This window comes from Thermoanaerobacter siderophilus SR4 (assembly GCF_000262445.1).
In the GTDB taxonomy this organism is placed as follows: domain Bacteria; phylum Bacillota; class Thermoanaerobacteria; order Thermoanaerobacterales; family Thermoanaerobacteraceae; genus Thermoanaerobacter; species Thermoanaerobacter ethanolicus.
In genome coordinates this window covers 774,012-831,682 of the sequence record NZ_CM001486.1, presented here as the reverse complement: position 1 = coordinate 831,682, position 57,671 = coordinate 774,012, and the positions used below count along the sequence as shown (strand labels likewise).

General features: G+C 34.9%; 51 protein-coding genes, 1 tRNA gene, 5 pseudogenes and 1 other annotated feature (1 of these 58 only partly in view). Of the genes and pseudogenes, 54 read left to right on the top strand and 3 right to left on the bottom strand.

Going from position 1 to position 57,671, the window contains the following annotated elements; genetic code table 11:
- The 6 genes from mce to THESIDRAFT1_RS04035 all read left to right on the top strand — a co-directional run.
- On the top strand, positions 1-377 hold the 3' portion of the coding sequence (gene mce / locus THESIDRAFT1_RS04060; RefSeq protein ID WP_003870713.1) for a methylmalonyl-CoA epimerase. Its footprint begins 25 nt before the window's first position; 377 of the gene's 402 nt are visible here — the last part of the coding sequence; its start codon lies off the left edge, out of view; its stop codon occupies positions 375-377.
- A 100-nt stretch (positions 378-477) separates the two neighbouring features.
- Positions 478-2,028: an acyl-CoA carboxylase subunit beta gene (locus tag THESIDRAFT1_RS04055; protein ID WP_006569597.1), complete on the top strand. Its 1,551-nt coding sequence runs from the start codon at positions 478-480 to the stop codon at positions 2,026-2,028.
- 12 nt (positions 2,029-2,040) lie between these two features.
- The gene (locus THESIDRAFT1_RS04050) at positions 2,041-2,295 is read left to right on the top strand and encodes an OadG family transporter subunit (protein ID WP_003870711.1); all 255 of its coding nucleotides are present in this window, start codon (positions 2,041-2,043) and stop codon (positions 2,293-2,295) included.
- 17 nt (positions 2,296-2,312) lie between these two features.
- A complete protein-coding gene (locus THESIDRAFT1_RS04045; RefSeq protein ID WP_003870710.1) occupies positions 2,313-2,711 on the top strand; it encodes a DUF2118 domain-containing protein in 399 nt (132 codons plus the stop codon).
- A gap of 140 nt (positions 2,712-2,851) precedes the next feature.
- Positions 2,852-3,388 carry an ECF transporter S component gene (locus tag THESIDRAFT1_RS04040; RefSeq protein ID WP_003870709.1) on the top strand — a complete coding sequence of 179 codons (537 nt, stop codon included), beginning with the start codon at positions 2,852-2,854 and terminating at the stop codon, positions 3,386-3,388.
- Between the two features lie 45 nt (positions 3,389-3,433).
- Positions 3,434-4,201: a type III pantothenate kinase gene (locus tag THESIDRAFT1_RS04035; RefSeq protein ID WP_003870708.1), complete on the top strand. Its 768-nt coding sequence runs from the start codon at positions 3,434-3,436 to the stop codon at positions 4,199-4,201.
- Positions 4,202-4,207: 6 nt separating this feature from the next.
- Here the strand turns inward: THESIDRAFT1_RS04035 and THESIDRAFT1_RS04030 are convergent, their stop codons facing one another.
- Complete coding sequence (locus THESIDRAFT1_RS04030) at positions 4,208-5,317, bottom strand: GerAB/ArcD/ProY family transporter (protein ID WP_003870707.1); 1,110 nt, start codon at positions 5,315-5,317, stop codon at positions 4,208-4,210.
- Positions 5,318-5,413: 96 nt separating this feature from the next.
- Here THESIDRAFT1_RS04030 and THESIDRAFT1_RS04025 point away from each other — a divergent pair, with 96 nt between their 5' ends.
- The 13 genes and pseudogenes from THESIDRAFT1_RS04025 (at position 5,414) to THESIDRAFT1_RS03960 (ending at position 18,346) form a co-directional block, all read left to right on the top strand.
- Positions 5,414-6,949 (top strand): spore germination protein, encoded by a 1,536-nt coding sequence (locus tag THESIDRAFT1_RS04025; protein ID WP_006569596.1) that lies wholly within the window; start codon positions 5,414-5,416, stop codon positions 6,947-6,949.
- A 1-nt stretch (position 6,950) separates the two neighbouring features.
- Positions 6,951-8,136 (top strand): annotated as a pseudogene (locus THESIDRAFT1_RS14725) (Ger(x)C family spore germination protein).
- A gap of 343 nt (positions 8,137-8,479) precedes the next feature.
- Positions 8,480-9,004 (top strand): helix-turn-helix domain-containing protein, encoded by a 525-nt coding sequence (locus tag THESIDRAFT1_RS04010; protein ID WP_003871472.1) that lies wholly within the window; start codon positions 8,480-8,482, stop codon positions 9,002-9,004.
- 4 nt (positions 9,005-9,008) lie between these two features.
- Positions 9,009-9,917 (top strand): hypothetical protein, encoded by a 909-nt coding sequence (locus tag THESIDRAFT1_RS04005; RefSeq protein WP_006569594.1) that lies wholly within the window; start codon positions 9,009-9,011, stop codon positions 9,915-9,917.
- 13 nt (positions 9,918-9,930) lie between these two features.
- The gene (locus THESIDRAFT1_RS04000) at positions 9,931-11,019 is read left to right on the top strand and encodes an NAD(P)H-binding protein (RefSeq protein WP_003871470.1); all 1,089 of its coding nucleotides are present in this window, start codon (positions 9,931-9,933) and stop codon (positions 11,017-11,019) included.
- A gap of 163 nt (positions 11,020-11,182) precedes the next feature.
- Positions 11,183-11,656 carry a transcription elongation factor GreA gene (gene greA / locus THESIDRAFT1_RS03995; RefSeq protein ID WP_003867815.1) on the top strand — a complete coding sequence of 158 codons (474 nt, stop codon included), beginning with the start codon at positions 11,183-11,185 and terminating at the stop codon, positions 11,654-11,656.
- Positions 11,657-11,675: 19 nt separating this feature from the next.
- Positions 11,676-13,175, top strand: a complete 1,500-nt coding sequence (lysS, locus tag THESIDRAFT1_RS03990) for a lysine--tRNA ligase (RefSeq protein WP_006569593.1) — start codon at positions 11,676-11,678, stop codon at positions 13,173-13,175.
- Between the two features lie 107 nt (positions 13,176-13,282).
- On the top strand, positions 13,283-13,849 hold the full coding sequence (gene folE / locus THESIDRAFT1_RS03985) for a GTP cyclohydrolase I FolE (RefSeq protein WP_006569592.1): 567 nt from the start codon (positions 13,283-13,285) through the stop codon (positions 13,847-13,849).
- A 12-nt stretch (positions 13,850-13,861) separates the two neighbouring features.
- Positions 13,862-14,674, top strand: coding sequence for a dihydropteroate synthase (gene folP / locus THESIDRAFT1_RS03980; protein WP_006569591.1), 813 nt, complete (start codon positions 13,862-13,864; stop codon positions 14,672-14,674).
- Positions 14,671-15,170: pseudogene (folK, locus tag THESIDRAFT1_RS03975) on the top strand (2-amino-4-hydroxy-6-hydroxymethyldihydropteridine diphosphokinase). Before folP ends, folK begins: the two are co-directional and overlap by 4 nt.
- Positions 15,171-15,173: 3 nt before the next feature.
- Positions 15,174-15,542, top strand: coding sequence for a 6-carboxytetrahydropterin synthase QueD (queD, locus tag THESIDRAFT1_RS03970; protein WP_003871306.1), 369 nt, complete (start codon positions 15,174-15,176; stop codon positions 15,540-15,542).
- Between the two features lie 10 nt (positions 15,543-15,552).
- Entirely contained in the window at positions 15,553-16,245 is a 693-nt protein-coding gene (gene sfsA, locus THESIDRAFT1_RS03965; protein ID WP_003867821.1) for a DNA/RNA nuclease SfsA, read from the top strand.
- Positions 16,246-16,348: 103 nt separating this feature from the next.
- On the top strand, positions 16,349-18,346 hold the full coding sequence (locus tag THESIDRAFT1_RS03960) for a S9 family peptidase (protein WP_006569590.1): 1,998 nt from the start codon (positions 16,349-16,351) through the stop codon (positions 18,344-18,346).
- Positions 18,347-18,381: 35 nt separating this feature from the next.
- On the opposite strand, the gene THESIDRAFT1_RS03955 is transcribed toward THESIDRAFT1_RS03960, so the two are convergent.
- Entirely contained in the window at positions 18,382-19,020 is a 639-nt protein-coding gene (locus tag THESIDRAFT1_RS03955) for a DUF1614 domain-containing protein (RefSeq protein ID WP_003871308.1), read from the bottom strand.
- A 147-nt stretch (positions 19,021-19,167) separates the two neighbouring features.
- On the opposite strand from THESIDRAFT1_RS03955, the gene THESIDRAFT1_RS12895 reads away from it, so the two are divergent.
- The 20 genes and pseudogenes from THESIDRAFT1_RS12895 (at position 19,168) to radA (ending at position 43,352) form a co-directional block, all read left to right on the top strand.
- Entirely contained in the window at positions 19,168-19,395 is a 228-nt protein-coding gene (locus THESIDRAFT1_RS12895) for a DUF896 domain-containing protein (protein WP_003871309.1), read from the top strand.
- A 20-nt stretch (positions 19,396-19,415) separates the two neighbouring features.
- The gene (locus tag THESIDRAFT1_RS03950) at positions 19,416-20,843 is read left to right on the top strand and encodes an aspartate aminotransferase family protein (RefSeq protein WP_006569589.1); all 1,428 of its coding nucleotides are present in this window, start codon (positions 19,416-19,418) and stop codon (positions 20,841-20,843) included.
- A gap of 21 nt (positions 20,844-20,864) precedes the next feature.
- Positions 20,865-21,350 (top strand): thioredoxin family protein, encoded by a 486-nt coding sequence (locus THESIDRAFT1_RS03945; RefSeq protein WP_003871311.1) that lies wholly within the window; start codon positions 20,865-20,867, stop codon positions 21,348-21,350.
- A 178-nt stretch (positions 21,351-21,528) separates the two neighbouring features.
- The gene (locus THESIDRAFT1_RS03940; RefSeq protein ID WP_006569588.1) at positions 21,529-23,841 is read left to right on the top strand and encodes a vitamin B12-dependent ribonucleotide reductase; all 2,313 of its coding nucleotides are present in this window, start codon (positions 21,529-21,531) and stop codon (positions 23,839-23,841) included.
- A 214-nt stretch (positions 23,842-24,055) separates the two neighbouring features.
- Positions 24,056-25,720: a sensor domain-containing diguanylate cyclase gene (locus THESIDRAFT1_RS03935; protein WP_006569587.1), complete on the top strand. Its 1,665-nt coding sequence runs from the start codon at positions 24,056-24,058 to the stop codon at positions 25,718-25,720.
- 221 nt (positions 25,721-25,941) lie between these two features.
- Positions 25,942-27,900: a BglG family transcription antiterminator gene (locus tag THESIDRAFT1_RS03930; protein ID WP_006569586.1), complete on the top strand. Its 1,959-nt coding sequence runs from the start codon at positions 25,942-25,944 to the stop codon at positions 27,898-27,900.
- On the top strand, positions 27,887-28,336 hold the full coding sequence (locus tag THESIDRAFT1_RS03925) for a PTS sugar transporter subunit IIA (RefSeq protein ID WP_003870703.1): 450 nt from the start codon (positions 27,887-27,889) through the stop codon (positions 28,334-28,336). Before THESIDRAFT1_RS03930 ends, THESIDRAFT1_RS03925 begins: the two co-directional genes overlap by 14 nt.
- 41 nt (positions 28,337-28,377) lie before the next feature.
- Complete coding sequence (locus THESIDRAFT1_RS03920) at positions 28,378-29,424, top strand: PTS fructose transporter subunit IIC (protein WP_006569585.1); 1,047 nt, start codon at positions 28,378-28,380, stop codon at positions 29,422-29,424.
- 64 nt (positions 29,425-29,488) lie between these two features.
- Entirely contained in the window at positions 29,489-29,800 is a 312-nt protein-coding gene (locus THESIDRAFT1_RS03915) for a PTS fructose transporter subunit IIB (protein ID WP_003868415.1), read from the top strand.
- A gap of 179 nt (positions 29,801-29,979) precedes the next feature.
- Positions 29,980-31,701 (top strand): phosphoenolpyruvate--protein phosphotransferase, encoded by a 1,722-nt coding sequence (gene ptsP / locus THESIDRAFT1_RS03910; protein WP_006569584.1) that lies wholly within the window; start codon positions 29,980-29,982, stop codon positions 31,699-31,701.
- 119 nt (positions 31,702-31,820) lie between these two features.
- A pseudogene (fusA, locus tag THESIDRAFT1_RS03905) lies at positions 31,821-33,859 on the top strand (elongation factor G).
- A gap of 106 nt (positions 33,860-33,965) precedes the next feature.
- The gene (locus THESIDRAFT1_RS03900; protein WP_003868418.1) at positions 33,966-35,177 is read left to right on the top strand and encodes an NAD(P)-dependent malic enzyme; all 1,212 of its coding nucleotides are present in this window, start codon (positions 33,966-33,968) and stop codon (positions 35,175-35,177) included.
- 24 nt (positions 35,178-35,201) lie between these two features.
- On the top strand, positions 35,202-35,393 hold the full coding sequence (locus tag THESIDRAFT1_RS03895; protein WP_003868419.1) for a hypothetical protein: 192 nt from the start codon (positions 35,202-35,204) through the stop codon (positions 35,391-35,393).
- A gap of 166 nt (positions 35,394-35,559) precedes the next feature.
- Complete coding sequence (locus THESIDRAFT1_RS03890; protein ID WP_004404897.1) at positions 35,560-36,024, top strand: CtsR family transcriptional regulator; 465 nt, start codon at positions 35,560-35,562, stop codon at positions 36,022-36,024.
- A 14-nt stretch (positions 36,025-36,038) separates the two neighbouring features.
- Entirely contained in the window at positions 36,039-36,554 is a 516-nt protein-coding gene (locus tag THESIDRAFT1_RS03885) for a protein-arginine kinase activator protein McsA (protein ID WP_003868421.1), read from the top strand.
- Between the two features lie 9 nt (positions 36,555-36,563).
- Positions 36,564-37,583: a protein arginine kinase gene (locus tag THESIDRAFT1_RS03880; protein ID WP_004404893.1), complete on the top strand. Its 1,020-nt coding sequence runs from the start codon at positions 36,564-36,566 to the stop codon at positions 37,581-37,583.
- Between the two features lie 12 nt (positions 37,584-37,595).
- A complete protein-coding gene (locus tag THESIDRAFT1_RS03875) occupies positions 37,596-40,046 on the top strand; it encodes an ATP-dependent Clp protease ATP-binding subunit (protein WP_003870696.1) in 2,451 nt (816 codons plus the stop codon).
- A 72-nt stretch (positions 40,047-40,118) separates the two neighbouring features.
- Complete coding sequence (locus THESIDRAFT1_RS03870) at positions 40,119-40,583, top strand: metal-dependent transcriptional regulator (RefSeq protein WP_006569581.1); 465 nt, start codon at positions 40,119-40,121, stop codon at positions 40,581-40,583.
- Between the two features lie 95 nt (positions 40,584-40,678).
- Positions 40,679-41,944: an Nramp family divalent metal transporter gene (locus THESIDRAFT1_RS03865; protein WP_006569580.1), complete on the top strand. Its 1,266-nt coding sequence runs from the start codon at positions 40,679-40,681 to the stop codon at positions 41,942-41,944.
- Positions 41,945-41,990: 46 nt separating this feature from the next.
- On the top strand, positions 41,991-43,352 hold the full coding sequence (gene radA, locus THESIDRAFT1_RS03860; protein ID WP_003870692.1) for a DNA repair protein RadA: 1,362 nt from the start codon (positions 41,991-41,993) through the stop codon (positions 43,350-43,352).
- Positions 43,353-43,666: 314 nt separating this feature from the next.
- Here radA and THESIDRAFT1_RS03855 read toward each other — a convergent pair whose 3' ends face one another.
- Positions 43,667-44,062: a nucleoside triphosphate pyrophosphohydrolase family protein gene (locus THESIDRAFT1_RS03855; protein WP_006569579.1), complete on the bottom strand. Its 396-nt coding sequence runs from the start codon at positions 44,060-44,062 to the stop codon at positions 43,667-43,669.
- Between the two features lie 282 nt (positions 44,063-44,344).
- On the opposite strand from THESIDRAFT1_RS03855, the gene THESIDRAFT1_RS03850 reads away from it, so the two are divergent.
- The 15 genes and pseudogenes from THESIDRAFT1_RS03850 to THESIDRAFT1_RS03780 form a co-directional block, all read left to right on the top strand.
- A complete protein-coding gene (locus THESIDRAFT1_RS03850; RefSeq protein ID WP_003868426.1) occupies positions 44,345-45,448 on the top strand; it encodes a PIN/TRAM domain-containing protein in 1,104 nt (367 codons plus the stop codon).
- Between the two features lie 82 nt (positions 45,449-45,530).
- The gene (ispD, locus tag THESIDRAFT1_RS03845) at positions 45,531-46,214 is read left to right on the top strand and encodes a 2-C-methyl-D-erythritol 4-phosphate cytidylyltransferase (protein WP_006569578.1); all 684 of its coding nucleotides are present in this window, start codon (positions 45,531-45,533) and stop codon (positions 46,212-46,214) included.
- Positions 46,215-46,280: 66 nt separating this feature from the next.
- Positions 46,281-47,525 carry a lipase family alpha/beta hydrolase gene (locus THESIDRAFT1_RS03840; RefSeq protein ID WP_006569577.1) on the top strand — a complete coding sequence of 415 codons (1,245 nt, stop codon included), beginning with the start codon at positions 46,281-46,283 and terminating at the stop codon, positions 47,523-47,525.
- Entirely contained in the window at positions 47,518-48,015 is a 498-nt protein-coding gene (gene ispF / locus THESIDRAFT1_RS03835) for a 2-C-methyl-D-erythritol 2,4-cyclodiphosphate synthase (protein WP_003870689.1), read from the top strand. Before THESIDRAFT1_RS03840 ends, ispF begins: the two co-directional genes overlap by 8 nt.
- Positions 48,016-48,059: 44 nt before the next feature.
- Positions 48,060-49,772: a proline--tRNA ligase gene (locus THESIDRAFT1_RS03830; protein ID WP_006569576.1), complete on the top strand. Its 1,713-nt coding sequence runs from the start codon at positions 48,060-48,062 to the stop codon at positions 49,770-49,772.
- Between the two features lie 93 nt (positions 49,773-49,865).
- The gene (locus THESIDRAFT1_RS03825) at positions 49,866-50,105 is read left to right on the top strand and encodes a hypothetical protein (protein WP_006569575.1); all 240 of its coding nucleotides are present in this window, start codon (positions 49,866-49,868) and stop codon (positions 50,103-50,105) included.
- Between the two features lie 153 nt (positions 50,106-50,258).
- Positions 50,259-51,716: a glutamate--tRNA ligase gene (gene gltX / locus THESIDRAFT1_RS03820; protein WP_006569574.1), complete on the top strand. Its 1,458-nt coding sequence runs from the start codon at positions 50,259-50,261 to the stop codon at positions 51,714-51,716.
- Positions 51,714-51,929 (top strand) — a binding site (T-box leader). Its footprint overlaps the gene before it by 3 nt.
- Before the next feature lie 34 nt (positions 51,930-51,963).
- Positions 51,964-52,630: pseudogene (gene cysE, locus THESIDRAFT1_RS03815) on the top strand (serine O-acetyltransferase).
- Positions 52,617-54,017, top strand: coding sequence for a cysteine--tRNA ligase (gene cysS, locus THESIDRAFT1_RS03810; protein WP_004404864.1), 1,401 nt, complete (start codon positions 52,617-52,619; stop codon positions 54,015-54,017). The pseudogene cysE and the gene cysS overlap by 14 nt, the downstream one beginning before the upstream one ends.
- Entirely contained in the window at positions 54,002-54,430 is a 429-nt protein-coding gene (locus tag THESIDRAFT1_RS03805; protein WP_003870683.1) for a Mini-ribonuclease 3, read from the top strand. Before cysS ends, THESIDRAFT1_RS03805 begins: the two co-directional genes overlap by 16 nt.
- Before the next feature lie 9 nt (positions 54,431-54,439).
- Complete coding sequence (gene rlmB, locus THESIDRAFT1_RS03800) at positions 54,440-55,183, top strand: 23S rRNA (guanosine(2251)-2'-O)-methyltransferase RlmB (protein WP_004404861.1); 744 nt, start codon at positions 54,440-54,442, stop codon at positions 55,181-55,183.
- Complete coding sequence (locus THESIDRAFT1_RS03795; RefSeq protein WP_003870681.1) at positions 55,183-55,689, top strand: NYN domain-containing protein; 507 nt, start codon at positions 55,183-55,185, stop codon at positions 55,687-55,689. The genes rlmB and THESIDRAFT1_RS03795 overlap by 1 nt, the downstream gene beginning before the upstream one ends.
- Before the next feature lie 81 nt (positions 55,690-55,770).
- Positions 55,771-56,415: an RNA polymerase sporulation sigma factor SigH gene (gene sigH / locus THESIDRAFT1_RS03790; protein ID WP_004404857.1), complete on the top strand. Its 645-nt coding sequence runs from the start codon at positions 55,771-55,773 to the stop codon at positions 56,413-56,415.
- Positions 56,416-56,476: 61 nt separating this feature from the next.
- Positions 56,477-56,552: transfer RNA gene (locus tag THESIDRAFT1_RS03785), tRNA-Thr, on the top strand.
- A gap of 133 nt (positions 56,553-56,685) precedes the next feature.
- Positions 56,686-57,382: pseudogene (locus THESIDRAFT1_RS03780) on the top strand (GTP-binding protein); the annotation flags it as partial.
- Positions 57,383-57,671 lie beyond the last annotated feature (289 nt).

The following is a 57,671-nucleotide window of genomic DNA, read 5'->3' as shown; positions in this document are numbered from 1 at the left end:
GTATTGCGGTTAAAAGTATTGAAGAAGCATCAAAATTTTATAAAGATGTATTAGGTCTTGAAATAACAGGGGTAGAAGTAGTAGAAGAGCAAAAGGTAAAGACAGCTTTTATTCCAGTAGGAGATAGTGAGATAGAGCTTTTGGAGTCTACTTCCGATGATGGCCCTATAGCAAAGTTTATAGAAAAAAGGGGAGAGGGTATACAGCACATTGCCCTTCAAGTAGATGATATTGAAAAGACTTTGGAAGAATTAAAACAAAAGGGAATTAAACTTATAGATGAGGTACCGAGATATGGAGCTGGAGGTGCTAAAATAGCTTTTGTACATCCTAAAAGTACAAATGGAGTTCTTTTAGAGCTTTGCCAGAGGGATTAAATTTATTGTGTATTTGGAAAGTATGTGGTATATTATTTTGGGAGGTACTAATAATAACTGCTACTATTAAATTGCAGTAAGGCTATAAGGAGGAAATTGTATGAGCGTCCATGATATGATAGAAGAACTTAAAAGAAGGAAAGAAAAAGTTTTAGAAGGTGGAGGAGCTAAGAGAATAGCTGTTCAGCACGAAAAGGGAAAATTGACTGCAAGAGAGAGAATATATAAGCTTCTTGACAAGGACAGTTTTGTAGAAATAGACCCTTTTGTGGAGCATCGTTGTTATGACTTTGGCATGGAAAAGCAAAAATATCCTGGAGAAGGGGTTGTGACAGGTTACGGTACGATAGACGGAAGATTGGTATATGTATATGCGCAGGACTTTACTGTATTAGGTGGTTCATTAGGAGAATATCATGCAAAAAAAATAACTAAAGTGATGGACATGGCAATGAAGATGGGAGCACCTATAATAGGTCTTAACGACTCAGGAGGTGCTCGCATACAAGAGGGAGTAGATGCTCTTTCAGGTTATGGAAACATATTTTACAGAAATACCTTAGCCTCCGGCGTTATACCTCAAATTTCAGTGATAATGGGTCCAAGTGCGGGAGGGGCCGTCTATTCACCGGCATTGACAGATTTTATTTTTATGGTGGATAAAACCAGCCAGATGTTTATAACAGGTCCTCAAGTTATAAAGGCAGTAACTGGAGAAGAGGTTACTCCTGAAGAATTAGGCGGTTCAATAACCCACAATAGGGTAAGTGGTGTTGCACATTTTAGAGGGCCTAATGATGAAGAAGTTTTAAAAATGGTGAGGAATTTATTGAGTTATTTACCTTCTAACAATTTAGAAGACCCTCCTCAATATGAGACGGGGGATAATCCTAATAGAATATCTCAGAAGCTTATGGAGATAATTCCAGACAACCCTAATAAGCCTTATGATATGAAAGAATTAATAAGAGAAATAGTGGACAATGGAGAATTTTTAGAGTCACAGGAGATGTACGCAGAAAATATAATTACAGCTTTTGCAAGGCTTAATGGCAAGACAATAGGAATTGTGGCAAATCAACCAAGAGTATTAGCAGGAGTGCTTGACATAAACGCCTCTGATAAAGCAGCAAGATTTATTCGTTTTTGTGATGCTTTTAACATTCCCATACTAAGCATAGTTGACGTACCTGGATTTTTGCCTGGGACAAATCAGGAATATGGCGGGATAATAAGACATGGGGCAAAAATGCTTTACGCTTATTCTGAGGCTACTGTACCAAAAGTGACTTTAATTGTGAGAAAAGCTTATGGTGGTGCTTATCTTGCAATGTGCAGCAAAGACTTAGGGGCTGACATAGTATTTGCATGGCCTACGGCAGAGATTGCGGTTATGGGTCCAGAAGGAGCAGCAAACATTGTATTTAAAAATGAAATCAATGAGGCAGAAAATCCTGCAGAAGTGAGGCAGCAAAAGATAAATGAATACAGAGATAATTTTGCAAATCCATACAGGGCTGCAGCTCGTGGCTATGTAGATGATGTAATTATTCCTTCTGAGACAAGGCCAAGGCTTATATCAGCTTTTGATATGCTCTCTAGCAAAAGAGAGAGTCGTCTTCCTAAGAAACATGGCAATATACCTCTATAAGGTGGTGCTTTTATGGAAGGTTTTTTGGAGTTTTTAAAAAAAGTCTTTAGTGATGAGGAAAAAGAAGAAGTAAAAAGTATTGATAAGGAAGTAAATGAGGGAAAAGAAGAAGATACAGAGCTTATCGCTGCAATTACAGCGGCAATAGCTTTGTATCTACAAGCTGATACAAGTACTTTTTATGTAAAGTCTATAGTAAGATTTCCAGAGACTGCTCCAGTCTGGGCTAGAGTGGGGCGGCAGGAGCAAATGAGAACAAGATTGTAACTGAAGGAGGAATTTTTGTGAAGAAATTTAAAGTGACAGTAAATGGCAAAGTATATGAAGTTGAAGTAGAGGAGATAAAAGAGAAGGATGAAGTTTCTAACATAACACAAATGGCAACTGTTTCACAGCCTAAAGTAACTCAAACTCAGACGACTCTAGAGCCAGTTTCAAAAGCTGAAGCTCCTTCTCCGGCAGCTAAAGGCTCTAAAGTAATTTCTGCGCCTATGCCAGGCACAATTCTTGATGTAAAAGTTAAAGAAGGTGACAGGGTAAAGCGGGGAGATGTCGTAGTAATTTTAGAGGCTATGAAGATGGAAAATGAAATAATGGCGCCTGAAGAAGGAGTTATAGCAAGCATACATGTTTCTAAAGGCTCTTCCGTAAACACAGGAGATATTTTAGTGACTATGAATTAAAAAATTATTGATGAGTAAGACTTTTTTTGGTAAAATAGAGTTGCGGGTATCGTCTTCGAACCTGACAACCGATAAAAATTTAATATTGTTGGGCGTTCGGAACGGTATCCTGAAAAGGAACCGGAACGGGGGTGAGTAGGTTGCAAATTAAAGCAGTTAGAGAAAAGGAAAAAGGCAAGTTAACGAAGATTTCTTTAAGGCAGATCACTGTAGCAGGGATGTTGGCTGCAATATCTATTGTTTTATCTACCACTATTTTGGGCTACATTCCATTAGGGATTGCTAATGCTACTACAATGCATATCCCGGCAATTATAGGTGGAGTATTAGAAGGCCCTATTGTAGGAGCTTTTATAGGCTTGATTTTTGGCCTTACCAGCTTTATAAGGCAAAATACACCTCTTTTTGCTGACCCTATAATTGCCATATTGCCTAGAATTTTTATAGGAGTGGTAGCTTATTATACTTACAAATTAACTAAAAATGTTGGTATTGCAGCAGCATTAGGTACTTTAACAAATACCATCGGTGTTTTGGGTTTAGCAGTGCTTCTAAAATATATGCCACTTAAGGTTGCATTATTTGTAGCTTTAAAAAATGGCATATTTGAGATTATTGTAGCTGTGATATTGACAACAATGATAGTAAAGTCTTTGAAAAAAGTGTATAATAAATAACAAGCAGGCTTATGCCTGCTTAATTTTAATAAGAAGGTGATGGATTTGCTTTTAGCTTTTGATGTAGGAAATACAAATATTGTAATGGGGATTTTTAAAGGGAAGAAACTCTTGCATTCTTTTAGAATATCTACAGACAAGAATAAAACTTCTGACGAATATGGGATGTTGATAAATCAGCTTTTTGAATACAATGGTTTAAAGCTTAGAGATGTAGATGCAGTTATAATTTCTTCTGTTGTACCTCCTATTATGCACACACTTGAATCAATGACTATAAAATACTGCAATACCAAGCCTTTAATCGTGGGTCCTGGGATAAGGACAGGAATAAACATAAAATATGATAATCCAAAAGAAGTAGGGGCAGATAGGATTGTAAATGCTGTAGCTGCTTATGAAATATATGGAGGCCCTGTGATAGTAATAGATTTTGGTACAGCTACTACTTTTTGTGCAATTTCTAAAAATTGTGAGTATTTAGGTGGAATAATTGCTCCTGGATTGGCAATATCTGCTGATGCACTTTTTCAAAGAACTGCTAAACTTCCTAAAATTGAACTTACAAAACCGCCTACTGTTATTTGCAAAAATACAGTGGCCAGCATGCAATCAGGCATCATATATGGACATGTTGGAATGGTGGATTATATAGTAAGTAGAATGAAAGAAGAATTTGCACCAGATGCATATGTAGTAGCAACAGGCGGTTTTGCAAAAATGATTGCAGAGGAGTCAAAAACTATTAATACAGTAAATGATATGCTGACTTTAGAAGGGTTAAGAATAATATATGAGAGGAATGTAGACTAATTCCTCTCATTTTATTTTTCTAATTTTTGCGATTATATAAAGAAGTATAGGGAAAAACACTTCAAACCAAAAGACCTCAAAGGGAAAACATCTTTGAAAATAAGTGTACAATCCATCTAAACTTTCAGACACATTTTCGGAAAGTGGGATTAACAAAGTAGCAAGTGGCAGCAAAATAAAGCGGTAATCTGGGGATTTTATCGTTTCAGCCAATCCTTTTGCGAAGAGATAAGTAAATATTACAATTTTAAGATAAATTCCCATTAACCACATTGCCATTACCAATGAATCAAATCGCTGTATGTAATCGCTAATTCTTATATTTCTCACCATTTCCAAAGCTGTAAATTGGAAATTCGCTGCAGTTTTTGCTCCAAATATTCCTATTGCTAAAACTCCCAACATCATGCTAAGAGCTAATATTCCAAGGCTTAATATCCCTCCTTTTAAAGCCTTTTCTTTTTCTGAGATATGAGGGAATATAAGAAGTATTATTACCGTTTCAAGCATGAAGGAAGTAATGAGGATTGAACCTATTATTGGCGGCTTTATGCCGTCTTCAAGTATTGGGAGAAAATTTGTCATATCAACTTTTGGAAGGTCCAAAGTGATTACAAATGCCAATAGGAGCATTCCAAAAGGAAATAAAAACTCATTTAGTTTGACAATTGCTAAAAAACCTTTTGAGACGGTGTACATTACTGATATCATCAAGACTACATAGAAAACTATTGGGGGGGTGTGAGGCATAAAAGCATTGACCATGATCTCTATTAATTCTCTCATTACTAAAGAAATACCGTGTAAAATAAACAATAAATAAAGGAAAGCTATTATTTTGCCTATAAATTTTCCAACTATCTTGTCCACATAAGAAAAAAGTATTTCCTCTTTAAAGAGCATTGCTAGTTTATAATAAAAGACAAAGACAATACTGGAGGTTACAAAAGATATTAAGACTGAAATCCAAGAGTCTTGTTTTGCAGCTAATGCCACAAAAGAAGGCAAAAAAACGTCTGCTGTTGAGATCACAGTTGTGACCAATAAAAATATCATTTGTTTTGTAGAAATTTTCTTTTCTGAAGTCTTTTCATATTGTTCCATTCTTTTAAACATAACCGACTCCCAAACCCATTTTTTTTTATTATTTGTCCGACACTAACATAATATTCTAAAAAAAACTTGAAATAATAATATTTGGAGGTGTATAAAATGCCCCATAAATTGCCTGATCCACAGTATGTAAAAGAAAATTATCAATACATGACTCTTAGCAAAGAATTAGAAGAAAATATATATATATTTCAAGTGCTTTTAAAAGGGAATAATGACATGGTTTTTAGGCAAATTAGCATAGGAGATAAAAAAGTTAAAGCTTTTTTAGTATATGTAGATGGAATGGTAGATAAGTTGTTAATTACTCGAAATATTTTAGAGCCAATAATGATAGAGACAAGAAAGTTGAATAAAATCATATACACTAATGACCAACTCTTTAATTATATAAATGAATATTTTATAACAACTTCAGAAGTAAATGTAAAAGATAAAATTGGAGATATAATAGACGACTTACTTTCTGGAGAGACAATACTTTTAATTGATGGAGTGGAAAAAGCATTAATCATTTCTACAAAGGGATGGGAAGGAAGAAATATAGCTGAGTCTACTACAGAATCCTATGTAAGAGGTCCTAAAGAGGCTTTTGTAGAAACTTTAAGAATAAATACTTCTATGCTTAGAAGGAGAATAAAACACCCTGATTTTGTAATTGAAAATATGAAAATAGGTAAATATTCTAAAACTGATGTTTCTATTGCTTATATAAAGAGTATTGCAGAGGATAAAGTAGTTCAAGAAGTGAAAAAAAGATTAAAAAAAGTTCAAATTGATGGAGTAATTGACAGTGGCTATTTAGAAGAATTTATAGAAGATAATCCTTTTTCTCCTTTTCCCCAAATAGCTCATTCTGAAAAGCCGGATAGAGTAAGTGCAGAAATTTTAGAAGGGAAAGTAGCAATATTGGTAGATGGTTCACCTTTTGTGCTTACAGTTCCTGCAATTTTTGTACAATTTTTTCAAGCAGGGGAAGATTATTATGAGAGATATTTTTTATCTTCAGCTCTTAGAGTTTTGAGGATTATAGCTATGCTGACGGCTTTGTTATTTCCTTCAATATACATTGCAGAGACTACTTTTCATCAAGAAATGATACCTACGCAACTGGCTATTTCTGTAGCTGCACAGCGGGAGGGAGTACCTTTTCCTGCTCTTTTAGAGGCTTTATTCATGGAAGTCACTTTTGAAATACTTAGAGAAGCAGGAATTAGGCTTCCTATGCAAGTAGGTCAGGCTGTGAGCATTGTTGGAGGTCTTGTAATAGGACAAGCAGCTGTGCAAGCAGGACTTGTATCGCCTGCAATGGTTATTGTGGTGGCATTGACGGGAATAGCTTCCTTTGCAATTCCGGCTTTTAATATAGCCATAACTTTTAGGCTTTTAAGATTTATCATAATGATTGCGGCTGGGACTTTAGGGTTTTTTGGGATAATAATGGTGGTTATGATGATACTAGCTCATATGGCATCACTAGAATCTTTTGGAGTGTCATATCTTGCACCTATGGCACCAAGTAAGACTCAAGAGTTGTCTGATGTGCTTATAAGGATACCATGGTGGGCAAAGATATTAAGACCTCGAACTATACAGAGAAAAAATATTGTAAGGCAGGAGGATACAAGAGGATAATATGAAAAGATTTATAATATTAATTTTGACAATTGCCATTTTACTGACGGGTTGCTGGGACAAGAGAGAAATAAATCAATTAGCATTTGTCCAGGGATTAGGTATTGAAAGAGGAAAAGACGACATGATACATCTCATTGTAGAAATTTTAAAACCGGGCCTTCTTACAGCAGGTGGAGGCGGTACCGGTGGGACTGGAGGAGGAAGTGCAGCTGGCAAACCTTATGCTGTCTTCCAAGCCAGTGGTGTAGATTTTGCGAAAGCTTTTGCTAATTTAAATGATGAGTTGCCAAGGAGCCTTTTTATGCAATATAACGAAATAATATTTTTAGATGAAAAATTTGCGCGCTCAGGGATATATCAAACTTTAGACTTTATGACGAGAAATCCTGAGTTTAGGAGGACTGCCTATATATTAGTTGTAACAGGGGGAAGCATACAAGAACTTTTTAATCTTCCCAGCTCTAATGAACTGGAAAGATATCCTTATAAAGAAGTTATGGGGCTTATATCAAATCAGGCAAATACGGCTTCTTCTTATGTTTCTGATTTAAATGAATTTATTGAAACATTGGAAATTCCTAAAAAAAGCGCCTATTACAGGAAGACTCGTGATTGTAAAAAAAGATGGAAAAGCCACAGGGATTAGACTGTCTGGCTCTGCAGTGTTTGACAATGACAAATTAATTGGCTTTTTAGAAGAACAAGATACAAAAGCAGTTGCTACACTTATGAATAAATTAAAAAGAAGTACCTTGACTTTAGATAAAGGTCTAAAAGGAGAAAAGGCCCATATCTCTCTTGTAGTTACTAAAGCGCGCACACAAATTTCTCCTAAAATAAAAGATGGTGATATTTCTTTCGACATAAAAGTAAATGTAGAAGCTTATTTAAATGAGCAAGAAACAAAATATGAGTTAACTGAGCCAGAAAACCTGGAGAAATTGCAAACCATGGTAAGCAAAAAAATAAAAACTGCCATAGAACATGCCCTTTTTATACTTCAAAAGAAGTACAATGCTGATGTAGTAGGGTTTGTAGACATTTTGCACAAAAGAAATCCTGCATTATGGAAAGAAGTTGAAAAAGATTGGGATAAAATTTACCCTGATGTGAAATTTAACGTAGCAGTAAAATCAGTTATAAAAAGGTCAGGACTGTCTTCTAAGCCTATACATCCGAGGTGAGATAAATGATTTTTAAAGTGATTATGCTTACTCTTTTATTTGTCCTTTTTTCTTTTATTGAGGTGCCAAGACTTGTAAGAGAAAAAAAGGTCAAGGAGGTTGTTGTGTTTTTTGTCTTTTTAATTGCAGGATATGTATTTAATCTTCTTTACCTTTTAAATGTTCAAATTACTTCCACTAATAGAATAATTAATCATTTATTAAAACCTATTGAGAAGTTTTGGGGCCAATAGTCCAGAAAAGTTTCTGGATTATTTTTCTTTTTAGTATTGAAATTTTTTTAAAAAAGTATTAAAATTGTAATTAATGTGAGCACAAAATGTGCACACTGGAGGTTGTGCAAATGAAATTTATTAAAATTGGTGATAAGACTATAAATTTAGAGAAATTGCACGGCATAATAGATAAAATAATTGAAATGAGACAAAATGGTCTTTCACAGCAAGAGGTTGCCTCTCGCTTTAAAGTTGACAGAAGTTTTGTATCGAGACTAGAAAGTTTAGGTGAGGTTAGAAAAGGAGGAAATATTGCTGTAGTAGGTTTTCCTATAAAAAATAAAGAGGAATTGGAAGAGCTTTTAAGAGAGTGGGGAGTTAATTTTACACTTCTTTTGTCTGAGAAAGAGAGATTGAGCTTGGCTGAAAACATGAGTGGTGTGGAGCTTTTTAACATGGTAATGGACTTGATTGCTAAAATTCAATCTCACGACGTGATAATATTTTTAGGTTCAGACAAAAGGAGCCAATTGGTAGAAGCTATATTTGACAGAGATATCATAACTATAAATATTGGACATTCTCCTTTGACAGAAGATGTATATGTTGACCCTGAAGTAGTAAAAGAGATATTGAATTCATTGAAAGGGTGAAAATATGAAGAGGGTTGTAAGTATAAGCATAGGTTCTTCCACAAGAAATAAAACAGCAGAGGTAGAGATTTTAGGAGAAAAATTTATAATAGAAAGAATAGGAACTGATGGGGACTTGAAAAAAGCCATAGAACTTATTAAAGAGTTGGATGGAAAAGTTGACGCTTTTGGAATGGGAGGAATAGATTTATACCTTTCAGCAGGCAATAAAAGATATATCATAAAAGATGCATTGCCGTTAAAAAATGCAGCAAAGATTACGCCAATTGTGGACGGCTCGGGGCTTAAAAATACACTTGAAAGAAAAGTAATAAAATACATACAGAAAAAAGGTATAGTTGATTTAAAAGGGAAAAAAGTGCTTATTGTAAGTGCTATGGATAGATTTGGAATGGCTCAAACTTTTTCTGAAGAAGGAGCAAAGCTTATTATAGGGGATTTAATTTTTGCATTAGGAATTCCTATTCCTCTTCACTCGTTAAAGTTATTGTATGGTTTGGCGGCTATATTAGCTCCAATTATTGTTAAATTGCCTTTTGAAATGTTGTATCCGACAGGAGAAAAGCAATTATCAATAGACAGTAAAAAATATGAAAGATTTTATAAAGAAGCAGACATAATTGCAGGGGATTTTCTTTTTATCAAAAAATACATGCCTGAAAGGCTTGATGGGAAGATAATTGTGACTAACACAGTTACACAGGAAGATGTGGAAATGATAAAAGAGAGGGGGGTGGAACTATTAATTACTACTACCCCCAACATAAATGGCAGGTCTTTTGGAACAAATGTGATGGAAGGAGTTCTTGTGGCAATAGCAGGTAAAAAACAAGAAGAAATGACGCCACAAGATTACGATGAACTTTTGGATAAAATAGGTTTTGAACCTAGAATAGAATATTTACAAAAATAGGGAGGTAATAAATATGCATAAATTTGGTTTTATAATACATCCTATAGAGTACGAAGATGTAAGCCGCAAGTTTAAAATAATGGAGAAGTTTCCCAAAAGAGTTGTGGAAGGTTTTACAAGACTTCTTCCTCCTATGAAAGTTTCCGAAATAACAGGGGTTAAAAGCGAATATGCTGAGACAGAAGGTTGGTTTGTGGCGGTTCCTTTGACCTCTGAACAAATGTTAAAATTGCCTGAGGACTATGTTTTAAATAAAATAATAAAAGCGGTAAAAATTGCAGAAAATTTAGGTGCAGAAGTTGTCGGCTTGGGGGCTATGACCTCTGTTGTAGGAGATGCAGGGATAACAATTGCTAAAAATTCAAACATCGCTGTAACTACTGGCAACAGTTATACAGTCGCTACAGCAATAGAAGGAGCAGTAAAAGCCGCAGAGATGATGGGTAAAGATGTAAGAGATTCTCATGTCGTTGTGATAGGAGCGACAGGCTCAATCGGCAAAGTCTGTGCAGAAATTTTGTCCCGAGATGCTAAATACATGACACTTGTAGCACGAAATAAAGAAAAATTGCAAAACTTTAGAGACTATCTTTTAACAAAAACGGGTATGTCTGCCCATATCACTTCAGATGTAAAAGAAGCCTTAGAAGACGCGGATATAATAATCACTGTTACAAGTGCAGTAGATACGGTGATAAAACCCGAATATCTAAAACCAGGGGCTGTTGTATGCGATGTAGCAAGACCGAGAGATGTGTCAAAGGAAGTTGCGGATAAAAGAGATGATGTTTTAGTCATAGAAGGTGGAGTAGTAGAGGTGCCTGGCGATGTAGACTTCCACTTTAACTTTGGTTTTCCACCTAAAACAAGTTATGCCTGTATGGCAGAGACAATGATTCTTGCTATGGAAGGACGAATTGAGAATTATTCTTTAGGGCGAGATTTGACTGTAGAACAAGTGGATGAGATATCAAAACTTGCTAAAAAGCATGGGTTTAAATTGGCGGGATTTAGAAGTTTCGAGCGAGAAGTTACAATGGAAAAGATAGAATCTGTGAGAAAAAACGCTAAAAAGAGATTACAAGAGTGGAAATTTGCATAATTTAGACTTGACTTTATTTGTTAACTGATTTATAATAATCCACATGGAAAATTACACAAGCACTGCTGAAGCAGTGCTTGTGTATTAATATTAACATAAATTTCATTATTGCTACATATGAATAAAATACAATTTTCAATTTTTATAAAAAGGAGAATCGTCTATGAGCAAGCCTGTAATTTTAACTTATGAGGGACTTAAAAAATTAGAGGAAGAATTAGAATATTTAAAGACGGTCAAAAGAGCTGAAGTAGCAGAAAAGATAAAACAAGCGAGAGCATTTGGAGATTTAAGTGAAAACTCAGAATACGACGAAGCAAAAAACGAGCAAGCATTTATAGAAGGAAGAATAGCTACCTTAGAAGCCATGCTTAAAAATGCAAAAGTGATTGACGAAGAAGACATAAAACTTGACCAGGTTAGCATTGGCTGTACTGTAAAAGTGTATGACGAATCCTATAATGAAGAAGTAGAGTATACAATTGTAGGTTCAGCAGAAGCTGACCCAATGAATAACAAGATATCTGACGAATCTCCAATAGGGAAAGCGCTTTTAGGGAAAAAAGTAGGAGATGTTGTCTCTGTTGAAGTTCCTGCTGGAATTATAAAGTTAAAAATATTAGAAATACGCAAATAAAGGGTGATGGAGGTATAATATGTCTAATTCAAATGATAACATTTGGAACAACACTGAAGAACTCAATGAACTTTTGCGAATAAGAAGAGAAAAATTAAATATTTTAAGAAGCATGGGAGTAGAACCTTACGGTATTGACAGGTTTGAAAGGACTAATGTATCCTCTGATATTAAAAACGATTACGAGAATTTTGAAGGCAAAGTAGTGACTCTTGCAGGACGAATTATGTCCAAAAGAGCCCATGGCAAAGCTTCTTTTGCAGATATTCAAGATAGGGATGGCAGGATACAGATTTACGTTAAGTATGATACAGTAGGAGAGAAGAATTATGAAATTTTTAAAATCCTCGACATTGGAGATATAATAGGGGTTACAGGCGAGGTATTTAAATCTAAAACTGGTGAAATAACTATTCGCGTAACAGACTTTAAGCTTTTGTCTAAATCTCTTCAAATACTTCCAGAGAAATGGCACGGTTTAAAAGACCCTGATTTGCGTTATAGACAGAGATATACGGATTTAATAATAAATCCCGAAGTAAAAGAGGTATTTTTAAAGAGGACGAAAATAATAAAGGCGATAAGAGAATTTCTTGACAATAGAGGATTTTTAGAAGTGGAGACTCCTATTCTTCATACTATTGCGGGTGGGGCTGCAGCACGACCTTTTATTACTCATCACAATGCTTTAGACATTGATATGTACTTGCGAATTGCTTTAGAGCTTCACTTAAAAAGACTTATTGTGGGTGGACTTGAAAAAGTATATGAAATGGGCAGAGTTTTTAGAAATGAAGGAATGGATATAAGGCACAATCCGGAATTTACTTTGTTGGAACTTTACGAAGCCTATACGGATTATTACGGTATGATGGAACTTACAGAACAATTATTTGCCTATGTGGCCCAAAAGGTTAACGGTACTACGAAAATAGTTTATCAAGGAACAGAAATAGATTTGACACCTCCTTGGAAGAGAATTACTATGGTGGATGCAATAAAAGAATATGTAGGTGTAGACTTTAATGAAGTTAAGACAGATGCAGAAGCAGTAGAGATAGCGAAGAGATTAAACCTTGAGACAAAAGAAGGAATGAAAAAGGGAGAAGTAATAGCACTTGTTTTTGATGAGCTGGTAGAACAACATTTGATACAGCCAACTTTTGTTATGGATTATCCAGTAGAGATTTCTCCTTTAGCTAAGAGAAAACACGACAATCCAGCATTTACTTCTAGATTTGAAGCCTTTATTTACGGAAGAGAAGTGGCTAATGCCTTTTCAGAATTAAATGACCCTATAGACCAAAAAGAAAGGTTTTTAGAACAATTAAAACAAAGAGAAGCCGGTGACGAAGAAGCCCATATGATGGATGAAGATTTTATAAATGCTCTTGAGGTTGGTATGCCACCGACTGGAGGATTGGGCATAGGGGTAGACAGACTTGTGATGTTTATGACAGATGCTTATTCTATAAGAGATGTGATATTATTCCCGACAATGAAACCTAGAAATGATTAGAAAAGCAGTCGAAAGACTGCTTTTTAACTTTTTTGTAAGGACTGGCTTTTTAGAGATAAAAATAATATAATAAAGTTGTCGACTTTTTAAATAAAGGGGTATCACATATGATAGATAAAGAAAAGATTAAAAAAGCGGTAAGAGACATACTTGAAGCCATAGGTGAAGATCCGGATAGGGAGGGGCTCCTTGAGACTCCTGATAGAGTTGCAAGGATGTATGAGGAAATTTTTGCGGGTCTTCATACGGATGTAAAAGATGTTATAAAGATTTTTCAGGAGGATGAACATCAAGAAATAATACTTGTAAAAGATATTCCGCTTTATTCTATGTGCGAACATCATCTCTTGCCTTTTATAGGAGCTGCCCATGTGGCCTATTTGCCTAGAAAGGGTAAAATTTTAGGCCTTTCAAAATTAGCCCGTATAGTAGACATTTTAGCAAAAAGACCACAGCTTCAAGAGAGGTTGACAAGTGAAATTGCAGATACCATAATGGAAGCAGTGAATCCCTTAGGTGTTGCCGTTGTCATTGAGGCAGAACATTTGTGTATGACAATGAGAGGTATCAAAAAACCGGGGGCTAAGACTGTTACTTCTGCTTTGAGAGGAATATTTAGAACAGATGAAAAATCAAGGGCAGAGGTAATGTCTTTGATAAACTCTAAAAGATAAGGGAGGTAGATTATGCTATTTAGGTGCAGGGATAAAAGCTTGGAGATTGGAAAAAGAACTTACATAATGGGAATTTTAAATATGACTCCTGATTCTTTTTCAGATGGGGGAAAGTATAATACTTTAGAAAAAGGCATAGAAAGAGCTCTTCAAATGATAGAAGAAGGAGCTGACATAATAGATATAGGTGGAGAGTCTACAAGGCCAGGACATACTCCAGTGGATGAAGAAGAAGAAATGAGAAGAGTTATACCTGTCATTGAAAAGCTTTCAAAAATTTCAAATGTCATTATATCTGTGGATACTATGAAATCAAATGTGGCACTTCGAGCTTTAGAAGCAGGTGCTCACATAGTAAATGATGTATGGGGACTTCAAAGGGACCCCAAAATGGCGGAAGTAGTTGCAAAATACAATGCAGGTGTAATAATGATGCATAACAGCAATGTAGCAGAATATGAAGATGTTGTTCAGGATATAATAAAATTTTTACAAAAAAGCATAGAGATAGGAGAAAAAGCAGGAATTGATAAAAGTCAAATGGTAGTAGATCCAGGGATAGGTTTTGGAAAAACTTTAGATCATAATCTTGAGGTCATGAATCGATTAGAAGAATTAAAAGTTTTAGGACTTCCTGTGCTTTTAGGTACTTCTAGGAAATCCATGATTGGAAAAGTTTTAAACCTTGAAGTAGAGGATAGATTGGAAGGGACTGCTGCAACAGTTGCTGTTGGGATTGTAAAAGGGGTTGATATTGTACGCGTTCACGATGTAAAGCAGATGTTAAGAGTTGCTAAGATGACTGATGCGATGGTGAGAAGATGAGTGAAGTGTATTTATCTTTAGGTTCTAATTTAGGAGATAGGGAAGAAAATTTAAAAAGAGCCGTTTTTGAGTTAGAACACTGGGAAGGCATAATTTTAAAGAAGCTTTCTCCTATTTATGAAACAAAACCTGTAGGATATTTAAACCAGGATATGTTTTTAAATATTGCAGTTGAAGTGGAGACAAACATTGGGCCTTATGACTTATTAAAAGTTGTAAATGAAATTGAAAAAAATTAAAAAGACAAAGACTCATAAGATGGGGTCCAAGGACTATTGATATTGACATACTGTTGTACGATGATATTGAATTAAACGATGAAGTGTTGACTATTCCTCATCCGAGAATGTGGGAGAGAGCTTTTGTGTTGATTCCTCTTTCGGATATAAACCCTTTTATAAAAAAAGGAGATGTGTATATTAAAGATTTAATAGCGGAGTTGCCTGATAAAGAAGGAGTTAAGCTGTATAAAGAGAATTGGTACAATGGGGTGTAAAAAATGAAAGTGACAAAAATTTTTACTTTTGACAGTGCCCACAATCTTATAAATTACAATGGGAAGTGTGAGGAGCTTCACGGTCATACCTATAAGCTGGAAGTTACAGTTGAGGGGAAGCCTGACGGAGAAGGAATGGTAATAGATTTTGTGAAGCTTAAAGAAATAGTAAATGAGAAAGTTGTAAAAAAGCTTGACCATAAGTATTTAAATGAAGTTTTAGGATTTAACACTACTTGCGAAAATATTCTTTTGTGGATATGGAAAGAATTAGAGCCCGTGCTAAAAGGAGATAACTATCATCTTTATAAATTGAGATTGTGGGAAACCCCCACAAGTTTTGCAGAAATTACTGAAAAAGATTTTGTATGAGGTTTTTAAAATGGTGATTACAAATCCAATTGTTTACGGGAAATTCATAAAGAGAATCAATAGATTTGAAGCTTATGTAGAGTTAAATAGCGGAGAAAAGACTTTAGTACATGTGCCTAATACGGGAAGGTGTAAAGAGATATTTGTCCCGGGAGCAGAGGTTATCCTTGAAGTAAGAGATAGGCAAGGCAGAAAAACACCCTTCGAGTTGGCTTTTGCTTATAAGGGGAAAAGACTTATATCTATCGATTCACAAGTGCCTAATAAAGTAGTTTTAGAGAGCATAAAGATGGGGCTTATTGAGGAATTTAAAGGCTATGACATTGTAGAAAAAGAAAAAACTTTTGGGAACAGTAAATTTGATATAAAGCTTACAAAAGGAAAAGAGATATGCTATGTAGAAGTCAAAGGAGTAACTCTGGAAGTAGAAGGTGTTGCAAAATTTCCTGATGCTCCCACAGAAAGAGGAAGGAAACATTTAAAAGAGCTTATAAAAGTAAAAAAAGAAGGTATGAGGGCAGCAGTAATTTTTTTAATTCAAATGGATGATATAAAATATTTTACCCCTAATGACGAGCAAGACCCGGAGTTTGGGAAGTTTCTAAGAGAGGCTGTAGGTAAAGGAGTAGAAGCCTATGCCTATACCTGTGATGTTGGAGAAAACTACGTGTTTTTAAAAGACAGGGTGGAAGTTGTGTTATGACCCTGTCCTTTTTAGCGTCTCTTGATGTAATTTTTTATTTTTAGATTTTTAGCAAATATATGTTATAATGAAGTTGTAAACATTTTTAATGGGGGCGATTTTAATGGAAAAATTACAGCTTGAGGACTTTACAAAGTTTAAATTTTTGTCTGGTTTGAAATACTCTCCAAATGGCGATTATGCAGCTTTTGTAGTACATAGAATGGATGTAGAAGAAAACAAATATCTTTCTAACATATGGCTCTTAGATATAAAAAGTAGGAAATACTTTCAATTAACTTCTTTTAATGAGGAAAGGGGTTTTGTGTGGCTAGATAATGAGAACATACTTTTTTCAGGTAGCAGGAATCCTAAAGATAAAGAAAAGGCAGAGAGTGGAGAGGAATTTACTAGGTATTATAAAATAAACATCCATGGAGGAGAGGCATTAGAGGCTTTTGTAATTCCTAAGAAGGTTATGAATATTGAACCAATTGATGAAAACACTTTTTTACTGACAGCAAGATATAACGTAAATGAAAAAGAGTTGGAAGGGTTAAGTGAGGAAGAAAAACAAAAAGAGCTAAAGAAAAGGAAAGAAGAAAAAGATTACAAAGTTTTAGATGAAATTCCCTATTGGGTAAATGGAGCAGGTTTTATAAATAAGGATAGAGAGAGGTTGTATTTATATCGTGCTAATGAAAATAAGTTACAACCTATTACTGACGAATACACAGATGTATCTTTGTTTAAGTTAAACAGAGATAAAAGTAAAGCAGTATTCATAGGGCGGACTTATAAAGATAAAATGGACCTTGTAAGCGATGTGTATATTTATGATGTTGCATCTAATGAAGTAAAGAAAATTAATAGAGACGAAGATTTTTCCTATAGATATGCTGACTTTTTAGGAGACAAAATAATTTGCACAGGTACTGACATGAAGAAATATGGAATCAATGAAAATAGCAAGTTTTACCTTTTAGATGTTGATTCAGGTGAGAAAAAGTGCATAACTCCTGATTTGGATATGAGTTTAGGCAATTCTGTTGGATCTGATTCTAGATATGGTTCTGGCTATAGTTTTAAAGTAGAAGGAGATTATCTGTACTTTATATCTACAGAAAGGTATAATGCATACCTTAACAGGATAGATGTAAATGGGAAAATAGAAAAAGTGATAGCATCAGATGGGTCTGTTGACATGTTTGATGTAAAAGGGGAAAATATTCTCTTTATCGGTTTTAGAGGTTTAAAGCTTTTAGAGCTTTATGAGTATAAAAATGGAGAGGAAAAGCAATTAACAGATTTTAATGAATGGGTTCAAAAAGAGAGGAAGCTTTCCAAACCTGAGAGAGTGGAAGTAGAGACAAGAGCTGGTCATGTTATAGATGGATGGATTATGAGACCTATAGACTATGAAGAAGGCAAAAAATATCCTGCTATATTGGATATCCATGGAGGACCAAAAACTGTATATGGCGAAATTTATTTTCACGAAATGCAGTACTGGGCGGCAGAAGGATACTTTGTATTTTTCTGCAATCCAAAAGGAAGCGATGGAAGGGGCAATGAGTTTGCTGATATAAGAGGTAAATACGGTACAATAGATTATGAGGATATAATGAAATTCACAGATTATGTATTGGAAAATTACAAAGACATTGACCCTTCAAGAGTAGGAGTGACAGGGGGCTCTTATGGAGGATTTATGACAAATTGGATTATAAGTCATACAGATAGATTCAAAGCAGCCGTTTCTCAAAGAAGTATATCTAATTGGACAACAGAATTTGGGACTACAGATATAGGTTATTATTTTGTCCCTGACCAAATAGGAGGAACACCTTGGGATAATTTTGAAAAGTATTGGGAACATTCGCCTTTAAAATACGCTGATAGAGTAAAAACTCCTACTTTGTTTTTGCATTCAGATGAAGACTATAGATGTTGGATGGCAGAAGCCCTGCAAATGTTTAGCGCTCTTAAATATTTTGGCGTGGAATCAAAACTGGTGCTTTTCCACGGTGAAAATCATGAACTTTCAAGAAGTGGCAAGCCTAAACACAGAATAAGAAGGCTTAAAGAGATAACAGAGTGGTTTAATAAGTATTTAAAGTAAAATAAAAACACCCTACTTTCACAGTAGGGCGTTTTTTAAGCTAATAAAGCGGCTACTACACCTACTAAAAAGATTCCATCAAATATACCTGCGCCTCCTATACTTATGGCATGAGAGGTTAAATCTTTAAAGTGAGGCAAATTTAAAAGGTCTGCTCCAATTAATGTGCCTAAAACTCCCGAGATATATGCAACAGGTGCTGCATTGTGGGGAGATAATAAAATTGCAGAGGCAGCTGCCACAAGAGGCGGTATAAAGGCAGGGAGGGTAATGCCTACTCCTTGTACAGGTTTAGCTAGTGCTTTTGCTACAATTGTAACTATTATAGTAGCTATTATAGTTGGGAGTAGTGGTGCCCTCGGCAAAAGGTACAAACTGAGAATGACGGGAACTACAGCTCCCCCTACGTTTACTGCAATTACTTGCTCTTGCACTCGTGGGGGATAGTAAAAAAGGAATGGGGAAAAATACCGCTCTTCTTCATGGACAATAATTTTTTTTCGAGATATAGGAATGTTGATCACACTTCCTATTAAAGATAAACTAAAAACAAAAACTGCCATTTGGGGAGATAATCCCAATTTTGCAAAAGAAAAAGTTGTTGCCTGCACAAAAAATGTAAATATCAAAAAAGGAAACAACAATATTAGGGAAAGTATCCAAATTAAAGGCATTACAAAAACCTCCTTAAATATTTGCTACTATATTGTTATAATATCATAAAAGTGATGGTCATATCCATTACTTTATAAAAATTCTTTTGTTTTTTGGGAAAAAGGAATATAATATATTTGTCAAAATTTATTCGACGAGGTGAAGCAATGATAACAAAAGAGATGATAGATAGAATAAATTTCCTTTATCACAAATCACAAACAGAAGGACTGACTGAAGAAGAGAAGGAAGAGCAGAAGAGGTTAAGGCAAGAATATGTTAAGGAAATACGGGAAAGGGTTAAAAGAGAGTTGGATAGTATTAAATATGCTGAAAATAGTTGCAACCATTGTGGACATGACCATAATCACCATCATCACCACCACAGACATTAAAGATAAAGGAGAGATGAAAAATGTATGAAGGAACAAAGGGGAAAGTGAAAGACGACATTCCAGAATATATCACTTTAGAAGAGGCACTTACTTTGAACAAAAATCAAGTCAGAGAAAATTACAAAGAATACATAAATTCAGTGTTTGTCTCTATGCTTTCAATGCTTCAGTTTGATAAACTTTTTGTAAGAGCTAAGGGAGTTTCAGTATGGGACAATGAAGGAAATGAGTATTATGATTTTTTAGGAGGATATGGTGCTTTAAATTTGGGGCATAACCCTGATGAAGTCATTGAAGCTGTAGAAAAAGTAAAATATATGCCTAATATATTGCAAGCGGCTATTGGAAATTTGCCAGGAGTTCTTGCTCATAATCTTGCAAAAGTGACACCAGGGAATCTTAAAAGGAGCTTTTTCTGTAACAGCGGAGCTGAAGCAGTAGAAGGAGCTTTAAAACTTGCTAAAATTGCTTCAGGGAAACAAAAAATAGTTTACTGCCAAAACTCTTTTCACGGCAAATCCATGGGTGCCCTTTCAGTGACGGGACGAGAAAAATATCAAAAGTATTTTAAACCACTTGTGCCGGAGACAGTTCCTATTCCATTTGGAGATGAAAAAGCTTTGGAGGAAGCTTTGAAAGGTAGAGATGTTGCTGCTTTTATAGTAGAGCCTATCCAAGGGGAAGGCGGAGTTATCGTTCCTCCTGAGGGATATTTGAAAAAGGTAAGAGAGCTCTGTACTAAGTATGATGCTTATTTGATTTTAGATGAGGTGCAAACTGGGTTTGGAAGAACAGGAAAAATGTTTGCATGTGAGCACGAAGGAGTAGTTCCAGACATAATGTGCCTTGCGAAGTCTTTAGGTGGAGGAGTTATGCCTATCGGTGCCTATATAACCACAGAGGAAATATGGCAAAAAGCTTATGGGACTATGGAAAAAGCTCTTTTACATACTTCTACTTTTGGCGGTAATACCTATGCTTGTGCAGCTGCGATTGCTTCAATACAAGCTATTATAGAGAAAAAGCTTCCTGATGCTGCAAAAGAAAAAGGTGAATACTTTTTAGGTCGACTGAAAGAATTAAAAGAAAAACATCCAAAACTTATAAAAGATGTTAGAGGAAAGGGGCTTTTAATAGGAATAGAGTTTAATCAACCAGAAGGTGGACTTCTTGACAAGATTTCTGGAGGAGCTATTTCAAAGCTTTCAAGTGAATACCTCGGCTCTTTAATTGCTGGAGAGCTTCAAAATAAACACAGAATTATAACGGCTTACACTTTGAATAACCCAAATGTAATAAGATTAGAGCCACCTTTAATTGTGACAAAAGAACAAATTGACAAAGTTGTAGATGCTTTAGATGAAATTCTCACAAGAAATAGTAGCTTCTTAGGGATTACTGTCTCGGGAGCAAAAACTGTTTTAGGATCGTTATTTAAAAGGCAGTAAATTGAAAGAGGTGAATTAACTTTGAGAGAATTGTTTGAAAAAGGAATAACTTTTGAGGAATTTGTAAGAGAATCGGAGGAGAACATTGCTAAAAGAATAAAAGAGAGATATGAAAAGACAGTCTTAGATGAAGACTTGATAGTGAAAATAAAATTTAAAGATGAGATAAATATTTTGGCATTTGCTGAGAGTTGGTGTCCTGATTCTCAAGTTAATGTGCCTATAGTTGCAAAAATCGCAAGTTATAATAAAAATTTTAAACTGAGAATTTTAAAAAGAGAAGGTAACGAAGAGCACATGAAACCTTATTATATAGATGGTAAAGCTAAAATACCCACTTTTGTATTTATGAATAAAGATTTTAAAGAAATTGGTCATTGGATTGAAAGACCTGAAATAGTAAAAGAACTTGCAAAAAGTGGAGAAGGAGAGTGGAAAAGAGATTATCTTAAAGGGAAATATGATAAAAACATAATTGAGGAAATTGTTAATATTTTGTCCCGGTAATTGTGCCGGGTTTTTTAAATTCGTTTAATTTATTAAGCTTTTAAACGAAAATTAATAGTAAAGGGAGATAATAAAGTTAATCGGATAGTTTTGGAGGTTGCAGAATCCACAATAAAATGTATAATTTAATAAGTAACATACAAAATATTGTGGTTTTACATAAGAGGAGGAATTTCCTGTGAAAATTACTGAGAATGCGAGGAAGGTTCTGGAGAGAAGGTATTTAGCTAAAGATGAAAATGGCAAGCCTATTGAGACAGTTGAGGAAATGTTTGAAAGGGTTGCAAAGACTATCGCTGAAGTGGATTTAATCTATGACAAAAATGCTGATGTAGAAGCAGTAAAGAAGAGATTTTATGATATGATGGTAGCTCTGGACTTTTTACCTAATTCTCCTACGTTAATGAATGCCGGTAGGCCATTAGGTCAGCTTTCTGCCTGTTTTGTTCTTCCTGTGGGAGATTCTATGGAAGAGATTTTCGACGCGGTAAAGTACGCGGCAATTATTCACAAAAGTGGTGGGGGTACGGGATTTAGCTTTTCTCGCTTACGACCCAAGGGAGCTACAGTCAGATCCACTGGAGGCGTTGCATCAGGACCTGTTAGTTTTATGAAAGTTTTTAATGCAGCGACAGAAGCGGTGAAACAAGGTGGTACTCGTAGAGGAGCAAATATGGGCATTCTGCGTGTTGACCACCCTGATATATTGGAGTTTATACAGTGTAAAAAAGATAACAATGAAATAACAAATTTTAATATAAGCGTGGCTATTACAGAAGAATTTATGAAGGCTGTTGAGGAAGATAGGGAATACGATCTAATAGATCCTCATACGGGTAAGGTTGTAAATAGATTAAGAGCAAGAGAAGTCTTTGACCTGATTGTAGAAATGGCTTGGAGAAATGGGGAACCGGGTATTGTATTTTTAGACAGAATAAACGAGAAAAATCCTACCCCTGAAGTTGGAGAGATTGAGTCTACCAATCCCTGTGGTGAACAGCCACTTTTACCATATGAATCTTGTAACTTAGGTTCAATTAATCTTGAAAATATGTTAAAAAAGGTAGAAGGTAGATACGTAATAGATTATGACAAACTTAGAGAAACGGTCTATGATGCAGTACATTTTTTGGATAATGTAATAGATGCCAATAAATATCCTCTTCCACAAATTGAGGAGATGACAAAAGGGACAAGAAAAATAGGTCTTGGCGTAATGGGATTTGCTAACATGCTTTTGAGATTAGGCATTCCCTATGATTCTGAAGAGGCTGTAGAGTTAGGCGAAGAATTGATGGAGTTTATTGATGAAACTTCCAAAGAAGCATCGATTAAATTAGCAGAACAAAGAGGTACCTTTGGTTTCTATGATAAGAGTATTTACAAAAAAATGGGTATAAAAATTCGAAACGCTACAACTACTACTATTGCCCCGACTGGCACCATATCTATCATTGCAGGTACTTCTAGTGGCATAGAACCGGTGTTTGCAATAGCTATGACGCGAAATGTTATGGATAATACAGAACTGGTGGAAGTAAACCCTGTATTTAAAGAGGTTGCCATTGAAAGAGGATTTTATTCAGAAGAACTGATGCGAGAAATTGCTCGAAGGGGAAGTCTAAAAGACATAAAGGGTATACCAGAAGATGTTAAAAGAGTTTTTGTGATAGCTCATGATATTGACCCTGAGTGGCATGTTAAAATGCAAGCAGCTTTTCAAAAACATGTTGACAATGCAGTTTCTAAAACGGTGAACTTTAGAAATGAAGCTACAGTAGAGGATGTTAGAAGAACTTATCTTCTTGCCTATAAACTTGGTTGCAAAGGGGTTACTATATACAGAGATGGAAGTCGTGAATCGCAAGTATTGAATTTGGGCATAAAAGAGAAAAAAGAAGAAGCAAAACCTAAAGAAGAGCAAACTAAAAATGAACCTTTAAGACCAAGACCAAGACCTCCTGTGACAAGAGGGATAACTGAAAAAGTTAGAATAGGATGTGGAAATCTTTATATAACAGTTAATTATGACGACCAAGGCATATGTGAGGTATTTACAAATCTTGGAAGAGCAGGTGGATGCCCTTCACAGTCAGAAGCTACAAGTAGGCTTATATCTATAGCATTGCGCTCAGGCATTGATGCTAAGACAATTGTAGAGCAATTAAAAGGTATAAGATGTCATTCTACTTTAAGGCAAATGGCTACAAACAAAGAAATAAAAGTGTTATCTTGCCCTGATGCTATTGGCAAGGTTATTGAGGAAGTGATGAAAATCCGGGTGGAAGAGGAGCAGCAATTTGCACCTATCGATGTACCTATATATGAAAATAATCATAATGGCGATGAAGATGACCCTAAAGAAGAAGTTGCATTGAGTGAAGCTGACTTATTAGACGAAGAAAAGTTTTGCCCTGAGTGTGGCAGCCCAATAGAGCATGAAGGCGGATGTGTGGTGTGTAAAAACTGTGGCTATTCTAAATGCGGTTGATATTTATAAAAAACCTTCTGTAGCAATTGCTACAGAAGGTTTTTTATAAATATTTAAAGGGAAGTACAAGATTCGACATATTATGATGGGGATTTGTGGTACAATTGGCTCTGATAAATAAATGTGATCAATTTTATAAACCTTATCAGCCCAAGAAGGATTTTTGAAATAAATGTAGAATACTAATATGATTCGGAAAAACGAGGGGATTAGTATGGGGAAGTACAGGGAACTGGTTTTTAATATAACCTTAATTACAATAGGAAGTATATTATTTGTGTGGGCACTTTACCGCTGTGGTATTGGAATTGATTGGAGAGTCTTTTTGATTTTATTAGCTTTCGCAATAATTTTGGATAATCTTGGCATAATGTATACAGATATAAAATTATCTTTAAGCCCTACAATAGGAATAACTACTTTTTTGATTTTTGGCACGGTTGGAGCGGCTACTCTCATGGTATCCTCTGTTATGTTTGATACTATTGTAGTAAGAAAAAAGATAAAAAATGGGCTTTTAAATGGAGGAATGTTTTCTATTGCATATTTAGTGGCAGGATGGTTTTATGAATTCATAGGTGGAAAAATTGGCATAGTTTCTTTTTCGCAAGTTAAATATATTTTAAGTTACGTCATAATAAGTTTCCTTTTGAATAATTTTATACTGTACTATGCTTTAAAAGTACAGGGGAAGATTTTGTTTAAAGAGTATTGGAATGAGAGTGTATTATTAGAGTTGGGTACTTATATAGTTATGATTCCTGTTTCATTACTTCTTGCATATATTTATTTTAAACATAGCCTTCTGTTTTTTGTGTTATCTTTAACTCCACTTATATTCATAGCATATGCTTTTAGGATGATTAGAGATTTGATTAAGGCAAATAAAAGGCTTAACGCCATATATGAGATGGTTAAAATGATAAATTCGAAGTTAGAGTTGGAGCAAATATTAGATACTATTATAGAAGTTATTTCTCAAGTTGTTTCAGTATCTGCAGCAGCAATATATTTGACAGATTCTAATGGGGTAGCTGCTTTAGTAAAATCGATAGGTAATAGAGAGGGAGAGGAAGGCTTTAAAGAAAATTACTTCAAAGATGAGGGAATAATAGGAAAGTGCATATCTTCTAACAAAACAATAGCAATTAAGGATTTAAAGCAGGATAAAAGATTTTTAAAAGAACAATTTTTAAATAACTATGGCAGTGTAGTAGTAGCTCCTTTAAGGTTTTCGGGATCTGTCATTGGATGTCTTATGGTGTTGCATGTAGAGACAAATGTGTTTGATGAGGATTCTGTTAAAATCATAGAGATAATCGTAGATCAAGCTTCTGTTGCGATAACCAATGCTAAACGATATTATGAAGTCACCAAAAAATCTATTACTGATCCTTTAACAAAGACTTATAATAGAAGATATTTTAATGATGCATTAATGGAAAATATTATGAGGGCAGATGAGACTAGTGAGCCTGTGAGCCTTATAATGTTTGATTTGGATAATTTTAAACTGATAAATGATACTTATGGCCATTTAGTTGGAGATGAAGTACTTAAGGAAGTGGCAAAACGGATAAAAAACAATGTGAGAAGTGATGATATTGTAGCGCGATTTGGTGGAGAAGAATTTGCAGTGATTTTGCCGAAACTTACTGCAGAACAAGCCTATATGATTGCAGAGAGGATAAGAAATGAAGTATCATCAAGGCCAATTAGGACAGATAAAGGAGATATATATGTAACCATAACGGGTGGAGTAGCAGATTATCCGGAAAAGGCTGATTCTGCAGAAAAACTTATAAGCCATGCAGATAGAGCTTTATATGCAGGTGGCAAAAGTAAAGGAAGAAACAAAATTGCCATATATGAAGTGTGAAAAAGGCTTAAAGAAAAGACTGGGAGAATATTTTCCTGGTCTTTTTTTGTTTTATCTCTTGATTTGAATAATTAATAAAGTTTTACCACATTAATAAGGTATAAAAAGTTACACTTAAATCCCTTGAAAATAAACGTTTTTAAGGTATAATATTAATCGAAAGGTGAAATAAATTTGTTAATATAGTTACCACATTAAATGTGGTAAAAGGGTGATTAATTATGGATAGGATACTTGAGATTATAAATATGCTTTTAAATAGCGAACAGCCACTTACGGTTGATTATATCGCAAATACACTGAAAGTATCGAATAAAACAATAAGGAATGATTTAAAAAAAGCTGAAGAATTTGTACAACAAAAAGGCGTAAAAATTATCAAAAAACCAAGAGTAGGTATTGTACTAGAGGGGCCTAGAAATAAAAAGCTTGAGCTTGCTGATGAGATTAAAAAGAGTTTAGACTTTGAAGAACCTTTTTCGCCTGAAGCAAGAAAAAACTACATTTTAAAGCGATTGTTTATGAGTAAAGGAAGTGTAACTACAAAAGAACTAGCGGAGGAACTTTATGTAAGTAGGGTTACAATACACAAAGACTTACAAAGTGTTGAAAAATGGCTTAACAAATTTAATCTAAAACTTCTAAAAAAACCTAACTATGGCATTGAAGTGGTAGGCGATGAAGAGAATTGGCGAAATGCAGTGGCAAGCTTAATTGTTTCAACTAAAGAACAAAAAGAATTAAAAGAATTTTTATATAATGATTACACTGGTAGGATAGATTATAGAACATTAATGCAATTAAGGGAACTTTTTGATATTGATTACAAGCAACTTGAAAAAATAGTTAGTAATGCTGAATCAAAACTCAAATTTAGATTTTCGGATGAGGCTTTTATAAGTTTGGTTATACATGTAGCTATTTCTATCGAAAGACTAAAGCATAAAAAAGATGTTAAATTATCAAAGGCGGTCTTAAATAATCTAAAGCAAAAAGATGAATATGTAATAGCTCAACAGATGGCGAAAGAGATAGAAGCGAAATTTAATGTAGTTCTTCCTGAATCAGAAATAGGATATATTGTATTGCATATCATTGGTACTAAAATGCAGCAAAATAAAATTGAAGATGTGAATTTAGAGTTGGAAGATGAAGAAAGTATTGAGCTAGCGGTTATTATGTCAAAAGAAATTATAAATATTGCTGAAAGGGCATTATCTCTTGATTTAAGCAATGATAAGCAATTGTTAAATGGTTTGATACTACATTTAAGACCAACTATAAATAGGCTTAAGTATGGTTTAACACTAAGAAATCCACTATTAAACGATATTAAAGAGAATTATCCTGAAATATATGGGGTTGCATGGATGACAAGTGTTGTGTTTGAGAAGTATTTAGGTAAAAAAGTTGCAGAAGAGGAAATAGGTTATATTGCACTACATTTAGGTGCTGCAGTTGAACGAGCTAAAAAACCACTTAAAGCCCTGGTTGTTTGTACAACTGGCATTGGAACAGCACAACTTCTTGCGGCAAGGCTTGAGAAATCTTTTAAACAGATAGAAATAAAAGACATAGTTTCTTCTGTTTCGCTACATGAGAGCATCTTAAATGACATAGATATAGTTATCTCTACTGTACCTATTGAGATAAATAAACCTTTTATAAATATAAGTCCTTTATTAACTCAAAATGATATAAGACGGCTTGATGAATTTATACAAGCTCTAAATAAGAGATCTAATTTAATTGATACGCAGTTACTTGATGTTGACGGTATTTATCTAAAAAAAGAAGATTTATTAAATAAGGTATGTATGGAGTTGCATAAAAAAGGATATGTAAAGGAGGAATATATTCAAGATGTTATAACCAGAGAAAAAATAGCTTCTACTGCTATAGGAAATGGTATTGCAATTCCACATGGTTTACCAGAACATGTTAATAAATCAGTATTTACAGTGGTAAGACTAAAAAATCCTATAGCTTGGGATGAAGAAAAGGTAGATATGTTATTTATGATATCTTTAACTCAAAGTGATATAGCAAAGTCCAGGTATATATTTAGAAAATTATATAATAAGCTTGAATCACCGGAATTTGTAGAAAATATAAAAAAAGCGAAAAGCAGAGAGGAAATTATAAAGTTATTGGAGGTAGTTTATAATGCTGATAAATAAAAATCTTGTCACACTAAATCTTGAGGCAAAAAACAAAGAAGAGGCAATTATAAAATTGGCGGAATTGGCGCAAAAAGAAGGGAAAATAACTTCTGTAGAGGAGTATGCGAGAAGTGTGCTTGATAGAGAAAAAGCATATACAACGGGGGTGGGGAATGGAATCGCGATACCACATGGAAAATCAAAAGCTGTAAAGGAGGCGATGATAGTATTTGGTAAAACAACTGATGGAATAGAATGGGATTCATTAGATGGCAAACCTGTCAATTTAATTTTTCTCTTAGGGGTGCCTGAAGAAAATGTGGATAATGTTCATCTTAAGATATTGTCACAGTTATCACGAAAATTAATGAATGATAGTTTTATTGAAATGCTAAAAAAAGCAGTAACTGTCGAGGAAATTTTAAATGCTTTAAGTGATATCCAAGTAAGTTAAAAATAAACAAAAATAAAATCGATAAGGAGGATAAAAATACGATGAAGGAAGAATTAAAAAGGATTAGAGAATATTTAATGACAGGCGTATCTTACATGATACCTATAGTTGTCATAGGTGGTGTTTTAATAGCTTTTTCAATTGCATTAAGTGGTGTGCAGGCTGGTAAAGGTGCAGTTGTTACAAATCCAGTGTTAAAAAGTATGATGGATATTGGTACAGCTTCTTTTTCAATGATGGTGCCAGTTCTTGCAGGATTTATAGCTTTTGGAATAGCTGATAGACCTGGACTTGCTCCTGGACTTGTTGGTGGAGTGCTTGCAAACCAGTTGAAGGCAGGTTTTTTAGGTGGAATTATTGCAGGTTTTATCGCAGGATATGTTGCAAGGTGGATAAAGAGTTGGAGAGTTCCTAAGAATTTAAGACCTATAATGCCAATTTTTGTAATCCCGTTGTTATCAGCACTTATTGTAGGTTTTCTTATGATATATGTACTCGGTAATCCTATAAGCAGTGCAATGACAGCTATGACAAATTGGTTAAAATCCATGAGTACAGGAAATGCTGTGATTTTAGCAATGATAATGGGTGCGATGATAGCTTTTGATATGGGGGGGCCTGTAAACAAAGTTGCATTCTTATTTGCTGCAGCAATGATAGGAGAAGGCGTATATACAATTATGGGACCAGTAGCAGTAGCAATATGCATTCCCCCGCTTGGGATGGGTGTTGCTACATTGTTAGCACCCAACAAGTACACTAAAGCAGAAAAGGAAGCAGGGTATGGTGCACTTGCAATGGGGATGATTGGTATCACAGAAGGTGCTATACCTTTTGCTGCAGCCGATCCATTAAGAGTAATACCATCTATAATGGTAGGCTCATCTATAGGTGCTGCGATAGCAGCAATAGGGAAGGTTGGAGACCATGCACCACATGGTGGACCTATTGTGTTGCCGGTTGTAGATAATAAAATCATGTTTATAGTAGCTGTACTAATAGGTATTGCGGTTACTGCATTAATGGTAAATGCATTAAAAAAACCAGTTATTGAAGAAGTTGAAGATGAGAGTGAAGTTGCTGAGTAAAACTAAAAATAGTTTCAAGATTATGTAAATAATTTACAAAATTTTATAGAAAGAGGGATGGAATATGAAAATAGTTGCAGTTACAGCTTGTCCTACAGGTATTGCTCATACCTATATGGCGGCTGAAGCATTAGAGAATGCAGCAAAAAAACTTGGGCACAAAATTAAAGTTGAAACGCAAGGTTCAATTGGCATAGAGAATAAAATAACTCAGAAGGAAGTTGATGAAGCAGATCTTGTTATTTTCGCAGCAGATGTAGCAGTTAAAGAAGAATCTCGATTTAAAGATAAGCCCATCTATAAAGTTGAAGCTCAAAAAGCTATAAAAAACGCTAAAGCTGTTATTGAAGAAGCATTAAAATTGGTTAATAAATAAAGAACTGATTGTTGAGTCAGGAAAGGGATTGCCTTTCCTGATTTTGCTTTTGCGGCTATCTAAAAAATGATTTGTCAAATTTGCTTTATTTTTTATTTTATTATTGTGCAAAAGTTTCACACTGGGACGAAAACTATGTTATAATAGACGTTAGAACTAATTTTAAGGAGGGTTAACAAATGCTAAAAGGAGTTGCGGCATCCCCAGGGATAGCGATTGGGAAGGTTTTCTTATATACTAAAGAAAAAGCAGAAATCAACATGAAAAACATAGATGAATCAAAAGTAGAGTACGAAATTGAAAGGTTTAAGAAAGCTTTAGAAGTGACGAAGGAGCAAATACAAAAAATTAAAGAAGATGCATTGAAAGAATTTGGGAAGGATAAGGCAGAAATTTTTGAGGCACATTTAATGCTAGCAAGTGACCCCGAACTTATTGAAGGGGTAGAAAACATGATAAAGACTGAACTTATAACTGCTGATAATGCGGTAAATAAAGTAATTGAACAAAATGCTTCTGTAATGGAAAGTTTAAATGATGAATATTTAAAAGAAAGAGCTGTAGATTTAAGGGATGTAGGAAGCCGTATAATAAATAATCTTTTAGGAGTAAAAAGCGTGAATCTTTCTGAACTTGATGAACAAGTGGTAGTTATAGCCAAAGACTTAACCCCTTCAGATACAGCTACCATGAAAAAAGAAATGGTTTTAGGATTTGCTACAGATGTAGGCGGAAGAACTTCTCATACAGCTATAATGGCACGTTCCTTAGAAATTCCTGCTGTAGTAGGATTGGGTAATGTTACCTCTCAAGTTAATAATGGAGATACCATAATAGTAGATGGGTTGGAAGGGGTTGTCATTGTAAATCCTGACGAAAATACAATAAACGAATATAAGGCTAAAAAAGAGAATTATGATAAAAAGGTGGAGAAATTAAAGAAATTAAAAGATTTGCCTGCAATAACTCCCGATGGCAAAAAAGTCATGTTAGCGGCAAATATAGGAACTCCAAAAGATGTAAAAAGTGCGCTGGCCAATGGAGCAGAAGGGGTTGGACTTTTTAGAACTGAATTCTTATACATGGATAGAACTACTCTTCCTACAGAAGAAGAGCAATTTGAAGCCTACAAAGAAGTTGCAGAAAAAATGGAAGGCCGGCCTGTTACTATAAGAACACTGGATATAGGAGGAGATAAGGAACTTCCTTATCTTGATATGCCTAAAGAGATGAATCCTTTTTTGGGATATAGGGCTATAAGGCTTTGCTTGGATAGGACAGACATATTTAAGACTCAATTAAGAGCAATTTTAAGAGCAAGTGCTTATGGAAATATTCACATAATGTATCCTATGATATCTTCTGTAGAAGATGTAAGAAAAGCAAATACCGTTTTAAACGAAGTAAAAGCTGAGCTTGATAAAGAAGGCATAAAATATGACAAAAACATAAAAGTAGGTATAATGGTGGAAATACCTTCTGCTGCAATAACTGCAGACATATTGGCTAAAGAAGTGGACTTCTTTAGCATAGGAACTAATGACTTGTGTCAGTATACTCTTGCTGTTGACAGAATGAATGAACACGTAAAAGATTATTATCAACCTTTTAATCCTGCTATTTTAAGACTTATAAAACTGGTTATTGATGCAGCCCATAAAGAAGGCAAATTTGCGGCTATGTGCGGTGAAATGGCGGGAGATCCTTTAGCTACAGTTATATTGTTAGGACTTGGCTTAGACGAATTTTCTATGAGTGCAACTTCTATACCTACAGTTAAAAATATCATCAGAAATGTGGAATATGAAAGAGCAAAAGAAATAGCGGAAAGGGTGCTAAATATTGCTGAGGCAGAAAAGATACAAAAAATGATGGAGGACATAATTAAAGACATTGAGTAAATCTCTGGCTTTTGCCAGAGATTTTTTATTAAAAAAATATCAAAAAAAATAAAGGAAAATTTCAAAATGTATAGAATAATAATATTAAAGATTATTTGCGATAAGATAGGGGGATATGTATGAAGGATTACAAAACTAATCAAATAAGAAATGTAGGATTGGTTTCCCACGGTGGAGCCGGTAAAACTACATTAACTGAGGCATTCCTTTTCAACACAAAAGTCATTGATAGAATGGGGCGCGTAGAAAATGGCACTACTGTATCTGACTATGACCCAGAGGAAATTGCCAGGCAGATATCTATTTCCACATCAGTAATTCCAGTGGAGTGGGGAGAGTGTAAAATTAATATATTAGATATGCCAGGGTATTTTGATTTCTTTGGAGAAGTTGTAAGTGGCTTGCGGGTTGTAGACAGTGTTATAATACCTGTGTGTGCTGCTTCTGGTGTAGAAGTTGGAACTGAAAAAGTGTTTAATATGGCTAAAAAGAATAAGTTGCCTATTATATTTTTTATTAACAAAATGGATAGAGAAAATGCAGATTATTTTAAGACATTAAATCAATTGATGGAGAAATTTGGTAATAAGGTTATTCCTTTGACATTTCCTATTGGAAGCGAACAAAGTTTTAAAGGCTATGTAGATGTTCTTACTCAAAAAGCATACGTTTACGATGAAAAAGGGGTAAAGGAGACAGAAGTACCGGCAGATTTGATGGATAAAGTTTTATCGGCCAAAGAGGAATTGATTGAGAACATTGCTGAAAACGATGAAACTTTAATGGAAAAGTACTTTGGAGGAGAAGAATTTACACAAGAAGAAATGAAAGAAGGAATCAAAAACAGCATAAGAATTGGAGAGTTAATGCCTGTTTTATGCGGTTCAAGCCTTAAAAATATTGGAACAGATAAATTATTAGATGCTATTGTGGAATTTTTGCCATCACCTCTGGATATAGAACGAGAAAAAGCTAGTGAAAATGGACCAGTAGCCGCATTTGTATTTAAAACTATAGCAGATCCTTATGTGGGCAGACTATCTATTTTTAAGGTTGTATCAGGTACTCTAACTTCTGATTCTACACTACTTAATTCAAATAAGCAGATGCAAGAAAAATAAGCCAGCTTTACATTTTAAGAGGGAAAAAGCAGATGCCTGTATCTAAGTTAGTAGCTGGAGATATAGGAGCAGTTGCAAAGCTTCAATATACAATGACAGGAGATACCTTATGTGACACTTCTAATCCTGTTACGTTGTCAGCAATCGAGTTTCCTCAGCCTACACTTGCTCTTGCAATTGAACCTAAATCCAAAGGAGACGAAGAGAAAATCAGCAATGGGCTTCAAAGGCTACAGGAAGAAGATCCGACTTTTAAAGTAGAAAAGAATTTAGAGACAGGTCAAATGATAGTTTATGGAATGGGAGAGCAGCATATAGAAGTAATTTCTAAAAAGTTGATGAACAAGTTTGGAGTAGAATGCACCTTGACAGACCCAATTGTACCCTATAGAGAGACGATAAAGGGTAAAGTCAAAGTAGAAGGAAAGCATAAAAAGCAGACAGGTGGACATGGACAATATGGTCATGTGTGGATTGAATTTGAGCCAAATCCCAACAGTGAATTTGAGTTTGAAGATAAAATCTTTGGTGGAGCTGTTCCCAAACAATATATTCCAGCAGTAGAAAAAGGCTTGAGAGAAAGTATGAAAGAAGGTGTGCTTGCTCGTTATCCTGTTGTAAACATTAAAGCTACTTTGGTAGATGGTTCCTACCATCCTGTTGATTCTTCTGAAATGGCTTTCAAAATTGCTGCATCTCTTGCTTTTAAAAAGGGAATGGAACAAGCAAATCCAGTTCTTTTAGAACCTATTATGAGAGTAGAAGTGGTGGTACCTGAAGAATACATGGGAGATATCATTGGGGATTTGAATAAGAGAAGAGGAAGAATTTTAGGCATGGAGTCAAAAGACAATTTAGAAGTAATCACAGCAGAAGTGCCTTTGGCTGAAATGAATAGATATGCGACAGATTTAAGGTCTTTGACACAAGCAAGAGGAGACTTCAAAATGACTTTTGCAAGATATGAAGAAGCTCCACCTAATGTGGCACAAAAAATAATAGAAGAAAGGAAGAAATTAAAAGAAAAAGAAGAATAAGCCTGCTTTTGCAGGCCTTATTTTTATTGCAGTTAATAACTTTTTTCTAAAAAATATTTAAGTTATAATATAAGAAAACACGGGTATTAGAGGAGGACTTTATGAAATGAATATAAGAGAAGAAACTTTAAAACTTCACAAAGAAAATAGAGGCAAACTTGAAATTATAAGCAAAGTAGAAGCGAAAAATGACAAAGATTTAGCTTTAGCCTATACCCCAGGTGTTGCAGAGCCTTGTAAGGAGATACATAAAAATAGTGATTTAGTATATGAATATACTACAAAGAGCCACATGATTGCGGTTGTGACAGATGGTTCAGCTGTTTTAGGTTTAGGAAACATAGGGCCCTACGCAGCACTACCTGTTATGGAAGGAAAAGCAGTTTTATTTAAAGAATTTGGAGGCGTTGATGCAGTACCTATATGTCTTGCTACTCAAGATGTTGAAGAAATTATAAAAACTGTGGTGAATATTTCACCTGCTTTTGGAGGTATAAATCTTGAAGATATTTCTGCTCCTCGTTGTTTTGAAATAGAAAGAAAGTTGGACGAAATTTTGGATATACCTGTATTTCATGATGACCAGCATGGAACGGCAGTTGTAACTTTGGCTGCTTTAATAAATGCTTTAAAAATTGTAGAAAAGGAATTAAAAGAAGTTACTGCCGTTGTAAATGGAGCTGGAGCGGCAGGGATTGCTATTGCTAAATTTTTAATAAAGGCGGGTATAAAAGATGTAATAGTTTGCGATAGAAGTGGTATCATATATGAAGGAAGAGAAGATGAAGACTTCTCTAAAAAAGAGATTGCAAAAATATCAAATAAAGGAAGATTAAAAGGGCTTTTAAAAGATGCTTTAAAAGGAGCAGATGTGTTTATTGGAGTATCAGCACCTAATGTATTAAATAAAGAAATGATAAAAACAATGGCAAAAAAACCGATAGTTTTCGCATTAGCTAATCCAGTGCCTGAGATATATCCTGATGAAGCAAAAGAGGCAGGAGCTTATGTAGTAGGTACTGGCAGATCTGATTTTCCAAACCAAATAAATAATGTGTTAGCTTTTCCGGGTATATTTAGAGGGGCATTAGAAGTTAGGGCTACTACAATTAATGAAGAGATGAAAATTAGTGCTGCGTATTCTATTGCCCAGACTATTTTAGAAAATGAACTTACTCCGGAATATATAATTCCAAAGCCTTTTGATAAAAGAGTTCTTAAAAATGTAGCAATAGCAGTTGCGAAAGCAGCAATAGAGACTGGGGTAGCGAGAGTCAATTTAGATTTAAAAGAGTTTGAAAATAGCTTTAATAAATAATAAAGTGAGCAAGAGGTGGAGGATATGAATAAAAGTCAAAAATTTTTCAAAGGAAAGCTATATAAATCTGTAAGAGGGAATTTTTTTGAAGAAGAGACTTACCAAAATACAGATAGAAAGAATTTAAAGGGAAAAAGCAATTTTTCATCTCTTATAAATCAAGAAGACCGTCAAGAGTTGGCAGATGAAGAGGAAGAAAACTATGAAAATGAATGAAAAATGGTGAAAATTTTAGAATATGAGAGATATTTTTATTATTTGATGAAAATATTAGAAAAAATTACTTGCTTTAGCGTGAAAAAGCTATTGACGAGAGGACAAAAAAATGCAAAAATATATTCAAAAGTCAAAGAAAGTCAAAGTAAAAGTAAGAGACGTGGTGATGGCGATGGCAAGGCTTAGTGATTTGATTGAAAATTTTATAAAAGAGCTAATGGAAGAAGCTGGTAAGCATTATGTAGAAATTCAAAGAAATGAATTAGCAAATGTTTTTAATTGTGCGCCATCTCAAATAAACTATGTGTTAGAGACGCGTTTTACTATTGACAGGGGATACATCATAGAAAGTAAAAGAGGCGGCGGAGGTTATATAAAAATTTATAAAACTTCTATATCAAACAATTGGATAAATAAAATAATAGAAAACATAGGGGATAATATTTCTGAGAGTAAAGCTAGATACTACATTGATGCTCTTTTAGACCACAATATTATAACTTCAAGGGAAGCAGCTCTTATGAAAGCTGTAGTTAATGATAAAATTCTTCCTTTTTCTCAGGAAGATAAGAATATGTTGCGAGCATTACTACTTAAGGCAATGCTTATGGAAATTGCTCGCAACAAGTAAAGGAGGTAATTTTTATGATGTGTGATAAATGCAAAATAAGGCCTGCTACAGTTCATTACACTAAAATAGTAAACGGAGTAAAAACTGAAATGCATTTGTGTGACCAGTGCGCAGCAGAAGAGGGAATTTTAAATACAGAAGTTTTTTCAACTTTTACACCTTTTTCAGTTCAAAATTTATTGTCAGGGTTAATGGACTTTTTACCTGGAGTAGATGACTTTACAAAAAAAACTTTGAAATGCAGTCACTGTGGTATGACTTACGAAGATTTCAAAAAAATTGGAAGATTAGGTTGTAGTTTCTGCTATGATGCTTTTGCTGAAGAATTAAATCCTCTTATGAGGAGAATACACGGCAGTACAGAACACAGAGGGAAAATTCCTAAAAAAGCTGGCGGTAAAATGAGAGTAAAAAGAGAAATTGAGGAGTTGAAATATCAATTGGAAAAAGCTATTAAAGAAGAAGCTTATGAAAAAGCAGCAGAATTAAGGGATAAAATCAGAGAATTGGAGAAAGAATTAGGAAAGTAGGTGACCGAAATGCTACAGTACGATAAAGATGTGGTATTGTCCAGTAGAATTAGACTTGCTCGGAATATAAAAGATATTCCTTTCCCTACTATTATGACAGAAGAGCAGGGACGAAAGGTTATAGATTTGGTTAGAAAGGCTATATTAGGTAGTAATACTATTTTATCTACCCAATTTGTAGAATATGATATGAAGAAATTGACTCCTATTGACAGGCAATCACTTGTAGAAAAGCACCTTATAAGCCCTGACCTTTCACAGAATACAAAGAGTGGTTATGCTCTTATAAAAGATGACAATACAGTGAGTATAATGGTCAATGAAGAGGATCATCTTAGAATACAATGTATATTAGAAGGATTAAGGCTTAATGAAAGCTGGGATACTGCCGATAAAATTGACGATTTGATTGAAGAAACTATCGACTATGCCTATGATGAAAAGATAGGTTATTTGACTTCTTGTCCTACTAACGTAGGAACAGGGATACGAGCCTCAGTCATGGTTCATCTTCCAGCTCTTACTATCACTGGGCAAATAAGCAATATTTTAAACTCTGTTTCTAAAATAGGTATGGCAGTGAGAGGGATATACGGTGAAGGTACTCAAGCTTTAGGAGATATTTATCAAATTTCTAATCAAGTCACTCTTGGCCAAAGCGAAAGAGAAATAATTGAAAATATTGAAGGAGTAGCAAGACAAATTATCTCTAGCGAAAGAAAAGCTAGAGAGGATTTATACAAAAAACAAAGAATTCAAATAGAAGATAGAGTAGGAAGGGCTTTTGGAATTTTATCTCATGCAAAAGTGATGTCTACAAAGGAATACATGACTTTAATGTCTGACGTGAGATTAGGAGCAATTTTAGGAATATTAGATGTGGATATAAATAAAATTGATGTTCTCACTACACATATACAACCAGCTAATTTACAAAAAATTTATGGCATTCAATTAGACCCCTATGAGAGAGATGTTAAAAGGGCAGAATATGTAGTAAGTCAAATAAACAAAAAAGATAATTTATAGGAGGTGTTTGTTATGGCGATGTTTGGAAGATTTACAGAAAGAGCTCAAAAAGCTCTTTATTTGGCTCAAGAGGAAGCGAGGTCTTTTTATCATAACTATGTAGGGACAGAACACATTTTATTAGGATTGTTAAAAGAAGATGAAGGAATTGCAGCAAGAGTTTTAAAAAAACTGGGAGTAACTTATGAAACTACAAGAGAGAAGGTATTGTCTTTGATTGGAATGGGAAATATTCCAGGAGACGTCGTAGGTTATACCCCTCGGGCAAAAAGAGTACTAGAGCTAAGTCTTAGTGAGGCAAGGAGATTTAATACCAGCTATGTAGGGACAGAGCATATTTTGTTAGGACTTTTAAGAGAAGGCGAAGGAGTTGCTGTAAGAATTTTAATGGAACAAGGTATAGATTTCAATAGGGTGAGAGAGGAGATTGTAAAAATGCTTAATGAAGAGCCTGCAGGAGGACCTGCAAAGGCTGCAAAAGTTAAAAATACCAATACACCTACTTTAAATCAATTTGGAAGAGATTTAACTGAGCTTGCAAGAGACGGCAAACTTGACCCTGTAATAGGAAGAGAAAAAGAGATTGAAAGAGTTATACAAATCTTAAGCAGAAGGACAAAGAATAACCCTGTCCTAATAGGTGAACCGGGTGTCGGTAAAACTGCTATTGTAGAAGGTCTTGCGCAAAAGATTGTAGAAGGAGAAATTCCTGAAATTTTGAAAGATAAAAGAGTTGTAACTTTAGACATGGCTTCTATGGTAGCAGGTACAAAGTACAGAGGCGAATTTGAAGATAGGTTAAAAACAGTATTAAATGAGGTTATAAAGGCAGGAAATGTGATACTATTTATAGATGAGATGCACACTTTGATAGGAGCAGGTGCAGCAGAGGGTGCAATAGATGCATCAAATATTCTAAAACCGGCACTTGCAAGAGGTGAAATTCAAGTAGTTGGAGCTACTACTTTGGATGAGTACAGAAAATATGTAGAAAGAGACCCTGCATTAGAGAGACGATTCCAACCAATAATTGTAGATGAACCAACTGTGGAGGAGACTATTGAGATATTAAAGGGCTTGAGAGATAAGTATGAAGCCCATCATAGGGTTAAAATTACTGACGAAGCTTTAGAAGCAGCAGCTAGACTTTCTCACAGATATATTGCAGATAGATTTTTACCTGATAAAGCTATAGACTTAATAGATGAAGCAGCTTCTCGCGTAAGACTAAAGACAGTGACAGCTCCTCCAGAGATAAAAGAACTGGAAGATAAAATCAATGACCTTATAAAAGAGAAGGAAGAAGCGATAAGAACTCAAGAATACGAAAAAGCTGCAAAAATAAGAGATGAAGAACAAAAATTGAGAGAAGAATTAGAAAAATTAAAAGCTAAATGGCAACAAAATTCTCTTTCTAATGAAAAAAGTGTAGGACCTGAAGAAATCGCACAAGTCGTATCTCTGTGGACAGGAATACCTGTTAAAAAGTTAGCTGAAGAGGAATCAGAGAGATTGCTCCACTTAGAGGAGGTATTGCATGAAAGAGTTATAGGACAAGATGAAGCAGTAGAAGCAGTGGCAAGAGCTATAAGAAGGGCAAGAGTAGGCTTAAAAGATCCAAAAAGGCCAATAGGTTCATTTATCTTCTTGGGTCCTACTGGTGTTGGTAAAACAGAACTTACAAAGGCTTTGGCAGAAGCTCTTTTTGGTGACGAAAATGCTATGATTAGGCTTGATATGTCAGAATACATGGAAAGACACACTGTATCTAAACTTATCGGTTCACCTCCAGGATATGTAGGATTTGAAGAAGGAGGACAATTAACAGAAAAAGTAAGAAGAAAGCCCTATTCAGTAATCTTGCTGGATGAAATTGAAAAAGCGCATCCTGACGTGTTTAACATTCTCCTTCAAATATTAGAAGATGGACGACTCACAGATTCAAAAGGTAGAACTGTGGACTTTAAAAATACAGTTATAATCATGACATCAAATGTGGGAGCAGAACTTTTGAAAAAGCAATCTACCTTAGGATTTATGCCTCAAGAAAAAGAAGACAAAGCCTCTTATGACAAAATAAAAGAAACATTGATGGCAGAGTTGAGAAAGACCTTTAGACCTGAATTCTTAAATAGGGTGGATGAGATAATTGTATTTCATCAACTCTCAAAAGAAGATATTGAAAAGATTGCTGATATAATGATTAAAGAATTGAATAATAGACTAAAAGAGAACAACATTAAACTGGAGTTTACTCCTGAAGCCAAAGAGGAAATTATCAAACAAGGATATGACCCCAACTACGGTGCAAGGCCTTTAAGAAGAGTTATACAAAGAATTGTAGAGAATCAATTATCAGAATTGATGTTGCAAGGGGAAGTCAAACCAGGAGATGAACTTATTGTAACTGCTAAAGATGGTAAAATAGACTTTGTAAAAAAAGATGCTGTGCAAAAGGCTTAGCCTCGTGCTAAGTCTTTTTTTATTTAAAGATAATATATATGCTATTGAAGGATTAAAAAAAGGTGTGAGCATATGGAAAAAGATAGGTTTTATACTGTAAGAGGTTACCAAATTCATTCCCGGGAGAGGAAACATCTTACATCAGCTATGGAAGACTATATAGAAATGATTTATAGGGAAAGTCTAAAAAACCCATATATCCGTGTAAATCTTCTCTCTGAACTTTTAAATGTAAAAGCCCCTTCAACTACTAAAATGCTTCAAAGGTTAAAGGAATTAGGATTTGTGGAGTATGAAAAATATGGAGTGATAGGTTTAACAGAAAAGGGCAAAGAAATGGGTAAGTTTTTATTGGATAGGCATTCTACTGTGGAGGAATTTTTAAAAAATTTAGGGGTTAAGGAGGGATTGTTAGAGCAAACAGAATTAATTGAACACAATATATCTATTGAAACGCTAGAAAAAATGAGAAAATTTAATAGGTTTTTGGAGGAAAATCCAGAAATAAAAGAAAAGTATCAGAAAAATAACCCGTAAATGCGGGTTGTTTTTTTATGTAACAGGACAAAAAAGAAACACATATTTTAAATAAGGCAAATAAATTTAGCTTTGTCTAAAATGGGGGGATTTATTTGGAAAATCGTGAGTCCATCATAGCGACTAAAAAATTTTTTTCTCTCCGTGAGACCTTTAAAAAAGTTTTAAAATATTTTGGACCAGCTTTTGTGGTAAGTGTTGCCTATGTTGATCCTGGAAATTTTGCCACGAATATAAGTGGGGGTTCTATATTTAACTACCATTTAATATGGGTGGTACTTTGTAGCAATATTATGGCCATATTTTTGCAAAATATGTCTGCAAAATTAGGAATTGCAACGGGACGCAATTTACCGGAAATGTGTAATTTGATTTTTAAAAGGAAAGTTAATTGGCTTTTGTGGATAGCAGCAGAATTGGCGGCTATGGCTACAGATTTGGCGGAGTTTTTAGGTGGTACTTTAGGATTGTATTTGCTTTTTCACATTCCTCTTATGTATGCAGGCCTTTTGACAGGAGTGATCACATTTATCATTGTTTACTTAGAAAAATATGGTCAAAAGATAGTTGAAATAGTGATTTTTGCTTTAGTTGCTATTATTAGCATTTCTTATGCTTTTGAGCTTTTTTTGGCAAAACCAGATTGGGGAAAAGTGATGTATCATACTATAATTCCTTCTATACCAAGTGGAGAAGCTATGCTAATAGCTGTGGGAATATTAGGGGCGACAGTAATGCCTCATGTGATTTATTTGCATTCCCAGTTAGTTCAATATAGAAATACAGGAAATACATTAGAAGAAAAGAAGGAACATTTGAGGATGGAAAAGATAGATATTTTAATAGCAATGAATATAGCATTTATAATAAATGCGGCTATGTTAATAGTGTCAGCAGCTGTTTTTTATAAAAACGGCATGGTGGTTGAGTCTATTGAAGAGGCTCACATGTCTTTAAAACCATTGTTAGGGTCTTTGTCTAGTTGGGCTTTTGGCATTGCACTTTTGGCTTCTGGTTTGTCATCATCTGCAGTAGGTACAATGGCAGGGCAGACTATAATGAAAGGTTTCGTAGGGTTAAATATTCCACTAAATGTAAGAAGACTTATAACCATGATGCCAGCACTAATAATTATTTTATTAGGTATTGACCCTTTGAAAACCCTTATCATAAGCCAAGTAATTTTAAGTTTTGAACTTCCTATGGCTATAATACCAATGCTTTTAATTACTTCTCAGAAAAAGTTTATGGGAGAATTTGTAAACACACCCATTGAAAAAGTCATTGGCATAATTGTGGCTTCTGTTATAATCTTTTTAAATGGGCTGCTTCTGTATTTCACTTTTATGGGAGAGGTTTAAAAGTGTGATATAATTAAAAGAGAATTTTGCGAAAGATGGTGGAGGTATGGCCAAATCAACTACAAAATTTGTGTGTAGAGAGTGTGGCTTTGAAAGCAGTAAATGGATGGGAAGATGTCCTAATTGTGACAGCTGGAATTCTTTTGAGGAAGAAACGATAGAGGATTCAAAAAATTTTAGGAAAAATAAAGATAGATCGCAAATATTTCTTCTCGAAGATGTAACTTTTTCAGAAGAAGAAAGAATAAAGACAGGGATTGAAGAGTTTGACAGGGTTTTAGGTGGCGGAATTGTAAAAGGTTCTCTTGTTTTAATAGGTGGTGACCCAGGAATTGGGAAGTCTACTTTGCTATTACAAGTAGCAGGTAATATTTCTGATAACAGAAAGGTACTTTATGTGTCAGGAGAGGAATCAATTCAACAGATTAAACTGAGGGCAGATAGAATTTTGAAAGAAAAGCAACAAATATATCTCTTGTGCGAAACAAATATAGAAGAGATAGAGAGAAAAATTGATGAGAATAAGCCGGATTTTGTTATTATTGATTCTATACAGACAATGTACACTGAGGAAAGTGAGACAATACCAGGAAGTGTGTCTCAGGTAAGGCAAGTGACTCAAAGGCTGATGGAGATTGCAAAACAAAAAGACATAAGTATTTTTTTGATAGGACATGTTACAAAAGAAGGGGCAATAGCAGGCCCTAAAGTTTTGGAACATATGGTAGACACAGTTTTGTATTTTGAAGGGGATAGGACCCAGTCTTTTAGGATATTGCGGGCTGTAAAAAACCGTTTTGGCGCAACTCACGAAATAGGAGTTTTTGATATGGAGGAGGATGGGCTTTGTGAGATAAGCAATCCTTCTGAATTTATTCTCTCAAATAAGCCGAAAGATGTTTCAGGGACTGCTGTTGTATGTTCTATTCAAGGGACGAGGCCAATTTTAATGGAAGTGCAGTCTTTGATATGTAAGACTACTTTTGGAGTGCCGCGAAGAATGGCCACTGGATTTGACTACAATCGTTTTATATTGCTTTTGGCAGTTATAGAAAAAAGACTGGGCATAAATCTTTCACAATTTGATGCATATGTAAATGTGGCTGGAGGAATGAAAATTCAAGAGCCAGCTGCTGACCTTGGAATAATTGCTTCATCTCTTTCTGGATATTTTAATATACCTATTCCTGAAGATGTTTGTTTTATAGGAGAGGTGGGATTGACGGGAGAAGTGAGAGGAGTCAGCAATATAGATAAACGAATAGGTGAAGCACAAAAGATGGGATTTTCTCAAGTTTTTATTCCTGAGATGAAAACAAAAGAAATAAAAAAGTTTGAGAATATAAAAATTATTAAGGTAAGAGATATAAAAGAAATTATGGATTTTTTAAGAAAGATAAAACAATAAGCGTCTTCCTAAGGAAGACGCTTCAGACTGTAGACAAACTTTCGAAAATAGGATATTTTGCATAAGGAACGACTTGTGACAAAGCGTCAACAAAACTTAACAAGACCGAGGGTGGAGGCAGGGCCGTAGCCACGGATGGCGGAGGCGGGCACTAAGACAGGGATGTCGAATGTGCCCGGTACCCTGCCGGAACCCGAAGGTCGAGTTTAGTTTTGTCGCTTTGGAACATCGGAGTGACGATGCAAAATATCCTATTTTAAAATTTTTTGACTTTGTCAACAAACTGAAGCGTCTTCCTAAGGAAGACGCTTATTTTATAACATGTTAAATATGCCTAAAGTGTTTAACTCTTTGTGCTTTTTTAGGAGTATGTCGTAAAAATTAAGTCCTAAAACATTACACAAAGCGATTATGTAAAAGATATTGTTACCTATTTCTGCTTCTATAACTTCTTTACAGTTTTCACAGAGTTGGCCCTCAAGATGGGTTTTGAAATATTTGTGGGCCTCTTCCAAAGTTGCATCCGGGGGAGTTTCTTGTTTGCTAGCATTTATCCTTATGCAACCGCACTCGGTTACTGATTTAGCAACAGCTCTATTTATGCGGGCACTGCTCTCTTGTATTTTTGTAAGTATGTCCATAATACTTCTATGGCGCAGAAGGTATTCATCTACTGTGTTTTGAAGGTCGTCTACAATAATATCCTTCATTTTTTTGTCCACTCCCGTTCTATGAGTTTTTAAGATTTCTCTTGCTTTTATTATAGACTTAAACCATTACCATGTCAATATTTAGAATGGCATTTAAATACATTATATAGCATTAATGTAATTTTAATCTTTTGTTAAATTGACAATCCATCTACATAAGTAGTATACTGTAATTAACAACCACTTTATACGTGTAAAAATTGTGAAATATTTTTAATTATTCCCCCAAACTGCTTATAATAATGTGAAAAATAGCCAATAATAGAGATAGGAGGTGAAAAAGTGTTGTATAAAATTATAAGAAGTGGAATTGGATTACTGGGAATGGCGGCGGGTTTTGAATTGACAAAGCTTTTGCTAGATCTTGTAAAAGACCAGAACTTTGTGCCTATACAGTTAAATTATTTTTCAACAGTGATAGCTTATATTATAGGTACTTTAATAGGTGGAATCATATTTTATGTCATTTCTCCTAAATTTATAAAGTGGGGGAAAGACTTTGAACAGTGGTTGGAAGCAAAACTTCAGAATATGCCGATTGATGAAATTTTAATAGGAGCATTTGGGTTAATAGTAGGGCTTATTGTGGCTAATTTGCTAAGCGCGCCTCTCTATTCTATTTTTATTGTAGGTAAAGTAGTGCCAATTCTTTTGAATTTATTTTTGGGGTATTTAGGCATTAGAATTTCTTTAAAGAAAAAAGAAGATATTTTAAATGTGTTTTCCTTTATGAAAAAATTGGGACCGCAAAAGACTGTTAAAAACGAGTATAGTGGAATCCCAAAAATTTTGGATACCAGTGTAATTATAGATGGCAGGATATTTGACATATGTAAGACAGGCTTTATTGAAGGACCTTTAATAATTCCGGCTTTTGTATTAGAGGAATTAAGGCATATTGCGGATTCTTCTGATTCTTTAAAGAGAAATAGGGGTAGACGAGGACTGGATGTTTTAAATAAAATACAGAATGAGTTAAATATCAAAGTGGAAATTGTAGATAAGGAAATTGATGCGGCAGAAGTAGATACAAAACTTTTGAAACTTGCCCAAATGCTAAAAGGCAAAATAATAACTAATGATTATAATTTAAACAAAGTAGCGGAATTTCACAGGGTCCCTGTTTTGAATATAAATGAACTTTCCAATGCGGTAAAACCAATTGTTCTTCCTGGAGAAGAAATGGTGGTGCAAGTTATTAAAGATGGCAAAGAGGCCGGGCAGGGAGTTGCTTATTTGGACGATGGCACGATGATTGTTGTAGACGGTGGTAAAAAATTCATAGGTAATACTATAGAAGTGCTTGTTACTAGTGTTTTGCAAACTGCCGCAGGGAGGATGATATTTGCAAAGCCCAAACAAGCAGAACAAGAAAAGGCTATATGAAAAAACGCAGGGAAACCTGTGTTTTTTTGTGGGGAAATGATATAATTGGAGTGTGCATTATTTTACTTGTGAGGTAGAGAAAATGAATGCAAGTGCAGTTGTAGTGGCGGCAGGTAAAGGCATTAGAATGGGGCACACAGTAAATAAAGTATACCTTACTATAGCAGGTAAACCAGTTTTGTATTATTCTCTCAAAGCCTTTGATGAAATTGATTGGATTAAGGAAATTGTTGTTGTTGTATCAAAGGAAGAAATGGAATATTGCCAAGAAAATGTAGTAAAAAAGTATATTTTCAAAAAACCAATTAAATTAGTAGAAGGAGGTAGTGAAAGGCAGTATTCTGTTTATAATGGAATTACAAATACAAAGGTAGATTGCGAAATTATAGCAATTCATGATGGAGCAAGGCCTTTAATTGAGAAAGAAACAGTTATAAAAGCTTTAAAAGAAGCTTATTTGCATAAAGCAGTAGCATTGGGAGTACCTGTCAAAGACACTATAAAAGTAGTTGATGGGAAAAATTTTATTTTAAATACCCCTGATAGAAAATATTTATGGGCAATTCAAACCCCTCAGGTATTTGAAAGGAATTTGATTATTAAAGCTCATCAAAAGGCACTGGAGGATGGTTTTTTGGGGACAGATGACACAGTATTAGTGGAGAGATTGGGTTATAAAGTAAAAGTAGTTGAAGGGGACTATAGAAATATAAAGATAACTACGCCCGAGGATTTGATTGTAGCAGAGGCTTTTTTAAAAAAATAACGTTTTTCGCGAATCCTCATATAATTTAATAGAGAATTTTCTATTAAATTGTATGAGGGTGATTTTATGGATAACCCTGTGGTTTTTGTACACGGGATGTTTGGTTCTATTTTTACTCCAACTCCTTTAGGGAAAATATGGAGTTTTGGTCCTGCGGCTTATGCTTATAATCCTTTTATAGAAAATTTGGGCAAATTAGGCTTAGTAGAAGGGAAAAATCTATTTATATGTTATTATGAATGGTGGAAAAGTGTGCCGGATTCTGTTGATACCCTTAAACTGACTATTGAAGAGGCAAAAGCTAAGACTGGCAGCCATAAAGTAGATTTGATATGCCATAGCATGGGAGGACTTTTGGCGAGAAGTTATATTCAAAGCGATAAATATCAATTTGATGTGGATAGATTGATATTTTTAGCTACTCCCCATTTTGGAGCGGCAAATGCTTATTATGGTTGGGAAGGGGGTACTGTAGCCCCAGAGGATGATGATTTTATAAACATGCTCTTTAAAGGGTTTTTGTGGATTTTTTCAAAAATAAAAGGAGAGAGTGATGCCATAACTGTTATTAGAAAATATATCCCCTCTGTGAAAGACTTAATGCCTTCTCGCGAATATGGGAATTATATTTTTATGTATCCTACTCGATATGATAAAATTTTGTTTAAAAATATTGAGTATATGAAAGTTATAAATGAATTTTTGAATAGTTTAAATGAGCAAGTAGGAGTTTTATACGACAGAGTCAAGAAAATCTATGTTTTTTCAGGAGATGGAATATATACTAATAAGTTTATTCAAGTAGAAAAACCAGTAAGTGAGATAGTATGGCCAGATGGCAAGCCAGTAGGTGTAATAAGGGACGATAAAGGGGACGGTACAGTCCTTAAAAAGAGCGCGTTAGGGGTAGAAGGAGAAAAATTTATTGTAAAAACAGGTCATATTGGGATTTTAAATGATTCTATTCCTTATTTGCAACAAATATTGGGTGTTAAAGAAAGGCCACAAGTTTCTATTTTAGAAAAAGTTGTATCATATTTGAGCATGATAACAGACAAAAAAATTGTGGTGCTGGACAGAAGTAAAAATGCTACAAGTTATGATATCTTGGGAAAATACACATGGCATCTAAATTTAAAACCTGAAGGAGAATATCGCATTTCTGTAAGAGAGCCTTTTGTTTCGGAGGTATATATTGAGACTAATAAGGGGAATTTTGTAAAAAAGATTAAAACATCTCGCTTTGCAAGAGGTGTAAGCATGAGTTTAGAAGTTGATAAAGAAGGGAATTTTAGAGTAAAGGATGGTTGAAGTGAGAGTAGGGTTGGGATATGACGTCCACAAGTTTGAAAAAGGAAGAAAGTTAATACTGGGGGGAGTAGAAATTCCCCATGATAAAGGTTTGGCAGGCCATTCTGATGCAGATGTTTTGATACACGCCTTAATTGATGCTATTTTAGGAGCAGCTGGTTTAGGGGATATAGGGGAGCACTTTCCTGATACGGAGATAGCCTATAAAGATATTGATAGTAGCCTTTTATTAAAAAAAGTGTTGGCAATAATAGAGAATAAATTCAGAGTAAATAATGTGGATTGTATTATTGTAGCGCAAAGGCCTAAGTTATTTCCTTATAAAGAGCAAATAAGAATAAAATTATCGGAATTATTAAAAATTGAGAAAGAAAGAATAAATGTAAAAGCAAAAACAGAGGAAGGATTAGGTTTTACAGGTAGACAAGAGGGAATAAAAGCCTATGTTATTGTCAGTTTAGAAGAATTAGGTGTTGACATAAAAAAGTAGGTAAAATAAAATTTACTTAAAATTATGTACTTAGGAGGATGAAAATGAGACTATCGCAGCTGTTAGTTCCGACTTTAAGAGAAATTCCTGCTGAAGCTGAAATTCCCAGCCATATTTTAATGTTAAAGGCTGCATTGATGAGGAAATTGGCTTCAGGGGTATATATTTACTTGCCATTAGGACAAAGGGTACTTAGAAAAGTGGAGCAAATTGTAAGAGAAGAGATGGACAGAGCTGGCAGTCAAGAGGTATTAATGTCTGCTCTTATTCCAGCAGAACTTTTGAAAGAAAGTGGAAGATGGGATGTATTTGGCCCTGAGATGTTTAAGCTAAAAGATAGAAATGAAAGGGACTTTTGCTTAGGGCCTACACACGAAGAGGTTTTTACAGACCTTATTAGAAATGAAGTGAAGTCTTATAGGCAGCTTCCTCTTATTTTATATCAAATTCAAACTAAGTTTAGAGATGAAAGGCGCCCGAGATTTGGCGTCATGAGAAGTAGAGAATTTATAATGAAGGACGCTTACAGCTTTGATGTGGATTGGGAAGGGTTGGATAAGTCCTTTAATAAAATGTATGAGGCTTACTGCCGAATATTTGATAGATGTGGACTTAAATATTTGGTCGTAGAAGCTGATTCAGGTGCTATGGGAGGAAAAGACTCAAAAGAGTTTATGGTAATTTCTGGTGTAGGGGAAGCAGTAATAGCTTACTGTGACAATTGTGGTTATGCTGCAAATGAGGAAAAGGCAGAATGCCTTATCAACCAAGAAATAGATGAAGAGATGTTGCCAAAAGAAAAAGTATATACACCAAATGTTAGAACAATTGAAGAGTTGGTTAATTTTTTGGGAATTACTCCTGATAAATTTGTAAAAACTCTTATATACAAGGCAAAGGACAACGTTATAGCAGCATTAGTTCGTGGAGATAGAGACTTAAACGAAACAAAGCTTTTAAATATTTTAGGAATAAGAGAAGAGGAATTAGAATTGGCAGATGCATCAATAGTTGAAAAGGTTACAGGAGCAAAAGTGGGATTTGCAGGACCTATAGGATTAAAAGGAGAAGTAATGATAATAGTAGATAATGAGATTCCGCAAATGAGGAATTTTATAGTAGGAGCAAATGAGACAGATTATCATATTAAAAATGTCAACTATGGTAGAGACTTTAAAGCTGATGTTGTGGCAGATATCAAGAATGTTATTGAAGGAGATAAGTGCCCAAGGTGTGGTTCACCGCTTAAAATTGACAGAGGTATAGAAGTAGGACATATTTTTAAGTTGGGGACAAAGTACAGTGATGCATTAGGAGCTAAGTATGTAGATGAAGAGGGAAATGAAAAGCCAATTATAATGGGCTGCTATGGAATAGGAATTAATAGAACGGTTGCTGCTATTATAGAGCAACACCATGATGAGAAAGGTATTATATGGCCTATGAGTGTTGCACCTTATCATGTGATTATAGTACCTGTGAATGTTTCTAATGAAGCTCAAAATCGAGTAGCCGAAGATATATATGCTGCTTTGCAAAAAGAGGGAATAGAGGTTTTAATAGATGATAGAGATTTGAGAGCTGGTGTCAAATTTAATGACGCCGATTTGTTAGGAATACCTATAAGGATTACAGTAGGGAAAAAAGTAGATGATGGAATAGTGGAAATAAAATTGAGAGAAAAAGAAGAAGCAGAAGAGGTAAAAATTTCTGATGTTGTAGAAAAGGTGAAAAATATTATAAAAGAGAAGATGTGAGGGGTTCCTTGAAGGGAATCCCTTATTTTGCATAAAGAAAGTTTGTATGTGAAAAAATATTTGTCAAAAGGTTGATAAAAAGGAGGGACTCTTGTGAATATTTATATAATGGGTATTAGTGTGGAGAAAAGGAGCGAATTTGGCCCAAAAGTTCAAGAAGTTTTGACAAAGCACGGAGACCAGATAATTGCAAGGTTTGGAATACATGATTCACAAAATGGCAGCGGTTTCATTACTTTGAATGTAAGAGGAGAACAAAAATTTATGGAGGAATTGGCGGAGGAATTAAGTGCTATTCCTACAGTGAAGGTAAAATACATGAATTTTGCGTAAAATTTTAACAGGTGGAGAACTTCCATTTGCACAAAGCAAGCGACTTGTTGAAATTTTACACACAATTGTCACTTCATCTATTTAAAAAGCGCAAAATTTGTTATAATTAAATCTAGTATAAAGTATTAACTAAAAAAGGATGGAGTGACACACATGAGCAATTTGAGAGTTAGATTTGCGCCAAGCCCAACTGGAGCTATTCATATAGGGAATATAAGAACTGCTTTATTTAATTATCTTTTTTCTAGAAGTGAAGGGGCTACTTTTGTTTTAAGGATTGAAGACACGGACTTAGAAAGGTCTTCAAAAGAGTTTGAAGAATTAATCTTTAAAGAATTAGAGTGGTTAGGTATAGAATGGGACGAAGGGCCAGACAAACCAGGTCCCTATGGTCCTTATAGGCAAAGTGAAAGACTTGAAATTTATCATAAATTTGCCCAGAAACTTATTGAAGAAAAAAAGGCATATAGATGCTATTGCACTCCGGAGGAATTAGAAGAAGATAGAAGAAATGCAGTAGAAAGAGGAGATATACCTCGTTATTCTGGAAGGTGTAGGTATCTTACAAAGGAGCAAGAAGAGGCCTTTATAAGAGAGGGAAGAAAACCTGTAATAAGGTTTATTATTCCTGACGATGAAGTTATAGAGTTTGAAGACATGATAAAAGGAAAAATTACAATAAAAAGTGATACTTTAGGCGGGGACATGGTAATTGTCAAATCAGACGGAATGCCTACTTACAATTTTGCAGTTGTAATAGATGACGCTCTTATGAAGATTACCCATGTCATAAGAGGAGAAGACCATATATACAATACTCCGAAGCAGATACTCATTTACAAGGCTTTAGGATTTGAAATTCCTAAGTTTGCCCATGCGCCTTTAATATTGGGACCAGATAGGACTAAACTTTCTAAAAGGCATGGGAATACTTATATAGGCCAGTATAGAGAATTGGGATATTTGCCAGAAGCTATGTTTAACTTTTTATCTCTTTTAAGTTGGTCACCGGAGGATAATGTAGAAATCATGTCAAAAGAAGAAATAATAAAGAAATTTAATTTCAGAAGGATTCACAGTGCTAATCCTGTTTTTGACATTGAAAAGCTTAATTGGATGAATCAACAATATATACAAAAAAGTTCTATTGAGAGAATTGTTGATTTGGCTATTCCTCATTTAAAAGCGGCAGGATACATTGACGAAATAGATGATGTGATGTATAATTGGCTAAAGGATGTAATATTCCTTTACAAAGATGGACTCCAATATGTGGCTCAAATTACTGAGAAAGCTAAGATGTTTTTCGTAGAAGAAGTTGAGTATACTGATGAAACGATGAAAATATTGAATAGTCCAAATAGTAAAACTGTACTAGAAGCAGTTAAAAAAGCCATAGAGGAAGCTGATGAAATAACAGAGGAATATGTTAAAGATTTGCTTAAAAAATTGCAAAAAGAAACGAATGTAAAAGGGAAAGAATTTTTCATGCCAATCAGAGTAGCAATAACAGGAGAAGACCATGGACCTGAATTGGTGAAGATTATTCCTCTTTTGGGGAAGGATAAAGTGATAAATAGGCTTAAAAAAGCGATAAATTTAATAAAGTGAAAAGCGATGAGGAGAAGAGTATTATAACATAAGCCTTCAGAGAAGAGCTACCATAGGCTGCGAGTAGCTCGAGGATATGTTATAAGAAGTGCATCTCCGAGCTGTATCCCTGAACTTTGAGTAGGGGGTTACCGGCCTTTGCCGTTATCTAAAATGAGTGGAGTTTAAAACTCAAGCAGAGTGGAACCACGGGAGTCCCCCCTCGTCTCTGAGATGAGGGGGGTAAATTTTTAAGGAGGTGTTTGGTATGTTTAAAACTTTAAAAGAAGACATCCAAGTTATTTTTGAAAGAGACCCTGCTGCCAAAAGCGTGCTGGAGGTTATATTATGTTATCCCGGGCTCCACGCTATAATACTACACAGAATTGCCCACTATTTGCATAAAAAAGGTTTAATTTTAATTCCCCGGCTTATTTCGCAGTTTAATAGATTTCTCACAGGGATTGAAATACATCCCGGTGCTAAGATAGGTAGGAGATTTTTTTATCGATCACGGTATGGGAGTTGTAATAGGGGAGACTACAGAGATTGGTGACAATGTGACAATATATCAAGGGGTAACTTTAGGAGGTACAGGAAAGGAAAAAGGTAAAAGACATCCTACTATAAAAGATAATGTGGTTATAGGAAGTGGTGCGAAAGTATTAGGCCCTATAGTAGTAGGAGAAAATTCTAAAATTGGTGCGGGTGCAGTTGTTTTAAAAGATGTACCACCTAATAGCACAGTAGTCGGAGTACCTGCTCGCTGTGTAAAAAAAGATAATATACGTATAGCTTCTCCATATGTGGTGGATTTAGAGCATGGTAAACTTCCTGACCCTGTGGAAGAGGAATTGCAAAAATTAAGAAAGAGGATTGAAAGGTTAGAGCAAATTTTAATTGAAAGGAAGGAAGAGAAAGATGAAGCTGTATAATACTCTTTCAAGGACAAAAGAAGAATTGGAACCTTTAAATGATAAGATAGTGAACATGTATGTTTGTGGACCTACTGTATATAATTACATCCACATAGGAAATGCGAGGGCTTTTATTGTATTTGATACGGTGAGAAGATATTTAGAATATAAAGGTTATAAAGTAAATTACGTTCAAAATTTTACTGATATTGACGATAAAATAATTAAAAGAGCCCAAGAAGAAAATGTTACTACAAAAGAAGTAGCGGAAAAATATATAGACGAATATTTTAAAGATGCAGATAATTTGGGTATAAAAAGAGCAACAGTTCATCCTAAAGCTACAGAGCATATAGAAGATATAATCGAATTTATAAAGATTTTAATCGACAAAGGATATGCTTATGTGGTAAATGGAAATGTTTATTTTGAAACTGCGAAATTTAAGGATTACGGGAAGCTTTCTCACAAAAATATAGAAGAATTGCAGGCAGGCGCAAGAATTGAGATAAATGAAGAAAAGAAAAATCCATTGGATTTTGTTCTCTGGAAAGCTCAAAAGCCCGGTGAACCTGCGTGGGACAGTCCATGGGGAAAGGGAAGGCCAGGATGGCATATAGAATGCTCTGTTATGTCTACGAAATATTTGGGCAAAACTTTAGATATCCATGCTGGTGGTCCTGATTTGGTCTTTCCTCATCATGAGAACGAAATTGCTCAGAGTGAAGCAGCATATGAACAACCATTTTCTAAATATTGGATGCATATAGGGTATTTAAATATAAATAATGAAAAAATGTCAAAATCTAAAGGGAATTTCTTTACAGTAAGAGAAATAACAGAGAAATACAATCCTGAAGTTTTAAGACTTTTTATGCTTATGGCTCACTACAGAAGCCCCATTAATTTTAGTTTAGATTTAATGGAGCAGGCAAATTCTGCTTATGAAAGATTGTTAAATGCAGTGGCCAATTTAAAACATTTGGCCAATGTGTGCAAGGATGGGGGATTAAACGAAGAAGAGAAGAAGTTGATGGAAAAGTTTGAAGAATATAAAAAAGAATTTGAAGAGGCAATGGATGACGATTTTAACACTGCGGATGCCATATCAGTTTTGTTTGAAATGGCAAAAACCTCCAATGCAAATCTCAGTAGAAATTCTTCAAAGAAATTGGTAGAATATATTTTAGATATGTTTTTAAAACTCTCAGAAGTTTTAGGACTTTCTTACAGAGGCGTGGAGACTGAGCTCAATGACGAAGAAATACTTGCTTTAATAGAAGAAAGGCAAAAAGCAAGAAAAGAAAAGAATTGGAAGTTAGCTGATGAAATAAGAGATAGACTGAGAGAAAAGGGAATAATTTTGGAAGATACGCCAGAGGGAGTAAGATGGAAAAGAGTATGATGGGGTTTTTAGAAAATTCAGAGTTGCTTACGAAGAAGGGGGTGTTAAGTTTATCCCCCCTTGTTTTAGCTTTTATTGGAGATGCTGTGTATAGCTTATACATTCGCACCATGATTGCAGCAAAAGAAAATCGGTCTGTTAATTTTTTGCACAAAGAGACAGTTAAGTATGTAAAAGCTAAATCTCAGGCAGAATCTGTAAAAAGAATTTATGATTTTCTCACAGAAGAGGAAAAAGACGTAGTTAGAAGAGGAAGAAATGTAAAGTCTAATACTATGCCTAAAGGAGTAGAAGTACAGGCCTATAGGTATGCTACGGGATTTGAAGCTTTGCTAGGTTATTTATATCTTGCAGGAGAATTTGAAAGATTAAAAAACATTCTTGAGCTTTCTGTACAAGTTATTGAAGAATAGGTGATGATTATGGAAGAGCAGAATGTAATTCTTGGTAGAAATCCAGTAATCGAAGCTATAAAAAGTGGGAAGGAAATTGAAAAAATATACGTTTCTAAAACAGCAGGAGGAAATATTTCAAAGATAATAAATCTTGCCAAAGAAGCAGGTATTGTAGTTTCTACTACTGATAATGATATTTTAAGTAAATTAGCCGGTAGTCAAAATCACCAAGGGGTCGTGGCTGTAGGTGCTGTATATAAATACTTCGATGTAGATGACCTTTTGGAATATGCTGAACAAAGGAAAGAAAAGCCTTTTTTGTTGATATTAGATGAGATAACAGACCCTCACAATTTGGGTGCGATTATAAGAAGCGCAGAGGCTTTTGGAGTCCATGGGATAATAATTCCAAAAAGGCGGGCTGTAGGAGTAAATGCTACTGTTGTAAAAACTTCTGCCGGAGCAGTAGAACATATGAGAATAGCAAAAGTATCAAATATTAACAATACAATACGAGGTTTAAAAGAAAGAGGCTTATGGATTGTTGGAACAGATGTAAATGCGGGAAAAAGTTTTGAAGAGCTGGATTATGATTTTCCTCTTGCTATTGTAATTGGCAGTGAAGGAAAAGGGGTTTCTAAATTGGTTTTGCAAAATTGCGATTTTGTGGTTAAGATACCGATGAAAGGTAAAATAAATTCTTTAAATGCTTCTGTAGCAGCCTCCATTTTGATTTATCAGGTAGTATCAAAAAGAAAAGGTAAGGCGTGATGTCCTTGTACATGTTGGTAGACGGCTATAATGTAATAAACAACTGGCAGATACTAAAAGAAGAAGCGCAAAAAAATTTGGAAGATGCGCGGGACAAGTTAATAGATATGTTGGCTGATTTTAAAGGATATTCGGGGATAAATATAATATTAGTTTTTGATGCAATGTATGTAAAAGGAAGTCTAGAAAAACATGAAGAAATCAATGGTATTGAGGTTGTTTACACAAAAGAAGGAGAATCGGCAGATCACTTTATAGAGTTAAAAGTAGTAGAATTAGCGAAAAAAGAACAGGTTGTTGTGGTAAGTTCCGATTGGACTGTGCAGCAGGTGGTTTTAGCTCATGGTGCAATAAGAATGTCTGCAAAAGAACTTTATGAAGAAATGAATAGATATATTGAAAGACATAAAAAAAGCTATGTGAATACAGTTTATAAAGACAATTTGGAAGAGCGACTTGATAATGAAATAGTAAAAAAACTGCGCAAAATGGCAGAAAACAGTTAAAATTAGCTTGACTACCTTTACCAATATAATGTATAATTATAACGTATAAAGTTGCCGGAATAATAAATGGGGGCGGTATTGGTGAAATCTGGGGCGCAGCAGGATTACTATCAACCATATGACCAAATGGAAGAGGAGGAGGTCGTTTTTAGAGCTCAAAAAGGAGACGAAGTTGCTTTAGAGTACCTTATTGAAAGGTATAAAAGTTTTGTAAAAGCAAAAGCTCGTGCCTATTTTTTAGTAGGTGCCGATAAGGAAGACATTATTCAAGAAGGAATGATAGGCCTTTATAAAGCAATTCGAGATTACAAAAGTGACAAGCTCACCTCTTTCAAAGCTTTTGCGGAATTATGTGTGACTCGTCAAATTATTACTGCAATTAAAACCGCAACAAGACAGAAACATATACCGCTTAATTCTTATGTTTCCCTCAATAAGCCCATCTTTGATGAAGAATCTGATAGGACTCTTATGGACGTTGTTTCTACCCAATGCATTGCCGACCCTGAAGAGTTAATAATAAGCAAAGAGGAATACGTTAACATTGAGAGCAAGATGGAAGAATTATTGAGTGGATTAGAGTGGGAGGTCTTGGTATCATATTTGGATGGTAAATCATATCAAGAAATTGCTGAAGATTTAAACAGGCATGTTAAATCTATAGACAATGCTTTACAGCGTGTAAAAAGAAAATTAGAAAGATATCTTGAAATGAGAAACAGCTAACTATTGACATTTAGAAGACTTTATAGTAAAATCAAAAATCGGAGTCGTGATATTCCCTTTTGCCCACGTAGCTCAGTAGGCAGAGCGTCGCCTTGGTAAGGCGGAGGTCACCGGTTCGATCCCGGTCGCGGGCTCCAATTTTGTTATTGATGTTTTTTTTTATCATAGAAGTTGTGCTTTTTAATCCTATTAATGTATAAAGGGTTACTTTTATGACACAATTTTAAGAAACACCAGGACAAGTTTATTGAAGTAAAGGAGGAAAAGAGGATGGCGAAGCAAAAATTTGAGAGGAAGAAGCCCCACGTAAACGTAGGGACGATAGGTCACGTAGACCATGGTAAGACGACGTTGACAGCAGCGATAACGATGGTATTATCGAAGGCAGGAATGGCAGAGGCGAAGGGATATGACGAGATAGACAAGGCGCCGGAGGAGAGAGCAAGGGGAATAACGATAAACACGACTCACGTAGAATATGAGACAGAGAAGAGGCACTATGCGCACGTAGACTGTCCAGGTCATGCTGACTATGTAAAGAACATGATAACAGGGGCAGCACAGATGGACGGGGCGATATTAGTAGTATCAGCAGCAGACGGACCGATGCCACAGACGAGGGAACACATATTATTGGCGAGGCAGGTAGGAGTGCCATATATAGTAGTATTTTTAAAACAAGGGCAGACATGGTAGACGATCCAGAATTAATAGAATTAGTAGAGATGGAAGTAAGGGAATTATTGAATGAATATGAGTTTCCGGGGGATGACACACCGATAGTAGTAGGGTCAGCACTTTAGGCATTAGAATGTGGATGTGGCAAGAGAGAGTGCGAATGGTGCGGGAAAATTTTGGAAGTTTATGGATGTTGTAAACCAATTATATACCGACCCCGAAGAGAGGCCTAGAACAGCCATTTCTAATGCCCGTTAAGAGGACTTTTTTACAAATAACAGAAAAAGGAAACTGTTTCCGACCGGGAAAAATTAAAAAGAAGGGGAAAGGTAAAGGGTAGGGAAAACCAAAATTAAAAAAAAAAAAAGGGTTTTAACGCCCGGAAACTCAAGGGGAAAAGAAAGTTACCCCAACGGGGGGGTATGGGAAAGAAGCGGGGAGAAGAACCGCGTGGGGTGGGATGGGCCTCCCAACACAAAGGGGGACCCACCCCCTTATGGGGCACTCCTTTTTTTTTTTAAGAAGAAGAGGAGAAGAGAAAAAAGAAAAGGGGGAGAAAAAATAAATTACTTGTTTCG

Bases quoted from the DNA above. Each gene is read 5' to 3' on its own strand.
- THESIDRAFT1_RS04055 (WP_006569597.1), top strand. From the start codon at position 478: ATGAGCGTCCATGATATGATAGAAGAACTTAAAAGAAGGAAAGAAAAA.
- THESIDRAFT1_RS04050 (WP_003870711.1), top strand. From the start codon at position 2,041: ATGGAAGGTTTTTTGGAGTTTTTAAAAAAAGTCTTTAGTGATGAGGAA.
- THESIDRAFT1_RS04030 (WP_003870707.1), bottom strand. From the start codon at position 5,317: ATGTTTAAAAGAATGGAACAATATGAAAAGACTTCAGAAAAGAAAATT.
- THESIDRAFT1_RS04025 (WP_006569596.1), top strand. From the start codon at position 5,414: ATGCCCCATAAATTGCCTGATCCACAGTATGTAAAAGAAAATTATCAA.
- THESIDRAFT1_RS04010 (WP_003871472.1), top strand. From the start codon at position 8,480: ATGAAATTTATTAAAATTGGTGATAAGACTATAAATTTAGAGAAATTG.
- THESIDRAFT1_RS04005 (WP_006569594.1), top strand. From the start codon at position 9,009: ATGAAGAGGGTTGTAAGTATAAGCATAGGTTCTTCCACAAGAAATAAA.
- THESIDRAFT1_RS04000 (WP_003871470.1), top strand. From the start codon at position 9,931: ATGCATAAATTTGGTTTTATAATACATCCTATAGAGTACGAAGATGTA.
- greA (WP_003867815.1), top strand. From the start codon at position 11,183: ATGAGCAAGCCTGTAATTTTAACTTATGAGGGACTTAAAAAATTAGAG.
- lysS (WP_006569593.1), top strand. From the start codon at position 11,676: ATGTCTAATTCAAATGATAACATTTGGAACAACACTGAAGAACTCAAT.
- folE (WP_006569592.1), top strand. From the start codon at position 13,283: ATGATAGATAAAGAAAAGATTAAAAAAGCGGTAAGAGACATACTTGAA.
- folP (WP_006569591.1), top strand. From the start codon at position 13,862: ATGCTATTTAGGTGCAGGGATAAAAGCTTGGAGATTGGAAAAAGAACT.
- queD (WP_003871306.1), top strand. From the start codon at position 15,174: ATGAAAGTGACAAAAATTTTTACTTTTGACAGTGCCCACAATCTTATA.
- sfsA (WP_003867821.1), top strand. From the start codon at position 15,553: ATGGTGATTACAAATCCAATTGTTTACGGGAAATTCATAAAGAGAATC.
- THESIDRAFT1_RS03960 (WP_006569590.1), top strand. From the start codon at position 16,349: ATGGAAAAATTACAGCTTGAGGACTTTACAAAGTTTAAATTTTTGTCT.
- THESIDRAFT1_RS03955 (WP_003871308.1), bottom strand. From the start codon at position 19,020: ATGCCTTTAATTTGGATACTTTCCCTAATATTGTTGTTTCCTTTTTTG.
- THESIDRAFT1_RS12895 (WP_003871309.1), top strand. From the start codon at position 19,168: ATGATAACAAAAGAGATGATAGATAGAATAAATTTCCTTTATCACAAA.
- THESIDRAFT1_RS03950 (WP_006569589.1), top strand. From the start codon at position 19,416: ATGTATGAAGGAACAAAGGGGAAAGTGAAAGACGACATTCCAGAATAT.
- THESIDRAFT1_RS03935 (WP_006569587.1), top strand. From the start codon at position 24,056: ATGGGGAAGTACAGGGAACTGGTTTTTAATATAACCTTAATTACAATA.
- THESIDRAFT1_RS03930 (WP_006569586.1), top strand. From the start codon at position 25,942: ATGGATAGGATACTTGAGATTATAAATATGCTTTTAAATAGCGAACAG.
- THESIDRAFT1_RS03925 (WP_003870703.1), top strand. From the start codon at position 27,887: ATGCTGATAAATAAAAATCTTGTCACACTAAATCTTGAGGCAAAAAAC.
- THESIDRAFT1_RS03920 (WP_006569585.1), top strand. From the start codon at position 28,378: ATGAAGGAAGAATTAAAAAGGATTAGAGAATATTTAATGACAGGCGTA.
- THESIDRAFT1_RS03915 (WP_003868415.1), top strand. From the start codon at position 29,489: ATGAAAATAGTTGCAGTTACAGCTTGTCCTACAGGTATTGCTCATACC.
- ptsP (WP_006569584.1), top strand. From the start codon at position 29,980: ATGCTAAAAGGAGTTGCGGCATCCCCAGGGATAGCGATTGGGAAGGTT.
- THESIDRAFT1_RS03900 (WP_003868418.1), top strand. From the start codon at position 33,966: ATGAATATAAGAGAAGAAACTTTAAAACTTCACAAAGAAAATAGAGGC.
- THESIDRAFT1_RS03895 (WP_003868419.1), top strand. From the start codon at position 35,202: ATGAATAAAAGTCAAAAATTTTTCAAAGGAAAGCTATATAAATCTGTA.
- THESIDRAFT1_RS03890 (WP_004404897.1), top strand. From the start codon at position 35,560: ATGGCGATGGCAAGGCTTAGTGATTTGATTGAAAATTTTATAAAAGAG.
- THESIDRAFT1_RS03885 (WP_003868421.1), top strand. From the start codon at position 36,039: ATGATGTGTGATAAATGCAAAATAAGGCCTGCTACAGTTCATTACACT.
- THESIDRAFT1_RS03880 (WP_004404893.1), top strand. From the start codon at position 36,564: ATGCTACAGTACGATAAAGATGTGGTATTGTCCAGTAGAATTAGACTT.
- THESIDRAFT1_RS03875 (WP_003870696.1), top strand. From the start codon at position 37,596: ATGGCGATGTTTGGAAGATTTACAGAAAGAGCTCAAAAAGCTCTTTAT.
- THESIDRAFT1_RS03870 (WP_006569581.1), top strand. From the start codon at position 40,119: ATGGAAAAAGATAGGTTTTATACTGTAAGAGGTTACCAAATTCATTCC.
- radA (WP_003870692.1), top strand. From the start codon at position 41,991: ATGGCCAAATCAACTACAAAATTTGTGTGTAGAGAGTGTGGCTTTGAA.
- THESIDRAFT1_RS03855 (WP_006569579.1), bottom strand. From the start codon at position 44,062: ATGAAGGATATTATTGTAGACGACCTTCAAAACACAGTAGATGAATAC.
- ispD (WP_006569578.1), top strand. From the start codon at position 45,531: ATGAATGCAAGTGCAGTTGTAGTGGCGGCAGGTAAAGGCATTAGAATG.
- THESIDRAFT1_RS03840 (WP_006569577.1), top strand. From the start codon at position 46,281: ATGGATAACCCTGTGGTTTTTGTACACGGGATGTTTGGTTCTATTTTT.
- ispF (WP_003870689.1), top strand. From the start codon at position 47,518: ATGGTTGAAGTGAGAGTAGGGTTGGGATATGACGTCCACAAGTTTGAA.
- THESIDRAFT1_RS03830 (WP_006569576.1), top strand. From the start codon at position 48,060: ATGAGACTATCGCAGCTGTTAGTTCCGACTTTAAGAGAAATTCCTGCT.
- gltX (WP_006569574.1), top strand. From the start codon at position 50,259: ATGAGCAATTTGAGAGTTAGATTTGCGCCAAGCCCAACTGGAGCTATT.
- cysS (WP_004404864.1), top strand. From the start codon at position 52,617: ATGAAGCTGTATAATACTCTTTCAAGGACAAAAGAAGAATTGGAACCT.
- THESIDRAFT1_RS03805 (WP_003870683.1), top strand. From the start codon at position 54,002: ATGGAAAAGAGTATGATGGGGTTTTTAGAAAATTCAGAGTTGCTTACG.
- rlmB (WP_004404861.1), top strand. From the start codon at position 54,440: ATGGAAGAGCAGAATGTAATTCTTGGTAGAAATCCAGTAATCGAAGCT.
- THESIDRAFT1_RS03795 (WP_003870681.1), top strand. From the start codon at position 55,183: ATGTCCTTGTACATGTTGGTAGACGGCTATAATGTAATAAACAACTGG.